Below are 43709 nucleotides of genomic sequence, written 5' to 3'. Positions count from 1 at the left end.
ATCAAAGACTCATCAACGGAGTTCTGAGGTGGATTCATGAGTATCAAAGACTCATTAACGGAGTTCTGAGGTGGATTAACGAGTATCAAAGACTCATCAACGGAGTTCTGAGGTGGATTAACGAGTATCAAAGACTCATCAACGGAGTTCTGAGGTGGATTCATGAGTATCAAAGACTCATTAACGGAGTTCTGAGGTGGATTAACGAGTATCAAAGACTCGTTAACGGAGTTCTGAGGTGGATTCACGAGTATCAAAGACTCGTTAACGGAGTTCTAAGGTGGATTCACGAGTATCAAAGACTCGTTAACGGAGTTCTGAGGTGGATTAACGAGTATCAAAGACTCGTTAACGGAGTTCTGAGGTGGATTAACGAGTATCAAAGACTCGTTAACGGAGTTCTGAGGTGGATTCATGAGTATCAAAGACTCGTTAACGGAGTTCTGAGGTGGATTCATGAGTATCAAAGACTCGTTAACGAGTGCTATTTATATTAATTTGTTAAATTATACTGACTCACCCCTGCTCCCCAATGCTTAATACTTCGACTACGCCCCTCAGTTCCGCTCGGGCTGAACTTAGGACAAGCTCAGTACAAGTGCCCACTTCCCTTACCATGAAACAAGAATTTTGAGCAATACTGGTACAAGAAGGAATATTTACACAAAATCCCAAACAAAATGAAAATTCAACCTAGTGATAAGCCTTTGCTAGAGTGGGCAGGCGATAGTTTAGCAATTGGATTATTTGAAGATGCAGTAGAGTTAACTGGAGAATTGGCAACTTTAGATCAAAAGTTTTCCGGCGTCTTACAAGAACTAATTGCTGAAGAAGAATTTAAAGGTAAAGCCAACAGTACCATCTTCACTCGTGTGAATCCTGGTGGCTCAGTGCGGAAATTGATTCTGGTAGGTTTAGGTAAACCAGATGCACTAAAACTCGACACTTTGCGACGCGCTGCTGCTGCTGTAGCTAGAGTGGCAAAAAAGCAAAAAAGCAAAATTCTGGGATTTAGTTTGCCTTTGTGGAATAACGATCCAACCGCAAGCGCCCAAGCGATCGCAGAAGGTGTAGAATTGGCGCTTTACCAAGATATTCGCTTTAAGTCAGAACCAGAAGATAAAGGTTCTCAAATAGAAACCGTAGATTTACTAGGATTCGGTGGACAAGAAGCAGCCATCACCCGCGCCAATCAAATAGTGTCAGGGGTAAACTTGGCACGGGAGTTAGTAGCAGCACCAGCTAATGCAGTAACACCAATTACTTTGGCAGAAACTGCCCAAGCGATCGCCAAGGATCACGGTTTACAACTGGAAATTCTGGAACGAGAAGATTGTGAAAAATTGGGCATGGGTGCTTTTTTGGGAGTCGCCCAAGCTTCCGATTTGCCACCTAAATTTATTCACCTGACTTACAAGCCAGAAGGTACAGCCAAAAGAAAACTAGCAATTATTGGCAAAGGTTTAACCTTCGACTCCGGCGGACTCAACATCAAAGGAGCTGGTAGCGGCATCGAAACCATGAAAATTGATATGGGCGGTGCAGCAGCAACCTTGGGTGCGGCAAAAGCAATTGCTCAAATTAAGCCAGATTCGGAAGTTCACTTCATCTCGGCAGCGACCGAAAATATGATTAGCGGCCACGCCATGCGCCCTGGAGATATTCTCACAGCATCAAACGGCAAAACAATCGAAGTGAATAACACCGACGCTGAAGGACGTTTGACCCTCGCAGATGCCTTGGTGTATGCCGACAAATTGGGATTAGATGCGATCGTAGATTTAGCCACCCTCACTGGCGCTAATGTTATTGCCTTGGGTGAAGATATTGCTGGTTTGTACACACCCGATGATGCTGTAGCTTCCCAGTTAGAGAAAGCTGCCGAAACTTCAGGAGAAAAGATTTGGCGGATGCCAATGGAAGAAAAATATTTTGAAGGGTTAAAGTCTGGCATTGCGGACATGAAAAATACTGGCCCGCGTCCAGGTGGTTCTATTACCGCCGCCCTTTTCCTTAAGCAATTTGTCAAAGACACATCTTGGGCACACTTAGATATTGCTGGCCCAGTGTGGACAGATAAAGAAAATGCCTACAACGGCGCAGGAGCAACCGGCTACGGTGTTCGGACGCTAGTTAATTGGGTAGAAGGGAGTGGGGAGTAGGGAGTAAACAAGCAGGGGCCAAGGGGGAGAATAACAAAATTACCTCTTTCCCCTTTGCTGCCTGCTCCCTGCTGCTCTACCTCTTTCCAATGCCAAATTCGTGCTATCTTGAGCTAGCCAGCAAAAATTGTTGCAATAGTAACAGAAATAATTTGGCGGTCAGAAAGTTAAGCTTTTTCGGGCATTGCCATCTGGTAAAATTTGTAAGGTTTCTAGAAACTGTGAGCAATGGGATCGACTCGCGTAAGGATCGCAATTGACGCAATGGGAGGGGATCACGCACCCGGTGAAATCGTTGCTGGCGCATTGCGAGCAAGGGAAGAATTGGGTGTAGATGTATTATTGGTTGGTGATCCTCAACAAATAGAAGCTGCCTTGCCGCCAAAAACGAATTTAGGGCAGGTGGAGATCGTGACTGCACAGGAAGCGATCGCTATGGATGAGGAGCCTTTAAATGCAGTTAGACGCAAACGCAAGGCTTCCATCAATGTGGCGATGGATTTAGTGAAGCAGCAAAAAGCAGATGCCGTATTTTCTGCCGGTCACTCTGGAGCAGCTATGGCATCAGCTTTGCTCCGCTTAGGACGATTGCCGGGAATTGATCGCCCAGCCATAGGGACTGTTTTTCCCACGATTATTGCTGGTAAGCCAGTGTTAGTACTTGATGTCGGTGCGAATGTAGATTGCCGTCCCAAGTTTTTAGAGCAGTTTGCCGTCATGGGATCGGCTTACAGTAAATATGTCTTAGGTACAACCGAACCGAAGGTAGGTTTGTTGAATATTGGTGAAGAAGACTCTAAGGGCAATGATGCAACCGTCCGCGCCCACCAAATGCTCCGCGAAAATTCTCAAATTAATTTTATTGGCAATGCCGAAGGGCGTGATGTGCTTTCCGGTTGCTTTGATGTAATTGTTTGCGATGGGTTTGTGGGCAATGTATTATTAAAATTTGCCGAAGCCGTCGGAGAAGTGATTCTGCAAATTCTGCGGGAAGAATTACCCCAAGGATTACACGGTCAAATCGGTTCAGCACTCTTAAAACCAAACCTGAAGCGGATCAAGCAGCGCATGGATCACGCAGAACACGGCGGCGCTTTGCTGTTGGGTGTGGCGGGAGTCTGTTTTATCGGTCACGGTAGCTCACAAGCTCCTTCAATTTTTAATGCAATTCGCATGGCAAAAGAAGCTGTTGACAACCAGGTGCTACAACGAATTCAGTCCCAATATATCCTAGAGCGCGAAAGCGGTTAGTCATTAGTCATTGGTCACTTGTACTGAGCTTGTCCTGAGCTTGTCGTGAGCGTAGTCGAAGGGCGTAGCCGAAGTATTAGTCATTAGTTATTAGTCATTGGTCATTTGTAAAGGACAACTGACAAAGAGCAAAGGACAAAAGACAAAAGACAAAGGACAAGAAGCTGATAGCTTGGGAGATTAAGAGTGCAAAACTTAGGCGTAGCAATTATCGGAAGTGGCTCGGCAGTACCAGCAACTTCCCTACACAACCAGACATTGAGTGAAGTAGTTGAAACATCAGATGAGTGGATAACTACAAGAACTGGAATTCGTCAACGGCGATTAGCCCTGCCATCTGAGTCCTTGAGTGTACTCGCTACTGCTGCCAGCCGTAATGCGATCACAGCTTCGGGAATTAAACCAGAAGACCTAGACCTAATTTTGCTGGCGACATCCACCCCTGATGATTTGTTTGGTACTGCTTGTCAAATACAGGCGCAATTGGAAGCCACCAACGCAGTAGCTTTTGACTTAACTGCTGCCTGCTCTGGCTTTGTGTTTGGTCTAGTTACAGCAGCCCAATACATTAGGACAGGTGTTTATAAAAATGTACTGTTGATAGGGGCAGATATCCTCTCTCGCTGGGTAGATTGGGAAGATCGGCGCACTTGTGTATTATTCGGTGATGGTGCAGGGGCAGTAGTATTACAGGCTGATAAAAGCGATCGCTTGTTGGGATTTGCCCTTAAAAGTGATGGTACTCAAAACCATCACCTTAACCTTGCTTATACAAGCGCTTCTCAAGAACTACTTCCCAATGTAAGTATCACAAAAGGCGGTTACCAACCAATTACTATGAACGGCAAAGAAGTCTACCGCTTTGCTGTGCAAAAAGTGCCCGAAATCATTGATAAAGCTTTATTTCAAGCCAACCTCAATGTTGACCAAATAGATTGGCTGTTATTGCATCAAGCCAATCAGCGAATTATTGATGCTGTTGCCCAACGCCTGAATGTCCCAGAAGATAAAGTTATAAGTAATCTCGCCCAATATGGCAATACCTCTGCTGCTTCCATTCCGTTAGCTTTAGATGAAGCAGTGCGGGAAGGAAAAATTAAACCCAATGACATCGTTGCTGCATCAGGCTTTGGTGCCGGTCTTAGCTGGGGTGCAGCAATTTTCCAATGGGGAAGGTGAAGAGTTAGGAGTTAGAGTTATGAGTTAAAAGTTATAAGTTTTAATGTTTTACTCCTCATTCCTAATTCCTAACTTTTCACTCCTCACTCCTAACTTTTCACTTTTCTGATTCTTGACCAATGACAAAAACTGCATGGGTATTTCCCGGACAAGGTTCCCAAGCGCTGGGAATGGGAATGGATTTACTAGATATACCATCGGCTAAAGATAAGCTTGCCAAAGCTGAGGAGATTTTGGGCTGGTCTGTAACCGAAATCTGTCAAAATCAAGAAGAAAAATTATCACAAACTCTATACACTCAGCCAAGTCTTTATGTTATAGAAACCATTCTTGCTGATCTTCTCCAAGAACAAGGACACCAGCCAGATTTAGTGGCTGGTCACAGTTTGGGAGAATATTCTGCCCTTTATGTAGCGGGTGTCTTTGAATGGTCGGCTGGGTTATATCTTGTAAAGCGCCGTGCAGAACTTATGGATAATGCCGTCGATGGTATGATGGCAGCTTTGATGAACTTTGATTGCGAACAGTTAGAAAAAGTCATTGCTCAAACGCCTGATGTGGTAATAGCAAATGATAATAGTTCGGCTCAGGTAGTAATTTCAGGCACGACTGAGGCTGTACAAGCGGTAATGACTCAAGTTAAAGCAAAGCGTGCTATTCCCTTAAAAGTTTCTGGAGCATTTCATTCATATTTAATAGCACCAGCAGCTGCAAAATTTCAAGATATTTTAGAATCCGTGGAATTTCAGCCAGCTACTGTACCAGTACTGTCTAATGTAGAACCAATTCCGTCTATTGATGCCAAGGTTTTAAAGCAACGCCTGAATAAACAAATGACTGGTTCTGTAAGATGGCGAGAAATTTCTCTGCAATTACCAGCCAACGGCATTCAGCAAGTAATAGAAATTGGCCCTGGTAAAGTGCTAACTGGTTTAATTAAACGTAGTAGCCCTCACTTAATATTAAAAAATATCCAGAGTGCTGCTGATTTGCCTGATTAATTCTTTTTTTATGAAAAATTTCAGTAGTCTTGTAGTAAACTCTCGCGCCTACAAGTTGCACTATTTTCTTTGTCAAAAAAAGCTGCAAACCCTCTCCTTTGTTCCCAGCAAGAACTGCCCCTCTGCGGCCTCAATTGCTTGCTTAAATGCTTAACAGCTTACCCCTGTTTTGCTTTGCTCCACGGCAGGGGAGAAGGACTTGCTCCCCTGCCAAGTGCCCCTTCCCTCCTGCCTCTTCGGTCAAGCAGAAAGTTCGTGTCCATATGCAGATGTAGGTATATGCTAGATAGGTAGCTGGATCACAAACTCAGTACCTTTGCTGAAAATTAATGCCAAGGTGAGATCGTAATAACTTTGCCAGCTATTTGCTGTTGGCAATTCCATTCGTTTTGTAAGTTGGTTGAACTTTAGTGTTACCCGACAAACCTCTAACAATGTTGGCTTACCCTGCGGGATCTTGCTACGTTCCTCAACCAAACATACATTGGAGTTATTTTTTAGGCAAAACCTACGCAGTATTGATCCCTGTCTTCATTCTTCGACAGGTAGGATAATCTGAAATTCTGTCCCCTGTCCTAATTTAGAAACAAAGTTAATTTGTCCGTTATGAGTTGAAATAATGGAGTAGGCTACTGCTAATCCTAATCCCGTTCCTTTACCCACAGCTTTTGTGGTGAAGAACGGGTCAAATACTCGTTTTTGGATTTTTTCAGAAATTCCAATCCCATTATCGGCAATGCGAATGTTCACACTCTTAGTTAGAGAATTACTGAGTTCGGTACGAATTGTAATAGTACGAGTTGTTATTTGAGCTTCATCTAAGGCATCAATGGCATTATTCAAGATATTCATAATTACCTGATTGATTTGTTTGGCGTGACAACTCACTCGCGGAAGATCAGCATAGTCTTTGATAATTTCAATTTCACTAAGTCGGTGTTGCAGAATTAACAGCGTATTCTCAATACCCTCATGAATATTGACAGCTTTGATATCTGCTTCATCAAGTCGGGCAAAATTCCGTAAAGATAAGACAATATTCTGAATACGTTGACTACCTTGTTGTATTGAATTCAGAAGATTTGGTACGTCTTTGATCGCGTAATCTAAATCTTTTTCATTGAAATAAGCTTGAATTTTGGTAGTAGGTTGTGGACATTGCTGTCGATAAAGATTAATACCCTCTAGCAAATCTTGGAAATGCTCTTTTAAATATGTAATATTACCGTAAATAAAGCTAATTGGATTATTGATTTCATGGGCAATCCCAGCGACCAATTGTCCCAAACTCGACATTTTTTCAGCATGAATCAATTGAGCTTGGGTTTGTTGTAGTTCCTCAAGAGTATGGGATAATTGCTGATTTTTGTGATGAAGTTCTTGGGTGCGCTGGTCTACTTTTTGCTCTAAGGTGTTGTAGAGTAAGGCGTTTTCTAAAGAAATTGCTGCTTGACTGGTTAATAATTCTAGTATATCTAAGCGATCGCCTACAAATGCACCCATTGTTAGCTGATTTTCTAAGTACAAAATCCCCATTAACTGCCCCTGATTCAGAATTGGCATACACAGCGCACTTTTGGGTTGATGCTGGCGCATATATTCTCCAATCACATTAGGCAGATGGGTTTTGAGATTATCAATTACAACAGTTTCTAGAGTGTTTTTTACATACTGGATCAGTTTGATTGGAATACTAGCATGATTATTTAAAGGTACTGTTTGCAATATAGTGCCTTCTAAGGTGGCGATCGCTCGCACTTGCCATAAGCCATTTTGAAAGAGAATTAACGCACACCGATCAGCACCAGCATTTTCGAGAATAATCTGAGTTAGCTTCTGGATTAGCTCATCTAAGTGAATTGCGGTAGAGATTGCTTGGGAGGCTTTAAAGACAGATCCAAAGTCCAGCACCGAATTGCTGCTGGAGGGACTTGAGATATGGGTGGAAGAGTGAATAGAGGCGCTAGATGCCACACTCTTACTCAGTGTTTCTTGCAAGTTGAGTTTGAGATTTTTTTGTTGCAAAATTACCCACAGAAGTTCTGGATAACGTTGTTCTAAGTCTTCTACTTTGGTTTTGGCTCCCCAACGGGCATAGCAGTAGTAAGCTTCTTGCATATAGACCTGAGCAATTTTTTCTTTGCCCCAATCAAGGTAGAATTTGGCAGCCAGTTCATTGCTAAGTGCTGCTTCTTGGATGTAGCCATTTTCTTTTGCTCCAGCAATGGCAAGGTCGTAAAATTCTATTGCTGCGGTTTTTTGTGCTAGTATCCGACACTTTTCTGCTTCCACCAATTGGAATCGATGCTGATGATTCATGGGTGCATAATTTGCCCATTGTTGCATGGTGTCTTGATTTTCTGCTACCTGCTCTAAAATTTTCTGTTGTTGTGCGGGTGACAACGTGGGAAATAAAGCTAGTTGCAACAGCGAATCATAAAGATTAAGCACTGGAGTGTTCACCATTGCATATCCTGAACCGGAATATTGTTTGGCTTTGACAGCATATTCCACTGCCAAATCCAGTGCTTGAAATAGATAACAAAGCATCAATTTGTTGACAAATAAATGCCATAAACCAGTGCCATCATTAGTTTGTTCATGTAACGCCAGCATTGACCTCTCATCATAGGCTGCGCCAACTAATTCCCAAGGAATAGTTTTTGGCTCAATTAAATTCAAGACCACTTGGTGGTAAATATTGTTGTAATTAAGTGCCGTTATTTGGTTAATTTTTGCTATTGCTGCCCCATAAATCGCTAATTCATTAGCTAGTTTGCTTAATTCTTGACCAGCAATATAAGCTTGTAAGCAATAAATATAGGCAGCATAACCAGCATAAGCCAAATCTCCACTATTTAGCCCAATGGTATAAGCTTGTAGTAATGGTTTGAGCGTTGATGTTACAGGCTCTTTCCAGTGGCTCACAAAATGATAAACCACTACGAGGACTCTTGCTTCGTATTCCTGATTTTGAAACTTGGACAGCAGTTGCAACGCTAACTTACCCAATTCATGACCTGTTGGAATACTATTTGGTTGACCACAAAGCATGAATCCATAAACTGAGTAAGTGAAGGCAGAACCGGAAGTATTTCCGTATTTTATAGAAAGAGTAACTTCCTTCAGTGCTAGCAAGCGATGGAGTTCAGGTTTTGCTAGATAAGCAGGAGTAGTTACTTTAACTAAGACACGCAAGGCTGCACGTAATTCGGGATTCTGTATCTCTGGCAAATCAACTAATTCAGCAACTGTTTTGCCACTCAAGGTAGCTTGAGTCTCTTGCAAAGCGAGAACAAAATCCTCATCTGTTGGTTCTTTAGGAAACTCAATGCCAATCGGCTGCAAAAATTGCATGGCTGTATCGATCGCTGCCAATAATTTTCCTTGAACTGTGTAAGCTTCAATTTTTACTTCATATACTTTGGCTATATCAGTTACAGCTTTTGCGTGTTGTAAAATTTCTTGGGCAAAATCTTCCATTGCCTCAATTTCACCACACAGATAACTGGCTTCGGTTGCTTCGTTATACAAACTTAAAGTCAAATTGTAGTCAAATTCCCAAGGGTTGAATGGTAGCAATTGAATACCTGTTTTCAGATAAACAATTGCTGAACTGTATGCAGTTGAGGCTTTTGCCTGTTTCCCAGCCATGAAATTTAACTGTGCGAGTTCATGGCGTTCTTGAGGTTGATGGAAAAGTTCAAGCCCAATATTTAGCTGATTAGCGATCGCAAAAATCCAATCTTCTAATTCAGCTTTCGGGGTATTTTGCCACAGCAAGCGGCCAATTTTGACATGGGTTATCTGTTTGTGATCTTCAGGAATCAGTGAGTAAGCGGCTTGTTGGACGCGATCGTGCAGGAATTTATATGCTACAACATGAGCGGTTTCCTGATTACTAGCTTGATTTTCTCGGTCTATATAAAACTTATAAACTTGACTTTGTGGTAGAATCAAACCTTCTTGTAATGCTTTCCACAATGCGGCGGCGGTTTCGATTTGGGATTGTTGATAAACAATCGCCAAGGTATGTAAATCAAACTGATTCCCAATACAAGCCGCCAGTTTTAAAACCTCCTGAGTTGCTGGTGTTAGTTTCTGCAACTGTTGTGCCATAAACTCCACCACATCATCTGTCAGTGCCAATTGCTTGATTTGGGCAATATTACATTGCCAATGCCCGATTTGAAAATTAAATTGAATATAATTATCCTGATGCAGTGCCTTGAGAAACTGAGTGGTAAAGAAGGGATTTCCTTTGGTTTTTTGATATACCAGTTGCGTTAATGGCTGTGCTATTTCTAGTTGACAATTGAGGGTATCTGCTAACAACTGATTCACACTTACTGGATACAGTGGATTGAGTATAATGTTGTTAACGACAGCTCCTGCATTGGCTATCTCATCTAGTGTCAACATTAAAGGATGTGCCGGGAAGACCTCATTATCTCGGTATGCCCCAAACAGCAATAAGTAGCCACTCTGGGATTCATCCATGAGTAGCTGCATCAGCTTCAGTGATGCCGAATCTGCCCACTGCAAGTCATCCAAAAACATTACTAAGGGATGTTCTAGTGTGGTGAAAACTTGAATAAATTTTTGAAACAGCAGATTGAAGCGATTTTGAGCCGCCATTCCCGATAGTTCTACAGCCGGAGGTTGGGAACCAATAATTCGTTCTAGTTCTGGGATGACCTCAATAATAACTTGGGCATTTTCACCCAAAGCTGTGATAATTTTATCTTGCCACTGTTGCAAATTGGTATCAGTTTCACTCAATAGTTGCCGCATTAAATCTCGGAAGGCTTGCACAAATGCACTGAAGGGAATATTACGATTAAATTGGTCAAATTTCCCTTTGATAAAATAACCACGTTTTCTAACAATAGGTTTATGAACTTCGTTAATAACCGCAGTTTTCCCAATCCCCGAAAAACCAGCAACTAGCATCATTTCGGTTGCCCCTTGGCTGACTCTTTCAAATGCTTGCAATAGGGTTTCTACTTCGGTTTCTCTGCCATATAATTTATCGGGAATAATGAAGCGATCGCAAATATCTTGTTGTGCAATTGGAAAACTCTCGATAATACCTGTTTTTTTCAGTTGAAGCAAGCACTTTTCTAAATCATATTTCAATCCTGAAGCGCTATGATAGCGCTCTTCAGGATTCTTCGCCATCAGTTTGCTAATAATTTTTGAGAATATAGATGGAATTTCTGAATTAACTTCATGTATTAAAGGCGCTGTTTTTGCAATATGACAATGTACCAGTTCCATAGCATCCTCTGACTGAAATGGTAATTTTCCAGTCAGTAGTTCATAAAAAGTTACACCTAAAGAATAAAAATCAGTGCGGTAGTCAATCCCTCGATTCATTCTTCCAGTTTGTTCTGGGGAAATATAAGCAAGTGTTCCTTCTAATACATTGGGATTGATTAGCGTTTGGGTTTCTCGTGGTAGTAAAGATGCAATACTAAAGTCAATTAATTTAACTTGTTTGGTTTCTGGATTAATTAAAATATTGGCGGGTTTAATATCTTTATGAATAATGCGCGAGTGATAGAGTATATCTAAGGTATTGCATAGTGCGATCGCAATTCCTAAAAACTCTATTAAAGCTTCTACGCTTCCCCCTACTCTCCACTCAGTACAGACACGATTAATCGCGTCTCTTTGCACTCCCCATTCTTTAAGAGAAATCCCTCCAAAATCTTCCATTACCAATACATAGCCATTTTGGTGTTGTTCGAGGCTATAAGTTTGGATGATTAAGGGTGAGTTAAGATTTTTAGCTATGGTGTACTGATTGCGAAACCATAAGAGTTCACTGAAACTCGGATAAGGATTTTTCAGGAGTTTAATCACTACTAGTAATTCGTCAGTCTCTCGATACCCTCGATATACCAGTGTTCTGGAACCATTGTAAATTTCTTCACTGATGCGATATCCGGGAATACTGACTGTAGTGGTATTCATACTGCTAAATCCTAATATTTTCTGGATTTAGTATTCCCAAATGCTTGAAATAATTCATCTCCACAGCTTTTTGCGTTTGCTCTGGGTCTTGCGATCGCGTATGCTAAATTCAGTCTGATTTGAATTATCTTCTGTGGACAGAAACCGCGAACCGTTCATCAGTCTGGCACTTTACCACGCCTTTAAATGGTCGGTCGTCAGCCCCATGCTTCACGCTTACTTTCGGGGCCAGATTTATGGTACGGAAAATGTCCCTCAATCAGGGCCGTTGCTGGTAGTGAGTAATCACGCTAGTTATTTTGATCCGCCAATTGTCTCCAACTGTGTACGTCGTCCAGTAGCGTACATGGCTAAGGAAGAGTTATTTAAGATCCCAGTTCTGGCGCAAGCGATTAAATTGTACGGTGCTTATCCGGTGAGTCGGGGAAATGCTGATCGTAATGCCATCCGTTCCGCCCTAGAATATCTCAATAAAGGTTGGGCTGTCGGTGTTTTTTTGCAAGGTACTCGCACCCCAGATGGTCGAATTACAGACCCCAAGAGAGGCGCACTGCTGCTAGCGGCGAAAGCAAAAGCCCCAATATTACCCGTGAGTGTTTGGGGTACTGAGGAGATTTTACAAAAAGGATCGTCCCTACCTCGCGCAGTTCCCATCACTGTGAGAATTGGTAACTTGATTGATGCTCCTAATTCTAGTAATAAAGAGGAATTGGAAGGTTTGACACAAAAGTGTACCACGGTAATTAATAAGATGCATGATTTAGGAAGATGAGTTAGATACCCAAGAGATGTATGCTTTAGGATGGTAGCGATCGCTATTAGGTTGATCTAATCTTAAAATCAATTCATTCTAGGAATCAACTAAGGGACTTATAACAAATAAATCATCCATCTTCCGAGGTGGATAGCTTTCTAATACCAGACAACTAGCTTTTTTATATCTTAATTATGAATCACGAATTACGTAGTCGGTTTCTCGCCTTCTCTACGAGACGCTACGCGAATGGCGAGTATTAAAAATTATTATGAGCGGCTTTGAAACCAAGAGTTTTTGGGAGCGACTAAATAATCTGGCATTAGTTCGATTTTTGCTCTTAGTTGCTTCTGGCTGGGCAATTGTACAACTTTTAGCTTATTTTGAATCGGTCATTGTTATTTTTACATTTGCGGCAATTTTAGCTTTTTTGCTCAGTTATCCTGTACAAGGGTTGCGGCGTTTTTTGCCCCACGGTATAGCTGTTGGTGTCGTTTTCTTGCTCAGTATTGTGATTATCGGCGGTGTGATAATTACTGTGAGTTTAACGGTCTTATCTCAAGGACAACAATTAATTGATAGTATCACTGCATTTGTAAATTCTTTAGTGCCTTTATTAGAGGGACTAGAAGGTTTGTTACGAAACCGTAATTTTCAAATAGATTTAAATTTTATTGAAGAACAATTGCGGAATCAAGCTGTATCAACTCTTGTTAATAGTTTAGCTATTTTACAAGGGTTTATGACAAACTTTATAACTTTTATCTTGATTGCAGTGGTAGCTTTTTTTATGCTATTAGATGGAGATAAACTGTGGAATTTTATTTTAAAAATAGTACCAAAACAACGTCGCAATAGATTTACAAATGTAATAAAAAGGTCTTTTTTAGGATTTTTTAGAGGTCAATTACTATTAAGTGCATTTTTAACAATTTCAACATTTTTAGTATTTTTACTATTAAAAGTACCTTTTGCTTTGACATTGTCAATAATAATCGGAATTGTTGATATAATCCCTGGTATAGGCGCGACATTGGGAGTAAGCACAGTTACTCTATTTGTATTGTCTCAAGGTGTTTGGTTAGCAGTAAAAGTATTAATAACTTGTATTGTCCTCCAGCAAATACAAGATAACTTGATTGCGCCTCGAATTATGCAGGGTGCGCTGAATCTTAATCCTGTAGTGGTATTTTTTGCTTTACTAGTAGGGGCTAAAGTAGCAGGATTATTAGGTGTTTTTATATCTATTCCCATCGCTGGAGTAATTGTGTCTTTATTTGAAATTGATGAAATGAAATCATAAGTTTAGTTACTGGTCATTTGTCATTTGTCAGGAATTAAGAACTAAGGAATAATGTAAAAATAGCCATTTACAAATAAACATTGGAAAGTAATGTCGGATTTAAGAGCAGAATTAACAGAGATTTTGGATGAGGCAGAGTGGGAGTGGCTCATTCCTCATGTACAAAGAGATGCAGTAATTTTAGTGGCGCTTGAGCTAAACTTGGTGGATGTTGGAATAGCGATCGCCAGTGATAATATACCATCAGTGGAATTGTGGATTAATGAACAATTGATTACTAAACCCACGATAGTACAAGTGGGAGAATGGAATAGCGCTCGCAGTAAGCGATTTAATACTCTTATCGTTCAACCTTACGTTCTGGCGCAAGAAATAGTTGCTGCTTAATAAGTTTTTGTGATAATTTTAATCGGGGTTGTAGTCAACAAAAATATTGATGTAGTATAAAATACATCAATGTATTAAGAGGTAGAGAGCGAATATACCTCTTGAGTATTGACTAAGGCAAAATTTTCTCCTTTAAAGTTTAGCCATCTAGGGGCTAGAATTGTTACGATAATTTCAGATTAGATGTTGAAACCTTGATCCAATCTGAAACCTTAGAACTATTAGAATGGCATCGCCTCTGCCAGCACCTTGCCACTTTTGCGGCAACTAAGCTGGGGGCGACAGCTGCGCGTTATCTGAAAATACCCGATTCTCAGATCCAAAGCGAACAGTTATTAGAGCAAACCAAAGAAGTCTACCAACTTGAAACTCGTCTGACCACGGGACTGTCATTTGAGGGAATTCAAGATATTGGCGATTCCTTAGAACGGGCAGAACGCAGTGGAGTTTTGGCAGGGGATGAACTGTTAGCGATCGCTACTACCCTGGCTGGTGCCAGGAATTTGCGCCGTGTCATTGACAATCAGGAAGATTTGCCGATATTGACTGATTTGGTTGCCGATTTGCGGACTTATCCAGAAGTAGAGCAAGAAATTCATCGATGTATTGATGAACGGGGCCAGGTAACTGACCGCGCAAGTCAAAAACTGGGAGAAATTCGTACAGATTTGCGGCGATTACGCTCTCAAATTACTCAAAAGCTGCAAAATATCTTACAGACAAAATCTGGAGCAGTTCAAGAACAGCTAATTACGCAACGAAGTGATCGCTTTGTCATTCCCGTAAAAGCACCCCAAAAAGATGCCATCCCCGGTATTGTCCACGATACCTCTACTAGCGGTGCCACCCTATACGTGGAACCGAATTCAGTAGTGCCCTTAGGCAACCAATTGCGGCAGATAATTAGAAAAGAGCAAGCTGAAGAAGAAGCGATTCGCCGTGCTTTGACAGAACTTGTAGCCGCAGTCAAACTAGATTTAGAGAGGTTGTTAGCGATCGCTACCACTTTGGATCTCGCAACCGCTAGATCGCGGTATAGTTACTGGTTAGGAGCGAATCCCCCGCGATTTATCCAGCGTAAAGACAGAGAAATTATTACCTTGCGGAACTTACGACATCCCCTGTTAGTGTGGCAGCAACAGCACGAACAAGGCCAACCAGTAGTTCCTGTCGATTTGCTGATCAGTCCGCAAATTCGGGTAGTGACAATTACCGGACCAAATACTGGCGGTAAAACTGTAACCTTAAAAACCTTGGGGTTAGCAGCATTGATGGCCAAAGTGGGTTTATTTGTCCCCGCCCGTGAACCAGTAGAAATACCTTGGTTTGATAAAGTGTTGGCAGATATTGGCGATGAACAATCCTTACAGCAAAGTTTATCCACATTTTCTGGACACATCCGCCGCATTAGTCGGATTTTAGAGGCATTGGATACTGGGGACTTGGGACACTTCTCTACCAGAGGCTGCACCAACGACAACCTCAGTGCATCGCTGGGGACTGGGGAAAAAGAAATTCCTAATCCCCAATCCCTAATCTCGAATACTTTGGCTTCTCTACCAGAGGCTACGCGAACGCTCAGTACAAGTCCCCAATCCCTAGTCTTACTCGATGAAGTCGGCGCAGGAACCGATCCAGTTGAGGGTAGTGCCTTAGCGATCGCCTTATTGCAATATCTCGCCAACCATGCCCAGCTAACGATCGCTACCACTCACTTTGGGGAATTAAAAGCCCTGAAATACGAAGACGAGCGGTTTGAAAATGCCTCTGTAGAATTTGATGAAAGTACTCTCTCGCCTACTTACCGTCTGTTGTGGGGCATCCCTGGACGTTCTAATGCCTTAACTATTGCTCTACGCTTGGGATTAAAACCAGAAGTAGTAGAACAGGCGAAGACTCAAGTAGGAGAGGCCACAGATGAAGTTAACCAGGTGATTGCTGGGTTAGAAGCACAACGCCGTCGTCAAGAAACCAAAGCTGCCGAAGCCCAAAGTTTGTTGCAGCAAGCGGAACGTTTATACAAAGAAGTATCCGCAAAAGCCGCAAGTTTGGAAGAAAGAGAAAGCAGTTTGCGGGCTTCACAGGAAATAGCAGTGCAACAAGCGATCGCCCAAGCAAAAGGTGAAATTGCCCAAGTTATCCGCCGTTTGCAGAAAGGTACGCCCACAGCCCAAGAGGCCCAGCAAGCAACCAATGCTTTAAATCAGATTGGCCAGCAATATCAGCCAGTAACGCCAGCAAAACCAAAAGTTGGGTTTATGCCCAAGATAGGCGATCGCGTCCGCATTCCAAAATTGGGACAGATCGCAGATGTGATCACCGCCCCCGATGAAGATGGCGATTTAAGCGTTCGGTTTGGGCTAATGAAGATGACTGTGAAGTTACAAGACGTAGAATCTCTAGATGGTCAAAAAGCTGAACCAATCGTTAAACCCAAACCAGCCCCAGCAGCAGTAACCCCACCACCGCAAAGTGTCCCAGAAATTCGGACTTCCCAAAATACGATCGATTTACGTGGTAAACGGGTAGCTGATGCCGAATACATTTTAGATAAAGCCATCTCGGAAGCTACAGGCCCAGTTTGGATTATTCACGGGTACGGCACTGGCAAACTGCGACAAGGAGTTCACGCCTTTTTGCAACAGCATCCCAGAGTCAACAACTACGAACCAGCAGAACAAGCAGATGGCGGCAGTGGTGTTACCGTTGCTCACATAAAATAAAGCGCAGGAAATTTGCGATGTTACTTAAACTCAATCAACTAATTGTTAAAGCAGGTCATCAGTTGTTGATTAAAGATGTCTCCTGGTCGGCATACAAAGGCATTTTAGCAGAATTGGGAGACAATCGCAGTTCTAGAATAGGTTACAGTCAAAGGGTGCTGGAAATAATGGCTCCATTACCAGAGCATCAAGTAGCTAAAGTTATTATTGGCGACTTGATAAAAGTTTTATTAGAAGAACTCGATCTGGAATTTTGGAGTTTAGGTTCTACAACATTTGATAAATAAATCCACGATGAACCTTCTATTTTTACCACATCCCCATTTCTGCAAGAACTCTATAATCATTTTTGAATTTTTCCAATTAAGTTGACAATGCCGCTTGGCTTATTCCTTATTTATCTAGCAAAAATGGTCTTACAAATCTGATACCTCTAACATCATCTTTATTGATTTGAACTATCTCTGTTTTTTTCTTAGTTTCTTCTATCTTTAATATGTAGTTTTTATCTCCTTCAAACAAAAGTTTTATCTTTTGTGTATCTGTATTTACTTGAGTGTTTATTCCTATTTTTTCTATTTCTTTACTTATATCTTCCTTAAAAAATATTTTCACTTCTTTGGGCTTTCCACCACCATATTGTTCTGGAATCAAAGGATATACATAGTAGCCAAAACTAGTTAGATAATAACTAAATACTATTATAAACAAAAAGCCTAGAAATAATAAAATAGAGAACCGCGCTTGACTATTTATAATACTTGTATTAAAAAACAAAATGATGCCTGGACAAACACATACTATGGAACCCCAAAACCATACTTCAAAAATATCCTTAATAGTTGTCTTTATAGAACTTGGTTCAGGAGGATCAAAATGGAATAAAAAACTAAATAGGACAAAATATACGACGGCAAAAAATAGCGAACCTACAAGAGAGCTAAATAATATTTGCCACAAAAAACGTAGACTAATTCTTTCAAATTTGAGATCCTTGATACTCTCCACTTTATATTTGAATCGATACATGAAAACAATAATCGAAAACGTTAAATTTGAGAATATAGAAAATAAGACTAGAACTCCTGTGTAAATAAAACGAGGTTTAAGGCTCGAAAAATCTGAGATTCCTAAACTGTACAAATAGTCATTAACGGTCAGTATACCAACTAAGTAACAGAGAACTGCTAGAACAGTAAATATTTTTACAATTGTTTCCCAAGATAATTTCATAACCACTATAGCTTTGTTTCAATCAGGGTAAACGCATCAAAATAATGGCTCAAATTATGACTCAGAGGGGGCAAGGAAAGGGGCAAGAATTTGCAGCATAAACTGGTCATTGAGTCCGGCTCTGTAGCGTTTCATCGCTCTCACTGCCCTTTGAGGCTTCCTGACGCAAGAGGTTGAGGGCGAGAATATAGTCGGCTTGCTGCTGTTGAATCTGCTGGGCAGCTTCTTCAACACAACGTCAATGCCTTTTCTTATTCTATGTCACCCATGTATAATTTATACTTACTTTTTGGATATATTATCAGGTTGATTCAGAGCAAAACAAAATTATAAAGTTTGCTACCTATGTTGGTCTAACTTAATTAATTGCTTTTTAACAAATGCTTGTTTTTTATTCAGGATTAAAGCTATACCTACAGCTAGTAAAATTCCACCCGCACCCTGATGTTCGGGAACAGAAGTAGAAGGCGTAGTAAATCCATACTTGGCTAAAATTTCTTGCCCTTTTTGTGACAGGATATATTCAGCTAATTTTTCACCATCAGGATCGGCATTTTTCAGTGTAGTCAATCCATAATTAGCTTTTGTTGCTAAGTAGCCGGGCAACTCTACTATTTGCAGATTTTCACCACCTTCTATTGCTTGGGCAGTCTGACCACTCGTATAATAAGATAAAAATATATCTGCCTGCTTTGTTTCTTCTAGAAAGTAGACTAAATTATTTTTGCCATTAGGAACTATAGGAGCATTAGGATTACCACCTACTAATTGCAAAGCTTTATTCTTCAGAATTTGAGAACTACCAGGTTTAACCCGATCAGCCTTGTCAAATATCTGCCAGGCATAATCACCAGATGGATCTGCTACAGGCGTCGAAGTTCCTACCTTGATTTCTGGTTTTAGCAAAAAATCTAGCAAATTATCTGATGTGATACCAAGTCCTGATCTTACAATAGCAGTCATGCGGTTGCTAGTGAAGTTCACTACAGGTTCACTTAAACCTTCTTCAAATAATGTCTGAGGGTTTTCAATATCTGCACTAGCAAAAACATCTGCGGATTTTCCAGTTTTGGAGAATTCTTGTTCTATAAATTCTCGTGTTAAACCAGATGGGCCAAATCGCGTTTCTACTGGAATTCCATATTTCTCGTTAAAAGATTCACCTACTTCTGTGAGGCTATCGCGCAAACTACCAGCACCGTATAGCTTAACCGCCAATGCCTGAGTTGGTATAATGACACCGACAGCACAAGCTATCAGTGAAAAGGCAAAAAAATGCTTTTTCATAGTTATTATATTATTGCGTTGCTATTCTTACCAGTGAATTATCTGTAACCCATACTGAAGAATGGGTTTTGATAAATGTCTAAAGTATTACCTTTGCCCATCAACCTTATAAATTAGTTCTGATATGTGGGTGGTTCGTGGTTAGAGCTATAGTACCAACTAAGTTGGAATAAATCAATCGCTTAACATCTTCAAACACTAACTTTATTAAATTTTTAAGTTTGTCTCAGTTGGATAGAGAGATTAATCTTCCTGATGTTGCTTAACCCAATCCCCAGTCCTTAATTCTCAATCCCGAGGTTACATAGAGACATCAATCTTCCTGATGTTGCTTAACCTATCCTGTAATAACAGGCTACACACAAGCAAAACTGGGGTGAAGTTGGGATAAGCTCTTGAGGCAGGGGAGGTACTTGAGGAAACAGAGTTATTGTTCAGTAATTCTTTTCTCAAAAACAGCTTCTCTTCTTTTCGTGGCCAAGAACAGCTTGCTTCAACCAAGAAATTGCTTAAGGGAACTTCAAAAAATAAATTATCCAATTTCTGGACTTCACTACGACTTTTCCTCCCCCAGCCCCCTGCCTCTAAAACGATGGGATATTTTTTATTTGGAAGTCCCTAACCGAACAGTATTGAGATTGTGTTCAGCAGTAAGAAGCGCCTTTAGCAAACAGGCAAAAAATTTGTATAGTAATTATGTATACATGAAGACCAAATAATAAACATCAATAAATTTCAAAATTTACAGCCATAAATAAATTAGGAGGTATTCTACACAATTACTTAGCGATAATTAGCGGTTAGCATTCAAAACAATAGTTTATTTATACTCTTGTACGGAACTAGCAGCGAAAGTCGGGTAAACCTTAACTAGAATTGATACTTTTCTACTTTGTCGAAAATAAATTTTCATCTAGAGTAGGACAAAGATACCTGCTGTTTACCACATAAAAAAATCTACCTGAAGCGGCTCATAGCTATGGGAAACCAAGCTTAATGCTTGAGAGTCTGGTTTCAAAATGGGTAACAGCAACATCCTCTATCAGCTTGATCACCTATGCTAAAAGTTATGCACTCGGCCGCCAACTCAGCCACTCCAAATTCCCAGTGGGAGGATTTAATCAAGCTTCCAGCCCCAAACACAGTTCAATGGGACAATATCAAAACCCAATTAGACTTGGTGCTGTTGGCGCTAGAAACCTTAACTGGGATTGGTTCAGAGGCAATGCTTTCGGCGGCAACCGATCTGAATTTAGAGTCAAGAGTGCCAGACCGCGTAGCTTTATGGCGATTGCGCCAATCAAATCCTCTACGTAAAGGTCAAGGAGGGCGAAAAAAGTTAGATGTCGAAGAAGCGCGATCACTTGTTCTGATCATCTGCTACCTAGCCAAACAGCACCAGGAATTGATTCGCCGCGCTGTCGGATTGTTGGAACAAATGGCAGGAAATAACCGGGAACCTCACCAGGCTGCTTTACTTGGAGATTATATTGATGCTTTTTGCAACACTTACCAAGAGCGGATGGAAGAGGACGAGAAAATCTCAACGGATTTACTTACCAACCTGGCACTAAAACTGCTTGTAGAGTTACTTTTTTACAGTGCTCCTGGTGGGCATCGTCGTCTCTGGCTAGCACTTTTAGACCGTTCTACAAAATTTTAGATTTTAGATTTGAAATTCCTCAACCAAAATTCGCTCATGAAAGTTTGCTAGGTAAGGATTCCTTTTTGATGATTGTTAGCCCTTGGGCAATGCACTATCAGCACTGCTTCCTCTTTGCACATCAGTTTGCATAACAGAATGAACTTAAGAAAATTCTGAGTGGAAGAATCCACCCTTCCAACTTTTCTTTGCAAGCAACTGGCTTAACTTTTTGCAAAATCCCAAATAGTCTTCTTCGCAGTTCCTGCCATGCCTCTATCAAATTCTGTCATTCGTTGCTATACACCCCCTACTTGCACGCTAGAAGTATTCGCGCAAAGCTCACCTTTGTCACGTTGGATGGGGAAAACTGTCCTTAAGCACCTGAGCTTTGAGCTTCGTTTTGATGATCCCCGACTACCAGAAGAACACAGAGTTCCAATTCGGGGCGATCGCGATCAACTCGAAGCTTTATGTGATGCGGTCGCAAGCTACGTACAGCAATTCCTCCAACAGTCTCCAGAAAGCTTTTGCCTCAGTTTCTCCGATATTCAAGAGTCAAGCACAGCATCAGGTGAGCCGGAATTAAAGTCCTCTACAAAAACATTAAATTCCTTTAATACCCAGATTCCTGGGGGAAATATCCGCTTAGAACCAAGCAGCCATTTAACTCACAACTTATTTCTCGGTTCTCTCGCCAACCACTCATCCGGCCCCGTAGTTCAACTCAGTCTGCTGCAACTATTCGATTTGGCCACTGCTTTAGATGAGTACTCAACTGATGTCATGGCACTCCCAACTCTCAACAGCCCTTCGACTCTAAGGTTCCCTACTTGGGCACCTGTTGCCGCAGTATTAGTATTAGGTATAGGTTTTTTACCAGTTACTTGGCAATATGCTAACAACCTTAGGGAAAAGCAACAACAGACTGCCAAAACAGCAGATCCAGCAGCAGTAAAGTCTGCTTTAGAAACTTCACCTTCACTAAACTTTCCCACGCCTCAACCTGGACTCAGTAATCCATCAGATAATTTGCTAGGTTCCACCCCTCCACTTTCCACATCCACTTTACCCCAAGCACCTCTAACAGCCCCTAGTTCTAGTTTCTCTACACCGCCACCTCTAAATGCATTAACAATACCTCAGGGCAAAACTTCAACCCTTTCCACTAATCGAGCGATGCCTCCGGCGAGCTTCTCTACGAGACGCTTCTCGAACGCTAACGCACGATCTAGCAAAATCCCAGGTCAGGAAATTGCTATATTACCAAATCTTGAACAGAACCCTACAGGGTCAAGTACCCAACCTAGTATTCTGCCTAAGCTGCGGGATTTACCACCCAGGCTATCTTCTAACACAAATAACTTACCAACTAATATCTCACCAGTCGTCCCCCCACCTCTTAACACCATACCCAATACTGGCAATACTGCTACCCAACCCTCTCAACTAACCTCACAACAGCTAGAGGAAAGAATTAATTCCCTACAGCAATCTTCTCCTAGAGAGAAACCTGCTTCTCAACTTTCCTCCTCTAGAACTGCGGATAATAATCCCTTTATCGATCAATTAGGGAACGAACGCCAAAGCCCCAAATCTACAGAAGTGGCTACCGGCACATTATTTGATACACCTCAAGTAGCAGAAGCTAGAGAATACTTAAAAAAACGTTGGCAACCACCCACTGGACTAGGACAAACATTAGAGTATAGTTTGATAGTCAGTGTTGACGGCACAATTGAACGAATTATTCCTCTCAATAAGTCAGCAAGAGACTTTGTTGATAGTGCTGGAATGCCTGATGTTGGTAAACCTTTTGTTTCCGCCAATAAACGCGGACAAAATGTCAAAATTCGAGTTGTTCTCACTCCTGATGGTAAGGTACAGACTTTTCCAGATGAATAAAAGTAAATTAATCGGTTTAAGCTGAGATATTGCATTAGTCACAACAACTGCCTAGTAATTTATTACTAGGCTAATAGCTAAAGTCGTCTTTAGACGACTAGTAAAAGCTTTTATTCTACTTAAATGGACTTGGCACTTCGAGTCTTGGGGGGCTTGTTGGTTTATCAAGAATACTGCAAGATTTCAGTTTAATGCCACTTAGAAAACTGGTACAAACCTTGTGCCAGTTTCTACTTACTTCAATTGCTCTTGAGCTTGCTTTTTAGTGTCCAGTTACCAAACTGGTCTTACTATTAATACCAGTAAACCTACTACTCAATACAATTACTATTAACACCGATTCTCTAAAATGAAACTATAGATAGATACAAGTCTGGAAACCCAGATTAAATCTGACTTTTCTTAATTACTTAGTGTAGCGTTAGCGAGTCTTTTGCCAAAGGGAGACGCCAAGAGCGAACGAGCATCATTACACATTAGGAATTGAGATAAATTACTCATATCAAAGGTAGGAAATATGCAAACAATTGGTACTCAAAAAGACAGTCCAGCTTGGGTTATTCAAACTTGGGCAGCTTTTGTACTTTCTATTTCTATGACCACCTTCGGCATTGTAAACTTACCTGTAAATAGCTGGGTAAAAGGCTTTATGGGTATGGGTTTGGCTTTCTCTATTGGCTCAACTTTTACTTTAGCGAAAACTACTAGAGACTTGCATGAAACTAGAAGATTAACCGCTAGGTTAGACGAGGCGAAAGTAGAAAAATTACTTTCACAGCACGATCCTTTAAATTTTAAATGAAGGCAGCCATAACAATTTTAGATTTTGGATTGCCAATTTTGGATTAATGGGACTTAAACAAAAATCCCTTTTAGAAATATCAAACAATACTAACTTTTACCATTTGATGTGATTTATACCAATTTCAAAAATGATTGCAACAGATGGACAGCGAAAACCCAGATACAATAAGTGGTTTCCAATCTAAAATCTAAAATTCAAAATGGTATTACACATCAGAAATTAACTAGTATGACAAAAAGTAAAAGGACTGGATATACCAGTCCTTTATTATCTTAATTTAACGTTTTTATCTTAATAACGGGATTTTTTGGTTTTTAACTTTTGCTTTTTACGCCGACGTTCGCTAGCAGCAACTGCTTGTTCTACCGGATAACCGACTAAAGGAATTACCTGATATTTGCGTTCTTGTTCTAATTTTTTCAGTTCAGTGTAATCAACCCAATGAATGCAATCAACCGGACAAGTGTCAATTGCTTCTTGGATAATTTCTTCAGCGTCCCCATCTTGCCGAACCACGCGCGATCGCCCGTAATCTGGTTCAATGTAAAATGTGTTACGTGCAACATGAGCGCAATGCTTACAACCAATACAGGTGATTTCGTCAACATAAACACCATTTTGGCGCAGCATACCACCCAATTCCGGTTCTAAACCAGAACGTTCTGGGGCATCCCGTAAAAAACCCCCTAATTCTGGTTCCAAACCCGAACGATTTTCTTCTTGTTCTTCCGGCGACGGCAGAAAATCAGCCATTACGCACTCCAGCGCTGTACTACCAGGCGAATTGAACCATCTTCATTTTTTTGTTGTTCAGAGACTTGAAAACCAACACGTGCGGTTTCTTTCACAACTGTTTGATAAGCATAACGCTGTGTTACCTGGCGTAAAAAACCGTCCACAGATAGGTTTTGCTGCCAATATTGCAAATCAGCCACCAGTTCATATTCTTTGCCATTCCATCTAAAACCGATGTCATAGCCATTTTCCTGCTCAATACTAACTTCGGCAGGATGGGTTTGACCGCGATAGCCACGGACTTCGCGTGGGCCGGGTTTCCAGTCTACGCCCAATTCAGTTAAAGCATCTTTCAAAGAATCAAGGTTACGGATTTGAGTCTTAATTTGGCTAAAGTGTGACATGGTGGTTGTGAATTAATTACACTAAACTACTGTGAAAACTTACCAATCGCTGTAAGTGGTGTGTGTATTCGCCACATTAGATTGCTGCACCTTGGCGGCGAAATATTCTGAGGTTGGCTCATGATTAAGTACTTGCCCCAGCTGTGCCTCTATTGCTGCTGTAACCTCAGCGCAAGAAGCACCCACAATGCCAGTGACTTTTTCTTGTACCCGACCGTCTGGATAGATTATGAACTCTAATGTCTCCATGCTCTTGGCCAACCACGATAAGTACGCTTAAATTCTACTGCCTTAGCAGAAGGCTACAAATATAGCCGTAGGAACATTTTTACTTAGATACAAACTTACCATTTGTTAAATAATGTTCCATCTTTCAACATATATATCTCAGAATCTTTACAAAAATTATTAATTTTGTAAGCAGTCACCTCAATCTTTAGTTAGTTTCTCTTAACCTCATTGATTAGTCAAGGTAACAACTGAGTTTGTCAAGTAAGCGGCAAAAGTCCTCAAAATAAGCATTAGAGGTAATATAGCCAGCAAGGCAATTTACAAAAATATAGATTTTCTTGAGGAGATTAATCATTATTCTTAGGTTGACCGTATTTCTTCAAGTGTCAGTACAACATAAAACGCAATTTAATCCAACACTAGGATAGTGGGGTGCGCGAACAGCAACCGCTTATAACCCTTTTCTGCCACTCTCCCAAAACAAAAACCGAAGGCATTTAGCATTTTCGCAAAACAAACAGGGTAATCAAGTTTTTAGCTTGATAATATTGTAGTATCAGCTAATATTCCAAATATGGCATATTATTAGTAGAGGGTATGAGGAGTCTGCGGTGAGTGAAGAATGGCAGATTATTACCTACCAAGAGGTAGATGGAAAAAAACCAGTTGATGAGTTCCTAACTTCTTCACTCACTCCAGTGGAATATAAGCAGTTTCAGTTCCGCCTCTCTCTTATATCTACGAAGGGACTTGCCTTAATAATTGAACGCTCAGACATTTTAGACAAAATCAAGACAGAAGATAACCTTTATGAACTGCGTTTGCCTAATACTCGTAACAATCCCCGCATTTTTCTTTGCGCCCTAACGGGTAAGCGTCTAGTTTTGCTGCACGCTTTCAAGAAAAAGGGGCGTAAAACTCCGCACAATGAAATATATATTGCAGCTAAACGGCGAGATTTAGTAGTCGCGAAGGAGGATAAAACAGATGAACAATAATCCCCATTTGGGCAGTGATGCTTTAGCTTTATTAAATGAAATTGTTCCTGACACACCAAAGACTCGTCTTGTTGAACGTCAGGAGCTTTTCCGACTTGCTTTAACTCAAGCAATGCGAAGTGTGCGTAAGCGCTCTGGACTCAAGCAAACAGAAATAGCTCAACGTCTAGGTGTGCAACAAAGTCAGGTATCTAAACTAGAAAGTACTAAAAATGATCATACGTTTGACTCCGTACTTGCATACTTAAATGCTCTAGGAGCAGATTTTGAAGCAGCAATTATTGTAAAAAAACAGAGAATTAATGTAATTACAGCGAACTTAGATTCGGATAACATTGATGTGAGAGCAGCCATCGATAAAATATTTGGAGATGTAGATAATACAGAAGTATTGCAAGAGGAGTCATCACCAAACTTTGACTTAATCTCAGCACAAGAGAGAGACACGTGTCGTGAGGCACAGCAAGTTCGTTGCCGTCAAGGAGGTTCTTGGGGGACAGATAGCGTAGCATGAAAACTATTACTTTTTATTCATATAAAGGTGGTGTTGGTAGAACACTTGCCGCAGCAAATTTTGCAGTGTACTTAGCAAAATTGAATCTTAAAACTGTTATGGTCGATTTTGACCTGGAGGCACCAGGTATAGATGCCAAATTTGCCGGGTTAGAGTTAGCAGCTAATCAAAAAGGTCTACTCGACTACATTTTGGATTATCAGCAACAAAATTCAAATCCAGCAACTATTGAGGAAATAAGCCTTCAAGTACCAATTGAATCCTCTAAAGGAATTGCGCCTCTGTGGCTTATTCCAGCAGGACAGTACCTTTCTGAGGAATACTACAAAAAATTAAATCAGCTTAACTGGAATCTGATTTTTTCTGATAAACTCGATGGAATTGCATTTTTTCAGCAATTTATTGCCCGTATTAAAAAAGAATTTAAAGCAGACTTTTTGATTATAGACTCCCGTACTGGTATTACCGAAATAGCTGGTCTTTGCACCCAGCAGCTACCTGATGAAGTTGTAATGCTCTCTTCTTTAAGTTCAGAAAGTATCAAAGTAAGCAAGCATATTAAGCAACTCATCCAGCAAAGTGCGTTAGCCAAAGCACTTAAGAAGTCAATTGATGTCAAGGTTGTTGTGTCACGTGTTCCCAAACCTGAAGATTTAGATAGCTTTAAGCAGAGATGCTGCCAACTGTTTGAAATAAATGAAACTAAACTGTTTTTTTTGTTCTCCTATCCCTCTTTAGAAAAAGAGGAATTTCTGGCAATTGCTACTCCGGATAGTCATAAAGAACTAGTAAATAATTATGTGAGGTTATTTTATGGATTGGATTTAGAACTTTCTAGCGAAAATATTAAAGTAGAAATTGAAAAATTAGGTACTCAATTACTTGTTGTACCCTCACTAGAAAAGTTGGAGAAGAATGTTCTGGAGCTAGTTGCCCTTTACCCTCATCCAGAAGTATATCGTGCTGCAATGCGGTTTTTCAGGCTAAGACACAGACAAGAAGAAATTAGAAGTTTTGGTTGGGAACTCCTTAATTTACTACCAAGTGATGAAGAAGCACAACAAATTCTTGCAGAGAGCTATTTAGCAGAACGTAAGCTTGATAAACAAGAAAAGAAAAGAGCTATTCGTATCATAGAACCTGTTTGGCTCAGAGGTGAATTAAAGCCAGAGCAATCTATACGCTATGCAGATATTTTAGATGATCTAGAATGTTCTGCTAAAAGTCTGGATATTGTTCTACCTCTATGTGATGATGAGAGTATTGATAATAATACTCAAATACAAGCAAAACTGATTGCATCTCAAACTGCTCTTAAGCTAGGTCAAAGTGAAATTGCAGCAAAATTCATTCTGGATATTCCTCCAAAACAATTAGGAGGTTCGCTCATAATCTTAGCAATTGAAACTCTTAGAGATATTGGAGATTTTGATGGTGCATTCGAGTATGCCAAACAATTGATACGTCGGGAATATAATCCTACAGTTATAGAGCAAGCAGCTCGTTTAGCTCACCAATTAGATCGGGTCAAAGAGTTGGAAGATGCAATACGTTCACTAGCAAAACTCCGTATGCTAAAACAAGAAAGCTTTTATCAACATTTGAAAGATTGCGGATTATCTGAACTAGCACGTGTGTTGCAAAGAGCATCCTAAACCACTGCAATTATTTATTTTATCTTAAATCTATATCTGGATGGGAATTCATCAAAATATCCGAGCGTCCCGGAGTTTCAAGCGATATCGGAAATGCTCTGCTAAAACAACAAGAAAAATTATTTAAACTGTGGCATCGAGTTAGAGACGGAACTTTGAAGCGTTATTATATTTAATCTTCTGAAGACTCTAGACACAATTCACTTAACTTCTTCACCGATTGAAATGTATTGTTTTTTGTCTACGATCGCCCTGTGGTCGATTACGAACTTACGGGTGATGGGTAGATTGTAGTCATTGTCAGGGATACTTTGCTCATCAATAGGATAATGAATCATAATTAACCTTTATAGCTTTGAGCTATCAGCCATCAGCCACCAGTTACAAGCCGGAAGCTGAGATGCCGAATGCTAAAGGCTTTTGATTCAAATTAACTAATTGACTATGAATTCCGAAAAAGTCAAAAATTCTCTAAATATTGCGCCAGCTATACGCGTGGGAGTACTAGGTTTCGGCGGACTAGGACAAGCAGCTGCCAAGCTACTTGCTGGCAAACGGGAAATGATTTTAGTCGCAGCAGCAGATCATAAAGGTTACGCTTACGCTGCTGATGGTTTAAATACTCAAGAATGCATCGCCACCTACCAGTCCCAAGATTCGGTAGGTCATTTAGAGCCAGTTGGTACGTTAACAAATCAAAGTATTCAGGATCTAATTGAAATAGCTCAACCTGTGGATGGGTATTTTCTGGCTTTACCCAACCTACCAAATGACTTTATTCCGACTGTAGCCAAGCAGTTTATCAAGTCTGGTTGGCGTGGGGTGCTAGTGGATGCAATTAAGCGCACCACTGCTGTAGAACAACTACTAGCAATGAAAGAAGAACTGCAAGCAGCCGGGATTACCTACATGACAGGCTGTGGTGCAACACCCGGATTGTTAACAGCCGCAGCCGCTTTAGCAGCCCAAAGCTACGCCGAAATTCATCAAGTCGAAATTACCTTTGGGGTGGGAATAGCCAACTGGGAAGCTTACCGCGCCACTGTTCGGGAAGATATTGGACATATGCCTGGTTATACAGTAGAAACTGCTAAGGCGATGACTGATGCCGAAGTAGAAGCACTACTAGATAAAACTAATGGCGTGCTTACCTTGACGAATATGGAACACGCCGATGATGTGATGCTAGAGGTAGCGGGAATAGTGGGGCGCGATCGCGTTACTGTTGGTGGTGTAGTCGATACTCGCAATCCTAAAAAGCCCCTTAGTACCAACGTTAAGGTAACAGGGCGCACCTTTGAAGGGAAGATTTCCACCCATACCTTTACTTTGGGAGATGAAACCAGCATGGCAGCTAATGTCTGCGGCCCTGCCTTTGGCTATCTCAAAGCTGGTAAACAATTGCACCAACGGGGCATCTATGGAATATTCACTGCTGCCGAAATTATGCCTCAATTTGTTAGGTAATAGTTAAGAGTTAAAAATATAAAATCGCAAATTTAGAGCATATTTAGAGGCTCCGAACTTGCGATTTTAAACTCAAAACTTCTCACTATTAATTCCTAACTTTTCTAAGGTGGTAAAATTTCTGGAGAGAAAATATCTGTGAAATTCTCCTCAAGCAGCGAATCTGGTGTTTGCATAATAAATGGAAGTTCGGCTCCCACTAGGCCTCTTTGGATGCGTTCTAAAGTCTCACTAAAAACGACAAACAGAGGATATATAGTATTAGCTCCCTCACTCAAAATATGACTGTGGCAAAGAGGCATCAACCACTCATAATCATTGTCTAGTAAAACTTGGGTTTGTCGCCAACGTCCTAACAAATCAGAAAAGTCTTCGTGAGCACGATGAATAAAGACTAAAATTTCGGCTCCAGTTTTGATTTTCCACTCTGGATCGCACATCAAAATTGCCACATCACAGGGTAAGCAAATTGTTTGTGAGGCTGTTGTAGCAGTGTTGCGAACACGGACAATTGGCAAGGGTATAGTGATGACACTTTCATCTGGACGGCGCAGACTGGGAATCATCTCTAAGTATGGTCGGTGTTTCTTTAGTAAGGCGATCGCAGCTAGATGATTGGTATACTCTGCCAAACTCGCTTCGTAGTGAGATTTTTGCACAGTCATAATTAAATAGTGGTGAGGGGTTACAAATTAGAAGTTAGGAGTTAAGAAGAAAATTACAGGACTTACGCGAACAATAACCGAAATTCTTATTTTCACGTAGTAGCAATTTATAAATTGCTACTACGGCATGTACTTTGGCGTAAGTTTTAAATTAATCAGTTAAGAGTTAAAAATTCTAAATAAAATGTTTTAATTTATAAATCCTAACTATTAAATTTTAATCCTCTATCCCATCTTTTCAAATACCTTAAACATCGGTAAATACATTGCTAGCAAAATTGTTCCAACCATTCCCCCTACAAATACAATCATAACTGGTTCCAAAATACTGGTCATTGCTTTTACTGCTTGCTCGACTTCATCTTCATAGAAATCGGCAACTTTCATCAACATTCCATCTAATTCTCCAGTTTCTTCTCCAATACTAATCATCTGAATTGCCATAGCTGGAAAAACGCTATCTTTTTGTAAAGCAATGCTAATCATACCTCCTTGTTGAATCTCTATACGGGCTGCGTCTATAGCATTGGCAATCACTACGTTTCCTGATGTATCTCGGACAATTTCCAAGCAAGTTAAAATTGGCACACCTGAACGAGTCAAGGACCCAAAAGTTCGGCTAAAGCGGGCTACCGCAGATTTTTGAATTAAGTCACCAAATAACGGCATCTTTAGGGAAAAACGATCAATTGTTAAGCGACCAGCAGGAGTTTTACTGTATTGTGTAAAGCCAATTTTTAATCCGACAAGAGCAGCTATAAGCACGAAAACCTTCGGACTTCTCAAAAATAGACTAGCATCCATCAAAAATTGCGTTAGAGGTGGTAATTCAGTTCCGATTTCTGTAAAAATCTTTGCAAAAACCGGAATCAAAAAAATGGTCATACCCAAAAAGATAGCAAGTGCAATAAAACCCACAACACTTGGATAAGACAATGCTGATTTAATTTGGTTTTGTAAGCGGGCAACATCTTCTAACAACTTGGCTAAACGATTCAATACTTCATCTAGAACACCACCAATTTCGCCAGCTTGAATCATACTCACATATAATCCATCAAAGCAATCAGGATGCTTCCGCATTGATTCTGAAAGATTCATTCCACTTTGAACATCGTTGCTAATCTCAATTAGGGCTTGTTTGAGTTTAATATTACTACACTGCTCGGAAAGTACCCCTAAACTTCTAACGATCGCAACCCCTGCATTCATCAAAACAGCAAATTGACGAGAAAAAACGGCTTTGTCTTTCACAGAAACCTTAACAAAGGAATTCTGGATTTTTTTTAAATCAAAACTTGGCTGAAATCCTTGAAATTGTTTGAGTTCTTGGACTACAAAACCTTGATCTCTAAGATTAGTACGAGCTTGTACCAAGGATTCAGCAGTAATTTTTTCTGTTCGGGATTTTCCTTGAGAATCCCGAACGCGGGCAACGTAGGTTGGCATAAATTAATTCAAAATAATTGTTATTTATTAGGGATGGGGCATCGGGCACTTGTACTGAGCTTGTCCTCTTGGTAGTCGTAAAGCCTGCGGCATAGCTACGCTTAGGGCACAGCCTAAGAAGAGAAGTATTGGGCATTGGGCATGGGGTATGGGTTATTCTCCTTATCCCCAGTTTTTCTAATGGGCTTTGGCAGCCACACCAGGTTTTGCACCTGCTGCCTGCGGTGGTACAGAAGTACCAATGAGACGTTGGATTTCATCTGGCTTAGAAGTTTTAGACATTGCAGCCTCAAAGGAAATCGTTCCTGCTTTGTAAAAATCGGCTAAAACCTTCTCCAGAGTTTGCATTCCCAATTTGCCACCAGTTTGAATAGCCGAGTAAATTTGAGATGTTTTGCCTTCTCGAATCAAGTTGGAAATAGCAGGAGTAACAATCAGAATTTCTTGAGCCATCACCCGACCATATTCGCCAGGTTTAGGGTTTTTCTTAGATACCAAAGTTTGGCTAAATACCCCCACTAACGAGTTAGACAACTGCACCCGTACTTGGGTTTGTTTTTCATGGGGGAAAACGTCGATAATCCGGTCAACAGTTTGGGCGGCGGAACTGGTGTGTAGCGTACCAAATACCAAGTGTCCTGTTTCTGCTGCGGAAATCGCCAAAGAAATCGTTTCCAAATCCCGCATTTCCCCCACCAGAATAATATCTGGATCTTCCCGCAAAGCTGCTTTCAAAGCATTAGCAAAGCTCTTAGTATCTTCTCCCAGTTGCCGTTGATGAACCAAGCTTTTAATTGGTTCATAGACAAATTCAATTGGATCTTCCACCGTTAAAATATGCTCTGCCTTAGTGCGGTTAATCAAATCAATCATTGCCGCTAGGGTAGTTGTCTTGCCGGAACCTGTAGGGCCTGTCACTAGAATAAGTCCTCTGGGTTTATCGCACATTTCCCGCACTATATCTGGCAGACCTAATTTTTCAAAGTTAGGAATCTTAGAACTTAATGCCCGTAAACAAGCGGCATAAGCACCACGTTCTTTATAGACATTCACCCGGAAGCGAGCCAAACCCTTAACACCATAAGAACAATCCAATTCCCAGGTCTGCTCTAAGGTTTTACGCTGGGTGTTGTTGAGCATACTAAAAATCAGCCTTTGACATTGATCGGCTGTTAATACATGCTCACCTATGGGAGTAAGTTTGCCACTGATGCGGAAGTAGGGAGGCAAACCTGCGGATAAATGCATATCCGAGCCACCCATTTCAATCAACTGCTCCATCAGGTCTTCAATCATTATTTCCATAGTTCTGCTTCCTTTTAATGTTTTATTTGTCCTTTGTTTAAAGTTACTAACCATGGGTCAATCACTAATGACTAATGACCACTAGTCTTAAAATCGAGATGTCATACAATAAGGACAATCGAACCATTCTGGTTTCAATGTGGCCTGGCAAGTCCGGCAGGTAAGACCAGTCTTGCGTTTGGCTTTTAACTCGGCTTCCAAACCAGTATCAGTAAACGTTACCCGTTCTACTTCTTCTAGAGTGGTCGAACCTTGGCGCACTAAGTCCAAACTGTAAGCCAACAAGGTTTTCATGCCCTCTTCTATTGCTACTTCCTTGATGCGTTCCGTGGGTGCATCTTCGTTGATGAGAGTTTGCAGGTTTTCGGTAACTCGCATAACTTCATAAACACCACAACGCCCTTTGTAGCCGACCCCATTACATTTTGAGCAAAGCTGATTTTTGGTTTTGGCTTCTGCGATCGCATCTAATGTCAAGGTGTTAGCCTTATAGAAAGTAACTCCGACATCTGAGGAAGCTGATAGACCATAACGAGCCAATTCTTCGGTTGTGGGGGTGTAGGCAATACGACATTCAGAACATACACGCCGCACCAAACGTTGAGCTAAAACGCCAATTAGGGAACTAGAAACCATGAAAGGCTCAATCCCCATTTCTCCCAAACGAGCGATTGCACCTGGGGCATCATTGGTATGTAAGGTAGTTAATACCAAGTGACCAGTTAATGCAGCTTCAATTGCTGTTTTTGCCGTTTCCTTATCCCGCGTTTCACCTACTAACAGCACATCTGGATCTTGCCGCAAGAAAGCCCGCAGAGCGGTAGCAAAATCCAGCCCTTTTTCCCGAATCACCTGTACTTGAGTAATCCCTGGAAGACTGTACTCAATAGGGTCTTCCACAGTACTAATATTAATTCCAGGATCATTTTTTTCTGATAATGCAGAATACAGCGACGTTGTTTTCCCAGAACCAGTTGGCCCAGTTACCAAAATTAGACCAAAGGGACGGCTGACCATATCCTTGACAATATTCAAAGTCTCTGGATCAGTAATTAACTTATCTAATCCCAATTGGGTGGAGGAGTTATCCAAAATCCGCAGCACCACCTTTTCCCCGTAGCGACTGGGCAAGGTATTCACACGAAAATCCACTTTACGTCCCTCAAACAGCCGCCGGATGCGTCCATCTTGGGGTAGACGGCGTTCAGCAATATCTAAATTGGAGATGATTTTAAATCGGGCTGTCACCGCCGGAATGATTTTTTTTGGCATTAGGGGGAAAGCTTCACGCAGTACGCCATCTTTCCGAAAGCGAATACGTAAATTTTCTTCTTGCGGTTCAATATGAATGTCAGAAATGCCCTCATGCAAAGCTTTAGCCAGGATTCTGTTGACTAAGTTAATAACTGGGGCATCCTCTGCACCCTTCATTGCTGCCCCTAAATCGGCCTCCATTTCTTCAGGAGCATCCTCAATATCAAGATTTCCGAGATTTTCTAAATCCTGACTAATATCTGTAGCGTTTTCTCTTTCTAAATGCTTTTGCTTAACAGCCATTTCATCCAAATATTGGTTGATTAGCTGTTGGTAGTCTTCCTGTGTAATCACCATGCGCTGCAATGCCAAGCCTTGGGGGCGCAAGATGCGATTCAGGTCATCAGAAGCCTCTAGATTATCTGGAGCAACCATCGCCACTAAAACTGAGGGCGGGGTTTGGTCTTCGTATTTCGATAGTGGTACTAAACGATGGCGACGACAGATATCTACTGGGATGAGAGTTTCAATCAGGTTTGCCATCTCCGTGTTGCCAAAGGAATTGACTTCCGGATCGAGGAATTCAACACCGTATAGTATTTTTAGTTCAAATAGCTGCTGTTTTTTGTATTGCCTGAGCAACTCAGGCGATAGTTGTTGACCAGTGATTGACTCTAATACTTCTGTTAAGGGTCTGCCAGATTTGCGGCTTTCAATTAGTGCCTGCCTCATCTGTTCGGTATTGACATAGCCAGATTGCACTAGCTTGTTGCCGAAGGGCGAAAACTCTGTTCTGGTAGTTAGAGCGGTACTGCGCCGTTGTGCTGACGAGTAAGTCATAAATGAGCAATTGAGTAGGGGAAACCTCTGCTTAAAGTATTCCCCTACTGTGAGACAGAATTCTCATTTACTAAAAAAGTCCTGAGTCGCCCAACTTCTGCACAACTCAAGCCGCCTCTGAAAGTTATTGCTAAATGCTGAGTGAAAAAGACTCGCTCAATCAATAAACTTAATACTGTTGCCACCATTAACGATAAATTCAGAATTTATCTCGTAATCCTAACTGTTTATAATACCCCTATTCTATCACTCTCCAAAAAAATTTGCCATTTCTGAATTCTAGAGCTTTTGTATAGCAAGCGATTGCGCGATTATTTTATAATAATAAATATAAAACAAATTTTTTTATAATAGTATAGCTTGTATTGATTGCCTCATGAGGCTTCTAGCGTTCGCCCTCTCGGAAAATGACAGAAGAGGGGTAACAAGGCAGACAAACAAGAAAGTTTTGAGATTTTCCTTGATGCTTCTTAATCACCCGAACAAGTACAAGCTTTTTACCGAGAACAGCTCTTGTCTGCTGGATGGCAAAGCCTAGATGCATTCTCACGTACAACCAATCGCGGCTTTGTTTCAACAGACTCAACGCTTCCCGAACGTTCGACATTCTGCAAGACTTCAACTGGACCTTTCTTATCGGTCATTAGTCGACGATGGTCAAATACTTTTACAGATGTAAGCCTTCTACTGAACTCTGGTTTTCTTATTCTAAGTGCTGGTCATAGTTAGAACAATGCAAACAACCCATGTTCTGATAAATTCCGGCAACTGTAACTGTACCTTAATGCAGCTGAAAGATTTGATATAGCACCAATACCTTTATTGAGCGCTCCACCTAAAACCAGTATAAGCGTAAGCCCCTATACGTCTGGAGTTGGTAATGATAGTTTGATTTCAAAGGCGACGTTGAAAACTGAGCTAGATAGTCAAGCCCTTGCTTTTCATTATGAAGCCCAATTTAAACAAGCAGGCTGGACACGCATTGATGCTAAAGCCGATAAATCGCTTATCTTGAGTGTTTGGATGCTAAAAGACAAAAAGGGCAAGTCTTGGCAGGCAATTCTTACTTTAACAAAGAATGATAGCCAACTGAGTCAGTATTCAGCTTCAGCAATTGTATCGCAGTTGTAGTTAGAAGTCTTAGCTAATTGTCAAAGAGAGGGTAGAGGAGGCCTTTCACGCCTCCTCTACCGGGAGCATCCAGACAATCATCATTTTCAATAAAAATATTTTGGGTATTTTAACTGATTGACAAAAGGCGCTTTATTTTGATTTCTCATGAATGCTCCATAGTAGGGAAGAGGCTTTGAATTTTCCCCCAACCGTTGTAGGGTTGGGGGTTAGGTTTCGCGTTAGTTTTTCCACATGAGGTAAAAAGTCAGGATTCAAAAAATTTGACTCAGCACGGGCTAAACGCCCCGCTACCGCTAACAACACTTAGCACTTTTGAAGGAATGACAATTTTTGATAAATGGTTAAATTTTAAGTAGTAATTCATTACAAAACTGACTCATGAATAAGATGAGTGGCGAATCATATTTAGCGCTACTCGTTCGGGTTACCGCCTTAATGGCTTCTGGGCTAACGTGTTCACCATTTGTCACAATAAGAAGACGGTTACATCATTTTCAGAAACCTGTCGGCAACAAAATCAGCCTCAGTAGCAAGTCGTAAATGACGACGATTGCAAGCTGTAGAGATACACTGCCATCAAAAGCATCTGGAATGAGTGGACAATGATGGATGAAAATAAACAGATAAACAATACAAGCCAGCAATTGGGTGAACCAACAGAGGTAAAGCAAGCAATGAAGAGTGACTCCCCAGCCCAAATTAATTTCAATGAATCTGGTAGCGAGGTAACAGAGCAAGTGACAGCCCAAACTAATGTATCGGGGGATACGGCTAATCTCAATCCAGAAAATAGCGCCGCTGCAAGTGAGAAAACTGGAGTGGAAACAGCAGCTTTGGCAGAACTGACAGGGCAAATTGACTCTCTCAAAATGCAACTAGAAGAACGTAGTACTCAATATATGCGGATTGCCGCTGATTTTGAGAATTACCGGAAACGTACCAGCAAAGAAAAAGAAGAGCTAGAGACACAGATCAAGCGGAACACCATTTTGGAATTGCTGCCAGTGGTCGATAATTTTGAGCGGGCGCGATCGCACCTCAAACCGCAATCTGAAGGCGAAATGACCATGCACAAAAGTTACCAAGGCGTTTACAAACAATTGGTAGATAGTCTCAAGCGCTTGGGTGTATCACCAATGCGTCCTGAAGGTCAAGAATTTGATCCGAACCTGCACGAAGCAGTAATGCGCGAACCTACGGATGAACATCCTGAAGGAACAGTGTTAGAAGAGTTAGTGCGCGGATATTACTTGGGCGATCGCGTGCTACGCCATGCAATGGTCAAAGTAGCTGCTCCTAAGGAAGATACCCCTGCTGCACTAGAAGATCAGTCGAGTCAAGCCAACAGTTAAGCTGTAGTCACTCGCCTGGCTGACCGGAAGTGCCTGGGTTCTAGCAAGGACGAGCATCGCGTACCTAAATAAGAGCAAGGCTTTGGATAACTCTCTGTGTTTAAACTTCTCTTTTGCTACCAGCAATAAGGGTTCCACAGACGTTATCCGCTAGCCTTGGTTCTGAGCAAAAAATTTTAGTCCGCGACATATAACAGCAGAAAACTCGGTAAAAATACTGATAATTATGGGAAAAGTTATTGGGATCGACTTAGGCACTACTAACAGTTGCGTCGCAGTTTTGGAGGGCGGTCAACCACTGGTGATCTCTAATTCTGAAGGTGGACGAACTACTCCAAGTATTGTGGGATTTGGCAAGAGTGGCGATCGCTTGATTGGTCAATTGGCAAAGCGCCAAGCCGTAACCAATGCCGAAAACACAATTTACAGTATAAAACGATTTATCGGGCGGCGTTGGGAAGACACACAAAGGGAACGTGATCGCGTTCCCTACAACTGCATCAAAGGTCGAGACGATACCGTTGATGTCCAAATTCGCTCAAAAAACCACACACCACAAGAACTATCTGCCATGATCCTGCAAAAGCTCAAACAGGATGCAGAAAGCTTCTTGGGTGAGGAAGTTACTCAGGCAGTGATTACCGTACCAGCATATTTTACAGATGCCCAAAGACAAGCAACTAAAGATGCTGGCATTATTGCAGGATTAGAAGTCCTGCGAATCATTAATGAACCAACAGCTGCGGCTTTAGCTTTTGGATTGGACAAGCAAGAACAAGAGCAGCTAATTTTAGTATTTGACTTAGGAGGCGGTACCTTCGATGTATCGATACTGCAACTTGGGGATGGCGTTTTTGAAGTTAAAGCGACTTGTGGTAACAACCAGTTAGGAGGAGACGACTTTGATAATGCGATCGTGGTTTGGATGATAGAACGCTTCCAGCAACAAGAGAAAATCGACCTTGCTCAAGATAAGATGGCATTGCAACGCTTGCGGGAAGCAGCAGAAAAAGCAAAAATTGAACTCTCCAGCATGGTAAATACCTCCATCAACTTGCCGTTTATCACGGCTGATGACATAGGACCAAAGCATCTGGAGATGGAACTGAGCCGCTCTAAATTTGAAGAACTGGCACTTAATTTAATTGAAAGTACCATCGAACCAATGATCCAAGCGCTCAAAGATGCGGATCTCAAACCACAAGCCATAGATCGGATTATCTTGGTAGGTGGTTCTACCCGTATTCCCGCAGTCCAAAACGCGCTAATTAAGTTTTTCAATGGCAAAGCTCCTGATCGCTCTATCAACCCTGACGAAGCGGTAGCATTGGGAGCGGCTATCCAAGCAGGGGTGTTGGGTGGCGAAGTTGATAATCTCTTACTATTAGATGTCACTCCTCTGTCCTTGGGAATTGAAACCTTGGGTGAAGTGTTCACCAAAATTATTGAACGTAACACCACAATTCCCACTAGTAAGTCACAAATTTTTTCCACAGCAGTTGATGGGCAAACCTCGGTAGAAATTCACATCCTCCAAGGTGAACGAGCAATGTCACGAGACAACAAGAGTCTCGGCAAGTTTCTATTAGCAGGAATTCCCCCATCGCCCCGTGGTGTGCCGCAAATTGAAGTATCCTTTGAAATTGATGTCAACGGCATCCTGAAAGTTTCTGCCCAAGACAAAGGTACAGGTAGAGAACAAAGTATCAGGATTACGAATACAGGTGGTTTGAGTAACAACGAAGTCGAACGGATGCGCCAAGAAGCCGAACTATTTTCTGACGAAGATAGAAGACGTAAAGAACTGGTTGAACTTAAAAACCAAGCAGATAATCTGTTGTTCAGTTACGAATCCACCATCAAGGATAATAGCAACTTTATCGGCGACCAGATGAAAACTTTGGCTAGTGAAAAAGTTTCACAACTCCAAGCTGCAATGATTGACTCCAGCATCTCCACTGTGGAATTTAAGCAGCGCTTAGACGACTTCCAACAAACCCTATTTGCAATTGGTGCTGATGTCTATAATCGAGCTAACAGCCAAAATGAGGAGACTGAAGAGGCTTCAGCTAGTCTCTTTACCCCAGAAGTAGACTCACCAATGAATGGCACACTAATACCACAATTCAACTTTGATTTTGACGAAGAAAGTACTGCCCAGGTTGATTATGAGGCAATAGATTAGAGGTTGGGACTAGGGACTGGGGATTAGGGAAGCAGAGCGAAAATTCTTCTTCTCTGAAGCCTTCCCTCCCCTACACCTGTAACTCTTCAGACCCCGTGCCCAGTCCCCAGTCCCCAGCGATGCACTGAGCGCAGTCGTTGTGTCCCCAATCCCTTAAGTTGCAGATTTTTATTAAGGCACTTTAATATATCTATATATTTAGATTATAAATTTAGCGAAGTTTCACAAGACCCCAGCAGTTTGCTAGATTGTAGAAGCAAATTACTGTGGGCTAGGCAGTGTGCCAGTTCAGATGCACTTCCATTGTATAAGGGTGGTTTTCCACACCTAATGGTGTGGCTAGCCCCTCTGGTTGATGGGCGGGGTTTTCCTCTCCTACGTAGCACAATTGTAAAAGAGACAGCCGACTCGGCAGTGAAAAGTCTGAGCATAGGCTTCCCCTGCTGCTAACTTCTATCGCTTTTGTCGTCTCCCACGAGGAAAGCACCTGTTGCTCAAGATTTGTCGGTGATTTTTGTAAAAGGTAAAGGGTAAAATCAGTTATTAACAAAAATTAATTTTATCTTCTGCCTCACCTCCGGCAAGCCGCTCTCTAAAAGATCCTGTGTTGCTCTTGCATATCTGTAGACAAAACACTTTTCTGTAGGGTAGCAAGTGACCGTGACGTTCTACTGCCTTCTGCTTTCTTCCTTCTAACTTTTACCTTTGCTATATGGCCCGCGACTATTATGAAATCCTGGGTGTCTCTCGTGACACCGACAAAGAAGAAATCAAACAAGCTTATCGCCGTTTAGCCCGCAAGTATCACCCAGACGTGAACAAAGAACCGGGGGCGGAGGATCGCTTTAAAGAGATTAACCGCGCTTATGAGGTACTCTCAGAGCCAGAAACCCGCGCTCGTTATGATCGCTTTGGCCCAGAGGGAGTGTCAGGTGCTGCTGGCTCAGGCTTCCAAGATGTTGGCGATATGGGTGGTTTTGCCGATATCTTTGAAAGCATTTTTAGTGGCTTTGCTGGCGGTATGGGTAATCCCACGCAACAAAGACGGCGCAGTGGGCCTGCCAGGGGTGATGACCTGCGGCTAGACCTGAAGTTAGACTTTCGGGACGCGGTATTTGGCGGGGAAAAAGAAATTCGCATTTCCCATCTAGAAAATTGTGAAGTCTGTAGCGGTTCTGGTGCTAAACCTGGAACCCGCCCTCGGACTTGTTCTACTTGTACCGGATCGGGTCAAGTCCGCCGTGTCACTAGAACACCTTTTGGCAGTTTTACCCAAGTCTCAACTTGTCCCACCTGTAATGGGACAGGGATGGTAATTGAAGATAAGTGTGATGCGTGTGATGGTAAAGGCGCAAATCAAGTCACAAAGAAACTCAAAATTACCATTCCGGCAGGGGTGGATAATGGCACACGCTTGCGAATTTCTAGTGAAGGGGATGCTGGTCAACGCAGTGGCCCTCCTGGGGATTTATACGTTTACTTGTTTGTGAATGAGGACGAGGAATTCCAACGGGATGGCATTAATATTCTCTCAGAAATCAAAGTTAGCTACCTGCAAGCGATTTTGGGTTGTCGGTTAGAGGTAGATACGGTAGATGGGCCTGTAGAACTGATCATTCCAGCTGGAACCCAGCCCAATACGGTAATGAAATTAGAAAATCGCGGCGTACCCCGTTTGGGTAATCCCGTTAGTCGTGGGGATCACATGCTGAACGTATTAATTGATATTCCCAATAAAGTGACCCCAGAGGAGAGGGAATTATTGGAGAAGCTGGCTAAAATTAAGGGAGATCGCACTGGAAAAGGCGGTCTAGAAGGATTCTTGGGAAATTTATTTAAGTAATGAAGCCCTCTTCTCTTTTAACTCCTGATGCTCAACTTGATTTACGCGGCACTCCTTGCCCAATTAATTTTGTGCGGACAAAACTACGTCTGGAGAAAATGCCATTGGGAGGTTTGCTAGAAGTCTGGCTAGACCCTGGTGAGCCGATTGAGCAGGTTCCCGATAGTCTGACAATGGCAGGTTATCAGGTGGAACAAATTACAGACTGTAGTAATTATTTTTCTCTGTTAGTACGCCGTCCAGTTGCTGGCCAATGACAGGGGAAAATTTTGCCGCGACTGGGCAGTTATTGGGTACGGTGCTAGCCGTGCAGGCTAATTTTTACCGAGTACAGCTGGATCAAGAGGATGGGGAGATCAGGGAGATCAGGGAGCAAGATCCTTCTCATCTTCCCCATCCCCCTCTCCTCCTCTGTACTCGCCGAACACGCCTGAAAAAAATCGGGCAACAGGTGATGGTAGGCGATCGCGTTGTCATAGAAGAACCAGATTGGGCTGGGGGACGGGGTGCGATCGCTGATGTTTTACCTCGCCAAAGCGAATTAGATCGTCCGGCGATCGCCAATGTCAACCAAATCCTATTGGTATTTGCCGTTGCCGATCCACCTTTGGAACCTTATCAACTGAGTCGGTTTCTGATTAAGGCTGAGTCTAATGGTTTGGATGTGCTTTTATGTTTGAATAAAAGTGATTTAATTTCACAGCAGGAACAGCAGCAAATTAGCGATCATCTCCTTAGTTGGGGGTATGAACCAATATTTATCAGCGTCAAAGATGGTATAAATACTGACCAAGCAGCCAGATATTTGAGCAATAAAATTACTGTAATTGCTGGGCCTTCCGGCGTGGGTAAATCCAGCCTGATTAATTCGCTGATTGATTCTCTTGAACTGCGAGTGGGAGAAGTTTCTGGCAAACTGGCTCGTGGTCGTCATACCACTCGCCATATAGAATTATTTGAGTTGCCTAGCGGTGGAATGCTTGCTGACACTCCTGGCTTTAATCAGCCGGATATGGATTGTAACCCAGAAGAATTAATCGATTATTTTCCAGAAGCAAGAAAGCGGTTAGCAGTTGCTAGCTGTCGGTTTAATGATTGTTTGCATCGAGACGAGCCTGAGTGTGCGGTGCGAGGAGACTGGGAACGATATGAACATTATTTAGAATTTTTGGATGCTGCGATCGCTCGTCAAACTCAGCTGCACCAACAAGCCGATCCTGAATCTACGATGAAGTTAAAAAGCAAAAGCAAAGGGCAGAGTCAATACGAACCCAAGCTAGAAAGTAAAAAATATCGCCGAATTTCCCGTAAGACTCAGTTACAGGACTTGCAGGAATTATATCAGGATGAGGAATAGGGAGTGCGATGTCTACGACGGGCAGGCTATTTGGTGTCGCACTTCTATGTAAAGGTTGGTCACGATAGTATGGATACAAATAGAAAACCTATCTTGTATGTCTCAGCCCCTTGCTGCCACCACTAGTGTAAAAGTTGTCAAGAAAAGTATAATTTTCCCACCAGGCGACATCTATAGTGACGAACCCCCATTGGAATCTGATTTACACCGCGAACAAATTGATTTACTCATCCGCTTAATTAAATGGTGGTGGCGCGATCGTCAGGATTTTTATGCTAGCGGCAACCTAACTATCTATTTCAGTCCTAACCAGAAAAAATCAGAAGAATTTCGAGGCCCTGATTTCTTTGTGGTTTTAGATACAGAAAAAAAAGACCGCAAAAGCTGGGTTGTGTGGCAAGAAGATGGCAAATACCCCAATGTAATTATTGAGCTATTATCTAATTCCACTGCCTCGGTTGATAAAGGTTTGAAAAAACAAATATACCAGAATACATTTCGCACTCCTGATTACTTTTGGTTTGACCCAAATAACTTAGAACTACAGGGATTTCACATAGTTGATGGGCAATACCAAGAACTTGTACCCACTGAGTCGGGTTGGTTATGGAGTCAGCAATTAGGGCTATATTTGGCAGTATATTTAGGCAAATTACGCTTTTTTGCACCAGACAAGCAGCTGGTGATGTTGCCAGAGGAAGAATCAAACC

The 43709-nt window shown here is 41.6% G+C and carries 39 protein-coding genes and 1 pseudogene (1 of these 40 only partly in view); 23 read left to right on the top strand and 17 right to left on the bottom strand.

The window, feature by feature from the left end:
- Together V7L20_RS11080 and V7L20_RS11075 are read right to left on the bottom strand one after the other, a co-directional pair.
- On the bottom strand, window positions 1-248 hold a 248-nt coding region (locus tag V7L20_RS11080; protein WP_334744123.1), incomplete at its 3' end, for a hypothetical protein.
- A 27-nt stretch (window positions 249-275) separates the two neighbouring features.
- The gene (locus tag V7L20_RS11075) at window positions 276-458 is read right to left on the bottom strand and encodes a hypothetical protein (RefSeq protein WP_334744122.1); all 183 of its coding nucleotides are present in this window, start codon (window positions 456-458) and stop codon (window positions 276-278) included.
- A 222-nt stretch (window positions 459-680) separates the two neighbouring features.
- On the opposite strand from V7L20_RS11075, the gene V7L20_RS11070 reads away from it, so the two are divergent.
- The 4 genes from V7L20_RS11070 to fabD all read left to right on the top strand — a co-directional run bounded on the left by V7L20_RS11070 (window position 681) and on the right by fabD (window position 5593).
- On the top strand, window positions 681-2162 hold the full coding sequence (locus tag V7L20_RS11070) for a leucyl aminopeptidase (RefSeq protein WP_334744121.1): 1482 nt from the start codon (window positions 681-683) through the stop codon (window positions 2160-2162).
- Window positions 2163-2390: 228 nt separating this feature from the next.
- Window positions 2391-3413, top strand: coding sequence for a phosphate acyltransferase PlsX (plsX, locus tag V7L20_RS11065; RefSeq protein ID WP_334744120.1), 1023 nt, complete (start codon window positions 2391-2393; stop codon window positions 3411-3413).
- 186 nt (window positions 3414-3599) lie between these two features.
- Window positions 3600-4592 carry a beta-ketoacyl-ACP synthase III gene (locus tag V7L20_RS11060; protein WP_334744119.1) on the top strand — a complete coding sequence of 331 codons (993 nt, stop codon included), beginning with the start codon at window positions 3600-3602 and terminating at the stop codon, window positions 4590-4592.
- Between the two features lie 119 nt (window positions 4593-4711).
- Window positions 4712-5593, top strand: coding sequence for an ACP S-malonyltransferase (fabD, locus tag V7L20_RS11055; protein ID WP_334744118.1), 882 nt, complete (start codon window positions 4712-4714; stop codon window positions 5591-5593).
- Between the two features lie 282 nt (window positions 5594-5875).
- Here the strand turns inward: fabD and V7L20_RS11050 are convergent, their stop codons facing one another.
- Both V7L20_RS11050 and V7L20_RS11045 read right to left on the bottom strand, forming a co-directional pair.
- Window positions 5876-6070, bottom strand: coding sequence for a hypothetical protein (locus V7L20_RS11050; RefSeq protein WP_334744117.1), 195 nt, complete (start codon window positions 6068-6070; stop codon window positions 5876-5878).
- Between the two features lie 54 nt (window positions 6071-6124).
- The gene (locus tag V7L20_RS11045; RefSeq protein WP_334744116.1) at window positions 6125-11572 is read right to left on the bottom strand and encodes a trifunctional serine/threonine-protein kinase/ATP-binding protein/sensor histidine kinase; all 5448 of its coding nucleotides are present in this window, start codon (window positions 11570-11572) and stop codon (window positions 6125-6127) included.
- A 133-nt stretch (window positions 11573-11705) separates the two neighbouring features.
- On the opposite strand from V7L20_RS11045, the gene V7L20_RS11040 reads away from it, so the two are divergent.
- The 5 genes from V7L20_RS11040 to V7L20_RS11020 all read left to right on the top strand — a co-directional run bounded on the left by V7L20_RS11040 (window position 11706) and on the right by V7L20_RS11020 (window position 17026).
- Window positions 11706-12344, top strand: a complete 639-nt coding sequence (locus V7L20_RS11040; protein WP_334744115.1) for a lysophospholipid acyltransferase family protein — start codon at window positions 11706-11708, stop codon at window positions 12342-12344.
- Window positions 12345-12597: 253 nt separating this feature from the next.
- Window positions 12598-13629, top strand: a complete 1032-nt coding sequence (locus V7L20_RS11035) for an AI-2E family transporter (protein WP_334744114.1) — start codon at window positions 12598-12600, stop codon at window positions 13627-13629.
- Window positions 13630-13719: 90 nt separating this feature from the next.
- On the top strand, window positions 13720-14016 hold the full coding sequence (locus tag V7L20_RS11030) for a DUF2288 domain-containing protein (protein WP_334744113.1): 297 nt from the start codon (window positions 13720-13722) through the stop codon (window positions 14014-14016).
- Between the two features lie 194 nt (window positions 14017-14210).
- Window positions 14211-16739 carry an endonuclease MutS2 gene (locus V7L20_RS11025; protein ID WP_334744112.1) on the top strand — a complete coding sequence of 843 codons (2529 nt, stop codon included), beginning with the start codon at window positions 14211-14213 and terminating at the stop codon, window positions 16737-16739.
- Between the two features lie 17 nt (window positions 16740-16756).
- Window positions 16757-17026, top strand: coding sequence for a hypothetical protein (locus tag V7L20_RS11020; protein ID WP_334744111.1), 270 nt, complete (start codon window positions 16757-16759; stop codon window positions 17024-17026).
- 106 nt (window positions 17027-17132) lie between these two features.
- Here V7L20_RS11020 and V7L20_RS11015 read toward each other — a convergent pair whose 3' ends face one another.
- The 3 genes and pseudogenes from V7L20_RS11015 to V7L20_RS11005 all read right to left on the bottom strand — a co-directional run bounded on the left by V7L20_RS11015 (window position 17133) and on the right by V7L20_RS11005 (window position 19259).
- Window positions 17133-17972, bottom strand: coding sequence for a hypothetical protein (locus tag V7L20_RS11015; RefSeq protein WP_334744110.1), 840 nt, complete (start codon window positions 17970-17972; stop codon window positions 17133-17135).
- Window positions 17973-18026: 54 nt separating this feature from the next.
- Window positions 18027-18156: pseudogene (locus V7L20_RS11010) on the bottom strand (ISAs1 family transposase); the annotation flags it as partial.
- A gap of 155 nt (window positions 18157-18311) precedes the next feature.
- Window positions 18312-19259, bottom strand: coding sequence for a molybdate ABC transporter substrate-binding protein (locus V7L20_RS11005; RefSeq protein WP_334744109.1), 948 nt, complete (start codon window positions 19257-19259; stop codon window positions 18312-18314).
- A 1057-nt stretch (window positions 19260-20316) separates the two neighbouring features.
- Between V7L20_RS11005 and V7L20_RS11000 the strand changes: the two genes are divergently transcribed.
- The 3 genes from V7L20_RS11000 (at window position 20317) to V7L20_RS10990 (ending at window position 23608) form a co-directional block, all read left to right on the top strand.
- Window positions 20317-20922 (top strand): DUF3038 domain-containing protein, encoded by a 606-nt coding sequence (locus V7L20_RS11000; RefSeq protein ID WP_334744108.1) that lies wholly within the window; start codon window positions 20317-20319, stop codon window positions 20920-20922.
- Between the two features lie 249 nt (window positions 20923-21171).
- Entirely contained in the window at window positions 21172-22806 is a 1635-nt protein-coding gene (locus V7L20_RS10995; RefSeq protein ID WP_334744107.1) for a DUF4335 domain-containing protein, read from the top strand.
- Between the two features lie 517 nt (window positions 22807-23323).
- Window positions 23324-23608 (top strand): YiaA/YiaB family inner membrane protein, encoded by a 285-nt coding sequence (locus V7L20_RS10990; protein WP_334744106.1) that lies wholly within the window; start codon window positions 23324-23326, stop codon window positions 23606-23608.
- A gap of 294 nt (window positions 23609-23902) precedes the next feature.
- Here the strand turns inward: V7L20_RS10990 and V7L20_RS10985 are convergent, their stop codons facing one another.
- The 3 genes from V7L20_RS10985 to V7L20_RS10975 are packed head-to-tail and all read right to left on the bottom strand — an operon-like array spanning window position 23903 to window position 24999.
- Window positions 23903-24364 carry a ferredoxin gene (locus V7L20_RS10985; protein WP_334744105.1) on the bottom strand — a complete coding sequence of 154 codons (462 nt, stop codon included), beginning with the start codon at window positions 24362-24364 and terminating at the stop codon, window positions 23903-23905.
- A complete protein-coding gene (locus V7L20_RS10980; RefSeq protein ID WP_094328130.1) occupies window positions 24364-24750 on the bottom strand; it encodes a DUF1257 domain-containing protein in 387 nt (128 codons plus the stop codon). Before V7L20_RS10980 ends, V7L20_RS10985 begins: the two co-directional genes overlap by 1 nt.
- Window positions 24751-24789: 39 nt before the next feature.
- Window positions 24790-24999 (bottom strand): DUF2997 domain-containing protein, encoded by a 210-nt coding sequence (locus V7L20_RS10975; protein ID WP_012406943.1) that lies wholly within the window; start codon window positions 24997-24999, stop codon window positions 24790-24792.
- Between the two features lie 593 nt (window positions 25000-25592).
- Between V7L20_RS10975 and V7L20_RS10970 the strand changes: the two genes are divergently transcribed.
- The 3 genes from V7L20_RS10970 to V7L20_RS10960 are packed head-to-tail and all read left to right on the top strand — an operon-like array spanning window position 25593 to window position 28148.
- On the top strand, window positions 25593-25979 hold the full coding sequence (locus V7L20_RS10970; RefSeq protein ID WP_334744104.1) for a type II toxin-antitoxin system RelE/ParE family toxin: 387 nt from the start codon (window positions 25593-25595) through the stop codon (window positions 25977-25979).
- Entirely contained in the window at window positions 25969-26493 is a 525-nt protein-coding gene (locus tag V7L20_RS10965) for a helix-turn-helix domain-containing protein (RefSeq protein ID WP_334744103.1), read from the top strand. The genes V7L20_RS10970 and V7L20_RS10965 overlap by 11 nt, the downstream gene beginning before the upstream one ends.
- Window positions 26490-28148: a tyrosine-protein kinase family protein gene (locus V7L20_RS10960; protein ID WP_334744102.1), complete on the top strand. Its 1659-nt coding sequence runs from the start codon at window positions 26490-26492 to the stop codon at window positions 28146-28148. Before V7L20_RS10965 ends, V7L20_RS10960 begins: the two co-directional genes overlap by 4 nt.
- A 200-nt stretch (window positions 28149-28348) precedes the next feature.
- Here V7L20_RS10960 and V7L20_RS10955 read toward each other — a convergent pair whose 3' ends face one another.
- A complete protein-coding gene (locus V7L20_RS10955) occupies window positions 28349-28486 on the bottom strand; it encodes a hypothetical protein (RefSeq protein WP_334744101.1) in 138 nt (45 codons plus the stop codon).
- A 106-nt stretch (window positions 28487-28592) separates the two neighbouring features.
- Here V7L20_RS10955 and bioU point away from each other — a divergent pair, with 106 nt between their 5' ends.
- Complete coding sequence (gene bioU / locus V7L20_RS10950) at window positions 28593-29615, top strand: (S)-8-amino-7-oxononanoate synthase BioU (protein WP_334744100.1); 1023 nt, start codon at window positions 28593-28595, stop codon at window positions 29613-29615.
- Window positions 29616-29719: 104 nt separating this feature from the next.
- On the opposite strand, the gene V7L20_RS10945 is transcribed toward bioU, so the two are convergent.
- The 5 genes from V7L20_RS10945 to V7L20_RS10925 form a co-directional block, all read right to left on the bottom strand.
- A complete protein-coding gene (locus V7L20_RS10945; protein WP_334744099.1) occupies window positions 29720-30280 on the bottom strand; it encodes a hypothetical protein in 561 nt (186 codons plus the stop codon).
- Window positions 30281-30505: 225 nt separating this feature from the next.
- A complete protein-coding gene (locus V7L20_RS10940) occupies window positions 30506-31729 on the bottom strand; it encodes a type II secretion system F family protein (protein ID WP_334744098.1) in 1224 nt (407 codons plus the stop codon).
- Window positions 31730-31906: 177 nt separating this feature from the next.
- Entirely contained in the window at window positions 31907-33088 is a 1182-nt protein-coding gene (locus V7L20_RS10935) for a type IV pilus twitching motility protein PilT (protein ID WP_442943527.1), read from the bottom strand.
- Window positions 33089-33121: 33 nt separating this feature from the next.
- Window positions 33122-35128 (bottom strand): GspE/PulE family protein, encoded by a 2007-nt coding sequence (locus V7L20_RS10930; RefSeq protein ID WP_334744096.1) that lies wholly within the window; start codon window positions 35126-35128, stop codon window positions 33122-33124.
- A gap of 385 nt (window positions 35129-35513) precedes the next feature.
- Window positions 35514-35735, bottom strand: a complete 222-nt coding sequence (locus V7L20_RS10925) for a hypothetical protein (RefSeq protein ID WP_334744095.1) — start codon at window positions 35733-35735, stop codon at window positions 35514-35516.
- A gap of 299 nt (window positions 35736-36034) precedes the next feature.
- On the opposite strand from V7L20_RS10925, the gene V7L20_RS10920 reads away from it, so the two are divergent.
- From V7L20_RS10920 to dnaK, 3 genes are all read left to right on the top strand, one after another.
- Entirely contained in the window at window positions 36035-36259 is a 225-nt protein-coding gene (locus tag V7L20_RS10920) for a hypothetical protein (protein ID WP_334744094.1), read from the top strand.
- Window positions 36260-36864: 605 nt separating this feature from the next.
- Window positions 36865-37614, top strand: a complete 750-nt coding sequence (gene grpE, locus V7L20_RS10915; RefSeq protein WP_334744093.1) for a nucleotide exchange factor GrpE — start codon at window positions 36865-36867, stop codon at window positions 37612-37614.
- 226 nt (window positions 37615-37840) lie between these two features.
- Complete coding sequence (dnaK, locus tag V7L20_RS10910) at window positions 37841-39799, top strand: molecular chaperone DnaK (RefSeq protein WP_334744092.1); 1959 nt, start codon at window positions 37841-37843, stop codon at window positions 39797-39799.
- A gap of 271 nt (window positions 39800-40070) precedes the next feature.
- On the opposite strand, the gene V7L20_RS10905 is transcribed toward dnaK, so the two are convergent.
- Window positions 40071-40349 (bottom strand): hypothetical protein, encoded by a 279-nt coding sequence (locus tag V7L20_RS10905; RefSeq protein ID WP_334744091.1) that lies wholly within the window; start codon window positions 40347-40349, stop codon window positions 40071-40073.
- Between the two features lie 162 nt (window positions 40350-40511).
- On the opposite strand from V7L20_RS10905, the gene dnaJ reads away from it, so the two are divergent.
- The 4 genes from dnaJ to V7L20_RS10885 all read left to right on the top strand — a co-directional run.
- Window positions 40512-41642 (top strand): molecular chaperone DnaJ, encoded by a 1131-nt coding sequence (gene dnaJ / locus V7L20_RS10900; RefSeq protein ID WP_334744090.1) that lies wholly within the window; start codon window positions 40512-40514, stop codon window positions 41640-41642.
- A complete protein-coding gene (locus V7L20_RS10895; RefSeq protein ID WP_334744089.1) occupies window positions 41642-41899 on the top strand; it encodes a sulfurtransferase TusA family protein in 258 nt (85 codons plus the stop codon). The genes dnaJ and V7L20_RS10895 overlap by 1 nt, the downstream gene beginning before the upstream one ends.
- Complete coding sequence (gene rsgA / locus V7L20_RS10890; protein WP_334744088.1) at window positions 41896-42999, top strand: small ribosomal subunit biogenesis GTPase RsgA; 1104 nt, start codon at window positions 41896-41898, stop codon at window positions 42997-42999. Before V7L20_RS10895 ends, rsgA begins: the two co-directional genes overlap by 4 nt.
- 97 nt (window positions 43000-43096) lie before the next feature.
- Window positions 43097-43709 carry the 5' portion of a Uma2 family endonuclease gene (locus tag V7L20_RS10885; protein ID WP_334744087.1) on the top strand. Its footprint extends 170 nt past the window's final position, so only the first 613 of its 783 coding nucleotides appear in the window; the start codon lies at window positions 43097-43099; its stop codon lies beyond the right edge, outside the window.

Source organism: Nostoc sp. (assembly GCF_036916735.1).
Lineage (GTDB): Bacteria > Cyanobacteriota > Cyanobacteriia > Cyanobacteriales > Nostocaceae > Nostoc.
The sequence above is the reverse complement of the archived record's forward strand: the minus strand, read 5'-3'. Positions and strand labels throughout refer to the sequence as shown.

Coding starts and splice junctions, on each gene's coding strand:
- V7L20_RS11070 (WP_334744121.1), top strand. CDS start 681: ATGAAAATTCAACCTAGTGATAAGCCTTTGCTAGAGTGGGCAGGCGAT.
- V7L20_RS10945 (WP_334744099.1), bottom strand. CDS start 30,280: ATGACTGTGCAAAAATCTCACTACGAAGCGAGTTTGGCAGAGTATACC.
- grpE (WP_334744093.1), top strand. CDS start 36,865: ATGATGGATGAAAATAAACAGATAAACAATACAAGCCAGCAATTGGGT.
- plsX (WP_334744120.1), top strand. CDS start 2,391: ATGGGATCGACTCGCGTAAGGATCGCAATTGACGCAATGGGAGGGGAT.
- V7L20_RS11045 (WP_334744116.1), bottom strand. CDS start 11,572: ATGAATACCACTACAGTCAGTATTCCCGGATATCGCATCAGTGAAGAA.
- V7L20_RS11030 (WP_334744113.1), top strand. CDS start 13,720: ATGTCGGATTTAAGAGCAGAATTAACAGAGATTTTGGATGAGGCAGAG.
- V7L20_RS10960 (WP_334744102.1), top strand. CDS start 26,490: ATGAAAACTATTACTTTTTATTCATATAAAGGTGGTGTTGGTAGAACA.
- V7L20_RS10990 (WP_334744106.1), top strand. CDS start 23,324: ATGCAAACAATTGGTACTCAAAAAGACAGTCCAGCTTGGGTTATTCAA.
- V7L20_RS10895 (WP_334744089.1), top strand. CDS start 41,642: ATGAAGCCCTCTTCTCTTTTAACTCCTGATGCTCAACTTGATTTACGC.
- V7L20_RS11015 (WP_334744110.1), bottom strand. CDS start 17,972: ATGAAATTATCTTGGGAAACAATTGTAAAAATATTTACTGTTCTAGCA.
- V7L20_RS10965 (WP_334744103.1), top strand. CDS start 25,969: ATGAACAATAATCCCCATTTGGGCAGTGATGCTTTAGCTTTATTAAAT.
- V7L20_RS10955 (WP_334744101.1), bottom strand. CDS start 28,486: ATGATTCATTATCCTATTGATGAGCAAAGTATCCCTGACAATGACTAC.
- V7L20_RS10975 (WP_012406943.1), bottom strand. CDS start 24,999: ATGGAGACATTAGAGTTCATAATCTATCCAGACGGTCGGGTACAAGAA.
- dnaJ (WP_334744090.1), top strand. CDS start 40,512: ATGGCCCGCGACTATTATGAAATCCTGGGTGTCTCTCGTGACACCGAC.
- dnaK (WP_334744092.1), top strand. CDS start 37,841: ATGGGAAAAGTTATTGGGATCGACTTAGGCACTACTAACAGTTGCGTC.
- rsgA (WP_334744088.1), top strand. CDS start 41,896: ATGACAGGGGAAAATTTTGCCGCGACTGGGCAGTTATTGGGTACGGTG.
- V7L20_RS10980 (WP_094328130.1), bottom strand. CDS start 24,750: ATGTCACACTTTAGCCAAATTAAGACTCAAATCCGTAACCTTGATTCT.
- fabD (WP_334744118.1), top strand. CDS start 4,712: ATGACAAAAACTGCATGGGTATTTCCCGGACAAGGTTCCCAAGCGCTG.
- V7L20_RS10940 (WP_334744098.1), bottom strand. CDS start 31,729: ATGCCAACCTACGTTGCCCGCGTTCGGGATTCTCAAGGAAAATCCCGA.
- V7L20_RS11000 (WP_334744108.1), top strand. CDS start 20,317: ATGCTAAAAGTTATGCACTCGGCCGCCAACTCAGCCACTCCAAATTCC.
- V7L20_RS11035 (WP_334744114.1), top strand. CDS start 12,598: ATGAGCGGCTTTGAAACCAAGAGTTTTTGGGAGCGACTAAATAATCTG.
- V7L20_RS11020 (WP_334744111.1), top strand. CDS start 16,757: ATGTTACTTAAACTCAATCAACTAATTGTTAAAGCAGGTCATCAGTTG.
- V7L20_RS11005 (WP_334744109.1), bottom strand. CDS start 19,259: ATGAAAAAGCATTTTTTTGCCTTTTCACTGATAGCTTGTGCTGTCGGT.
- bioU (WP_334744100.1), top strand. CDS start 28,593: ATGAATTCCGAAAAAGTCAAAAATTCTCTAAATATTGCGCCAGCTATA.
- V7L20_RS10925 (WP_334744095.1), bottom strand. CDS start 35,735: ATGTCGAACGTTCGGGAAGCGTTGAGTCTGTTGAAACAAAGCCGCGAT.
- V7L20_RS10930 (WP_334744096.1), bottom strand. CDS start 35,128: ATGACTTACTCGTCAGCACAACGGCGCAGTACCGCTCTAACTACCAGA.
- V7L20_RS11075 (WP_334744122.1), bottom strand. CDS start 458: ATGAATCCACCTCAGAACTCCGTTAACGAGTCTTTGATACTCATGAAT.
- V7L20_RS10995 (WP_334744107.1), top strand. CDS start 21,172: ATGCCTCTATCAAATTCTGTCATTCGTTGCTATACACCCCCTACTTGC.
- V7L20_RS10935 (WP_442943527.1), bottom strand. CDS start 33,088: ATGGTTAGTAACTTTAAACAAAGGACAAATAAAACATTAAAAGGAAGC.
- V7L20_RS10985 (WP_334744105.1), bottom strand. CDS start 24,364: ATGGCTGATTTTCTGCCGTCGCCGGAAGAACAAGAAGAAAATCGTTCG.